The sequence below is a fragment of the Janthinobacterium sp. genome, from assembly GCF_009923995.1.
In the GTDB taxonomy this organism is placed as follows: Bacteria; Pseudomonadota; Gammaproteobacteria; order Burkholderiales; family Burkholderiaceae_D; genus Janthinobacterium.
On sequence record NZ_RFSK01000024.1, the window covers coordinates 1 to 56,043 of the forward strand.

The window sequence follows — 56,043 nt, forward strand, 5'->3', positions numbered from 1 at the left end:
TCTTCCACCAGGGCCGCATTTTGCTGCGTCACCTGGTCCATCTGGGCGATCGCCTGGTTGACCTGCTCGATACCGGCGCTCTGTTCATTGCTGGCGGCCGTGATCTCGCTCATGATGTCCGTCACGCGCGTGATGCTGGCAACGATGTCATCCATCGTGCGGCCCGCCTGGTCCACCAGCTTCGAACCCGCTTCGACCTTCTCGACCGAGTCGCCGATGAGCACCTTGATATCCTTGGCCGCCGCCGCCGAGCGCTGCGCCAGGTTGCGCACTTCCGTCGCCACGACGGCAAAGCCGCGGCCCTGTTCGCCCGCGCGCGCCGCTTCCACGGCCGCGTTCAGGGCTAAAATGTTCGTCTGGAAGGCGATGCCGTCGATGACGGCGATGATGTCGACGATCTTGCGCGACGAAGCATTGATCGATGCCATCGTGCCCACCACTTCGCCCACCACCTTGCCGCCCTCGACGGCGATGCTCGACGAGCTCAGCGCCATCGTGTTGGCCTGGCGCGCATTGTCCGCGTTCTGCTTCACGGTCGACGTCAGCTCTTCCATCGACGATGCCGTCTCTTCCAGCGAACTGGCCTGCTGTTCCGTGCGCGAAGACAGGTCCTGGTTGCCGGCGGCGATCTGGCTCGACGCCGTGGCGATGGTGTCCGTGCCGCTGCGCACCTGGCCCACCAGATTCTGCAGGCTGGCATTCATGTCCTTGAGAGCCTGCATCAATTGTCCAGTTTCATCTTGCGATTGCACAACAATATGCGCGGTCAGGTCGCCAGCCGCCACCTGGCGCGCCACGCCAACGGCCTCGACCAATGGGCGCGCCACGCTGCGCGCCACCCACAGCGCCAGCAGCATGCCGACGGCGACGATGCCCACCAGCAAGCCGATCAGGCTGGCGCGCGAGGTGGCATAGGTGGCGTCGGCGCTGGCGCTCGAGCGCGCGCCGCCGTCCGTATTAATGGCCACCAGTTTATCCAGTGCCACCATCATGTCCGTCATGACCTTGGCCGACGGCCCCACGGCCAGCGCCCGCGCCTCCTCCTTTTTCATCTCGCGCGACAGGCTCAGCATCGTCGCGTGCAGGCGCATGAATTCATCGTTGAGCGTCAGGAAACGCTCGAAGATTTCCTTCTCGCCCGGTTCGGAAATCAGGGTGCGGTATTTGTCGCCGTCCGTCTTCAGCTTGGCCTGCGTTTCCGTCATGCGCGTTTCATTGAGCGCCATGTCGGAATCCTGCGCGGCCAGCATGTGCGCCAGTTCCCAGCGGCGGAAATCGCTGACGTCGCTGCGCATGGACATGGCCGCCAGCACGCTGGGCATCCAGTTGGCGGACAGATCGGTCGAGGCGTCATTGATGCGCGCCATGGAAAAAATGGCCGACACGCCCAGCGCCGCCGTCAGCAGCAACACGGCGCCAAACGACAAGATCAGCTTGGTGGCAATTTTCAGATCAAAAAACCATTTCATGCGTTGCTTCCTTCATTAATCAAGCGGAGCGAGACAGGTGCGCGCGCTGGCCAGGGCCGGCGCGGCCAATGGAGCGAAGAATGCCAGGCATCGCAGGCCGGGCCGCAGCGAGCAGGAAAGACGGGGCAGGACGGCACCCCGTGCAGCGAACCCGTTCGCGGCGGCAGCGCATACTGAAATGCAAGTCAAATTTCCGCAACGCAACATTTTATCATCGCGACTCCTGGCCGCAGATTGGTTTGATCTCCGCACCTGGCTAAAGTTCGCTTTATGTGTGCTACGTGTCGCATTTTTGCCAAATCGCTGTTATTTCCATATGGAAAAAGTAAAACCCCGGCGTAGGAGCCGGATGACACGAGGCAATGTTCCTAGCCTACATAAGCGCGTCGGCTCATCTGATGCCAGCCGGCGCGGCATCGTCCTATAGTGGATGCAACACGTAACACAACGCTAGCAAGCCAGAAGCGCAGCGCCATCCAACAAAATCAGAAGACGAGGCCACATCATGTACAAAGCTTATAGCAACCTGACTCCAGCAACGAATACCCACGCCGCCGTCCAGCACGACTGGCAGGCAGCCCCCGTAAAGACACCAGCCGCGCCCATGATCAGCATCACCGGCGCACAACAGAACGAATTGCTGCGCGCCTTGTCGCGCACCGATCTGGAACGCCTGTTTTGCCAATTGGAACTGGTCGCCCTGCCCGCTGGCAAGCACCTGTTCGATTGCGGCGGCAAGATTGAATACACCTACTTCCCGACCAACGCCATCGTTTCCCTGCTGTACGTCATGGAAGACGGCGCCACTACCGAGATCGCCGTCATCGGCCGCGAAGGCGTGGCTGGCGTGGTGCTGTATGAAGCCGAGCGCGCCACCTGCACCGCCATCGTGCAAAGCGCCGGCTACGGCTACCGCCTGAAAACGGCTTTCCTGCGCGAAGTCTTCCAGGAAGGCGGCGCACTGGCGCAATTGCTGATGCGCTACAACAGCGCCATGTTTGCGCAAATGGCCCAGAACGTGGTGGGCGGCCGCCATTGCAGCATCGAGCAAAAGCTGTGCCGCTGGCTGCTCGACCGCCTCGACCGCTCCCTGTCGAACGAGCTGAAAGTCACGCAAGACACCATGGCCAACATGCTGGGCGTGCGCCGCGAAAGCGTCACCGTCACGGCGCGCAAGCTGCAGGACGAAGGCTTGATCCAGTACCGCCGCGGCACCGTGGAAGTGCTGGACCGCGAAGGCCTGGAAGCGGCCGCAGGCAATTGCTACAAGGCAGCGCGCGCGGGCTTCGAACAGTTCCGCAGCGGCATCAGCGCACATAATTAAGCAGGCAGGCCAGCATTCCTGCAAAGCACGCTGTGGCGTGCTTTTTTCATGCCCGTCCCGCACGCAAAACGTGCGTCATAGAAATATTCGCTGTGCTTCAATGGACATCACGACATACCTGCTTTGATCCACCTCACGGAGTATGCAATGAGCGGCACATTACGCGAACAATTGATCGGCACCTGGCACTTGCAGTCCTACACGGAAACAGCGGTCGGCGACACGCAGGCCTCGTACCCGCTGGGCGAGGACGCCCTAGGCACCATCCTGTATGCCCCCGACGGCTACATGGCGGCGCAGCTGATGCGTCCCGGACGCAAGGCGTTCGCGGGCGGCGACATCTACCAGGCCAGCGCCGACGAATTCCGCGACGCGGCAAGCGCTTATCTCAGCTATTCTGGCCCCTACCATGTCGATGAACAGCAGGGCTTGCTCAGCCACTCCGTGGAACTGTCGCTCTTTCCCAACTGGATAGGCCAGGTGCAGCAGCGGATCGCCCGTCTCGACGGCGATACCCTCCACTTGAGCACCTACCAGCCGATGCTGGCGCGCGGACGCGAAGTGATCGCCCACCTGCGCTGGAAACGCGCCGTCCCGCCTGCCCGGCATGCTTAAGCCGCGGCGGGCTGGCACCCGGTGCCGGCCGCCGCCCTTGCAAAACGAATGACCGGCGGCGTCCCAATGCCTGCCATCCACCTGTCTGCCTCCCCTGTTCATCATGGTCCTGCCTGCCTTAGTCCAACAGCAGCGACCCGGTACAATACTGCCATCAATATGTTTTGGACTGAAAGATTCGATGGACGACATTAATTGCGAAGGACTGCCCCACATCCGCGTGCTGGCAGGCGAAAACAAAGCAGGCCCCGTGTATGAAACGCTGCCCGCGCGCCAGATCGACGAGCACGTCTACGAACTGCTGGCCTCGCCCGGCCTGACCTTGAACCTGGCGCGTGGCGACGTCGTCAGCATTGCCGATCCGCTGGCTCCCGCCGAAGTCCTGAAGCGCGGTGGCAACTTCTGCATCCAGATCTATGCCGATGAACTGGAACAATCCGCGATCGACCAGCTCGAACGTGCAGTGCAGGAACAGCTGGGCGGCACGCTGGACGGCCAGTACAAGGGCAACCTGGCCTTCAGCGTCCCCGCACATCACGGCTTCTACAACGTCAACGGCCCTTTCGATGCCTTCCGCGAAGCAACGGGTGTGGAATGGTATTTCGCCAACATCTACGCCAACCTCGACGATGACGATGACGAAACCCTGCTCAAATGGTGGGAAGGGATGTAGACGGCGGCTCATGCCGCGGCAGTGACTTGGCATATTCCGGGTAAAGGGACAACACGTTTTCGCCGCCCTCCATGAAGCACTCAACCGCCAGCGCATGGCCGGTCGACAGGTCCAGGATGCCGGGGCTGTCCAGAAAACGGGCCAGATCGTGCCAATCGAGGTCATGGCCCGCATGCACGCCCGTTCCCGCGCCGGATAGTGCGCATCGGCAAACAGGCTTTGATTGACGTTGACGCAGACCCGGCTCGCGGGCAGGAATGGCGTGGAAGGAATGAATCTGGCAGCGATGGCAAGGGATCGCCCGCGCGGGCAGGACCAACCGAACTCGGCGCTACGTGCTACGATGCAAGATAGATTTCCACGCCTTCAACGACCTGCCATGAAATACAAATTATTCCTGTTTGACCTGGACGATACCCTGCTCGATTTCCGGGCCTCCGAAAAACGCTCGTTCCTGCATACCATGCACACCCTGGGCCTGCGCGACGGCATCGATGCGCTGTTTACGCGCTACCAGGAAATCAACGTCGACCTGTGGAAACGTTTCGAACTGGGCACGGTGACCAAGGATTTCCTCAAGGTGGAACGCTTCCGCAAGTCCTTCCAGGAAAACGCCATCGACCTGGATCCGGAACTGGCGAGCCGCCTCTACCTGGAATCGCTGCCGGACACGGTCGTGCTGATCGATGGCGCCAGGGAAGTGTGCGAAGCGCTCTCGCGTATCGGCGAAGTGGGCATCATCACCAACGGCGTCGAAGCCATCCAGAACCGCCGCATCGCCGCCTCCGGCCTGGGCGGCTACATTTCCTTCGTCGCCACCTCCGAAGCGTGCGGCCATGCCAAGCCGGACGTGCGCTTTTTCGAGTATGCGACCAAGATGGCCCGCGCCTTCAGCAAGGACAGCACCATCATCATCGGCGACCGCCTGGACGCCGACATCCTCGGCGCCAACCGCTACGGCATCGACAGCTGCTGGTTCAATCCGGATGGCATGCCAAATACCTCGGCCGCCATGCCCACCTGTGAGGTAGCCAGCCTGCATGACATCGTGCCGGCGCTGGATGTGATACCAGTCAACCTGAAGCAGGCTTGATCCGGCGCAAACACATCATCTGACATACGCTTGCAGCGGCACGACATCACGCCGCTGTTCGCGTACCATCAGGGTTTGTCCATTCTGCCGCATGTCCATGCCCTCCTATCCCGTCCTGCTCGCCATCGCGGCATTGCTCCTGTTCTTGGCCATGCTGGCCGTGCGCGGGAACGCGAAGTCCCGTGCGCCGCTGCGGCTGCAAAGAAAACCCGTCATGACGGCGCGCGAGCAACAGATGTACCGCCTGCTGCAAACGGCCCTGCCAGAATGCACGGTGCTGGCGCAAGTGGCGTTTTCCGCGCTGGTGACGGCAAAGGGATGGGCAAACAGGAACCGTTTCGACCGCAAGGTGGCCGATTTTGTCCTGTGCAGCCAGCAACTGAACGTCATCGCCGTCATCGAACTCGACGACCGCAGCCACCTCGGCCGCGAACGCCAGGACGAGGAGCGCGACGCCATGCTGAGGCTGGCCGGCTATGTGACCCTACGCTATGCCAACTTCCCCACGCAGCAGGCGCTGCGCACCGACATCGAGCAACTGCTGACGCAAAAAGCCGGAGTGAAGGCAAATACCCTGTCCGCCTGACGTCACATCAAGGAATCAATCGCGCGTCAGCACTTCCAGCAATGTAATCTCGAAGATCAAATTGGAACCAGGCGGTATCAATCCCACCTGCCGTTCTCCATACGCCAGCTCTGCCGGCACCCACAGCTTGCGCGTGCCCCCCACTTGCATGCCATGCAGACCCAGGATCCAGCCCTGGATGACCTTGTTATTGCTCAAGACACAGCGGAAAGGCTCGCCCCGCTTGTGCGATGAATCAAACTCCGTGCCATCTTCCAGCCAGCCCCGGTAGTGGGCCGTGATCAGGGCGCCGCGCGCGGCCGCCTTGCCATCGCCCACCACGATATCGTCCATCTTCACTTCGACAGTCATCTCGAATTATCCTTCATCAAATCACGATGCCGCGATTGTACGACAGCATGAAAAAAGCCCCGGCAGATTACCCGCCGGGGCTTCATTTGATGCTGCTCAATTCTGGTGGGCCTCCCGTGAGTCGAACACGGCACCAACGGATTATGAGACACATCATCTACCATACAGAACCAATAGCAGCCTTAAGACCGTCCTTAAACAACTACACATTCCACCTCAAACTCCTGCACTAAAATTCCTCGAAAACTGTTACGCACCTCGCCTAACCGGCATTTTTTTAACTATTCTATTCCATGAGGCAATGTTCATAACAGCACATCCCGAGATAAATGAATTTTTCCAGGCCGTCTTTCGCGGCCCAGTAACAGGGATTAACCTCTTCAACGCCTCAGTCCTGACAAGCAATTCAGCATCCGATAATGCCTCAGCGCCAATCAATACGAGAAAACGTACAGGCTTTGTAATATTCCCAGAAGCCCACTCATACAAAAACGAATCCCTGTATTTGAGCTTTAGGTCAGAATCGACGCCACCAGACAAAATTCGCTTAAGATACTCTTGCCTACTAGCAGCAGGACACTTCGGATTGTCAGGGTCTTTAATTTCTATGAAGTATATTTCATCTTGAAATTCAACCACAAAGTCTACAGCTTTCATACAATGACTTAAGCCATGCAGCACTTCGTCATCTAATTTCTTGCCTACCGCTCCCTTGGGAAGCCGAATCTTCAAATCCCCCTCAACCAATTCGTCCATCTACATATCCCCAAAGCTGCGTTCAATTTCTCGATCGTAAAGATCAGTAAAGACTCCCGCCAACGCATTTGGCTCAATGTCAGAGTAGTCATCAGTAGCGTGAGATGCAACATCCTTATTTTCGTCCCGATACAAAGAGATGAATCTCAACGCATCATTATCTTTTCTACGCAAATCAAACTCTTTTAACAAAACATAATTATGAGTAGTTAGAAAAACCTGCACATCAAGCCGCTGAAGCTCCAAGATAACTTCTACAACCTCACCCATTAAGGCTGGATTTAGGTTTGCCTCCGGTTCATCCCAGAAAAGTACAGACCCTTCAAGTAAAGTACCATTTTGAATAAGCAACCAAACTAAAGCAAGCTTTCGCATGCCCTCAGCCAATAAAGAAAATTCCAAATCTCCTTGAGCATTTTTCAAGAAAAAATGTTCATTTTTCGCAATAACCTTACCATCAATGGCTTTTTGCAAAAGACTCAACAATCGTGAGCGATGCGCATCTACTTTGCCCCTCAACTTTGGAAGATAGGCTTTCTTAATTATGTCAACATAAACATCTTCAAAGGCAATTTCACGTTTAGATGCAGTAGACAAAAATCCAGGCGAGTGAGCTAACATTTCCTTTACAGGGATATATGCTGCCTCCAACCCTTCTGTCTGCCATCTTTTCTCCCCCGTAACGGTCACATCTTTTGCTTCAGCTCTTTGGTTGTTTATAATTGCTTTTATAAAACTTCCATCGTCACGCCGTACAGTAACGCTCGCAGCAGGCAAGCCCTGTTGTCGCCGAATGAGCCGGGTCATACGTGATTGGTACGGATTGAATACTCCAAGCAGCTTGGTAGCAAACCCCTTGAGGCTATCCTCCCCAGTAGTGACAGCACAGGCCGCGTACAAGACCTTCAACAAATGTGTCTTACCGGTACCGTTTGTACCAATAATGACGTTCACACCAGATGAAAAAGTCTCGTCAAGAGACGAAAACGCGGTGAAATTTTCGAGCCGAACCCTTGTTAACTTACTCACTCTCTTAACTCCATCATTGTCTTATCTACTGGCTGTTGCTTGCCCCATTGCGTGCAGCGCCACATGAAAATTGTGCGAGGCTTACATCTTACGTGATAATCACATATCAATCGCAAATTTTCCTTACAGAACAATACATATCTAAATGCTCTAACTGGAAAATTCGCTACTAATTAGACTAGGTAACTTCTCTGCAAAGACAGCCAAATGACCAGCTGAAAAATGCGCATACCGCCTTACCATCTGTGTTGACTGCCACCCCCCAAGCTCTTGCAAAACATATAATGGAGTACCACGCTGCACATGCCAGCTAGCCCACGTGTGGCGCAAGTCGTGCCATCTAAAATCATCGATTCTGCAACGCTTAAGCGCCTTATACCAGGCCGCAGTAGTGACCGCGACCACAGGTTCACAGTTATACGTAAAGACTCGCAACGGATGACGACCACGCTGCAACAAAAGCACACGCATGGCATCACCATTGAGGGGAACTACAATAGCCTTACGAGTCTTACTCTGATCAGGATGTATCCAAGCCACACACCTGTCCAGATCAACCTGCGACCAGCACAGGCCAATCACATTACCCTTGCGTAAGCCCGTAGCAAGACTGAAGGCTACCATATGAGACAAATGTTCAGGCAACTCGAGCAATAGTGTGGACGCTTCCCCCTGTGTCAGGTAGCGCACCCGACGATCAGGCTCTTTCAGCAACCTCACCTTAGGAATAGCATCAACCCACTCCCAATCAACACAGGCTCGGATCAGAACAGAACGTAACAAAGCTAGAGTTCTGTTGACAGTACCATTCGTAACACCTGTAGCGCGCTTTTTCTTCGTAATGGCATCCACCACAGAACGATTTATATCGTTTAGTTCATAACCAGACAAAAGCGGCTCAAGCCACCGAAAAATGCACCTATCAGAATGCAAAGAAGCCTTATCAGCCTTCTCGGTTAACCAGCGATCAACTGCCTCACACCATGTCTTACCAGACAGCGATTCCAACACTAATCCAGCAACTACCATCTTACGCCTCACAACAATGTTGCCGTAAACCAACTATATCAGAATGGACATTCGTCCGTCGTGTCAGGCAAACCGGGAGCCGTCGCAAGGTAGACAACACCCAGTCCGTTGTTACACCAAGTCTGCAAACCATCCATGCAATGCCCTTCAATCGCTCGGAAAGCGGCCTGCGCGGCACCAAGCATCGACGTGCAGCCCAATAGGCGCCATGAGTGAACTTCGGGCACCACAATGCCCTTAGAACGGAAGTAGCGCTTTTGATCGAGCGCCCTGCACTGCATTTCTTTGCCGCAGTACTTGGCAATGTAGCTGGCGATCTTGTGTGCACCAGTGACACCAAAGCCGAAACGATGCGGATCGCGGACGTTAACTTGCCCCATCTGTTCACCGTTCGGCCCGCAGCCCAGGACGCTTTGCCAGATCGAGCGCAGGAGCGCGTACATTTGTCGACCGGCGACCGCCACATGAAAGTGCAGCGCGCCGCGCTCCTGTTCCTCGATGACAGCGACGTAGTGAAATTGTTTGTGCTTGCCAAGCTTGCGGCAAAATGCTTTCCAGTGCTTGAGTGCTGTCTCACGATCCACCATATTTTCTCGATACGTCAGCGTGACCATACGATCAGCGCCGATCTGTTTGCAGCAGTGCTTGACGTTCTTTTTCGCACGACGGCCAGCATCATCATCGTTTGCTTCACGGTTTTCGGACTCGCCGCGCTTGACCTTCGTTTTGAGCAGCCTAGCGGGTCCTACAAAGTGCCGCTCCTTCGTTACTGTCACTTCGCACTGTCCGTCCGGAAAAACGCGCTTACGGGCCGTATAGTTGTCGTTCCATGTGTTCTTAATTCCTTCATCGTCCCACCAATCCGGGCGATGTTGCGTAGATGGCTCCGCAGGCGAAAAATCAATTGACGCTAAAGCGTTTTCATAATCTAATTCGGTCATTCGGTAGTCCTGTAACGGCAGGTTTATCGAAGGCCCCTGGCATTTAGTAGATGCCTGGGGCTTTTTTTTGTCCATCAAAAACTGATCTGAAATCCTGTGCTGCACTTGCCCGTAACTGCGCTTTCTAATGCTGTGTTCTTAAGTGTCCCTAATACAAGTTTAGCGGCGCTTCGCGCCGCCACCCGCGCTGCGCGCAGATTGCGGCACGAAGCTTTCCGCTACCGTTTGCGCAGCAATTGCTGACGTAGTAATTTCTCGATGACCTGATCCGGCGTAATGTCTTTGAAGCGGATATACGCCTTCAACCCTTCCAGCACCTGCGCATCTACATGCACCGTCAGGAATACCTTGCCCTCATCGCGTAAGCGCTCCCTGCGCTCTTTTTGCCGTTGCGCACTGGACTTTGCCGCACCTGTCGCCGGACGCCCCCTGCCCCGTTTAATCGGGCCGAGCAGATCAATCGTCTTGTCATCCTCAGGCTGTTTCATGTGCATACTTTCAAAACGGTTTTTCAGAGTGAGCGGTACTGGCCAACGTGCAGCGCCGGGGCATTAAGCAAAGCGGCGGACTACCCGCTAAAACTTTGAAAACTTGTCGCTCCTCGCTCCGACACGCACGGGCCATCTGATGCCTTTACTTCAAAATCAAACGCCGACTTCGATATGCCCTCAAAGATTTTGCCCTTCGGGCCGCTTGTGCCACCACCCCGGAATTAACGTGACAAATCACTGTTTTTCAGATGTACGCGGAATTTGAGCGCTCAAGATCAGCACCAGATCGGTATGCAGCTTCGTTGAGGATCGCGCAGCCCACGAAGTCGGCAGGAAGGAGAAGCCAGAGGAGCTATCGACGGTTTGCGCATCGTTCAGACCGCCTATCAACAGCACCTCGCCATCATTGACCGTCACCGCCGTTTTGACCTGGCGCTTAATCATTGTCGGGGAACCCGTCACGCCGCTGACAGTTGGCTTGAAACTGGAAATTTGGCCATCGATAGCAAGATTGATTTTGCCGTTACCTAACACCTTCGGCAGCACGTCGACAATCACGCCAGATGGCCGATACACGATGTTTTGAACGCTGTTGCCGGAGTTATCTTTGCCCGTGCTGGCAATCGTTGGCGTTTCATCCCCGACCGTCAGCACCATCTTTTGATGATCGTCACCGACAATGCGGCTATTCGATACCTGTTTGAAGCGGCCATCGGTATTGAGCGCATCGATGACCAGCTGAAAATTTGTGCCGCGCAAGCTGATGGCGGACGCAGAGTTGACACTGCCAAGCGACGCGCCAAACTTAGCGCCCAACACATTAGCCATGATAGAAATCCCGCGGCCCGAGCTGGCGTTATCCGTCACCTCGACCCACGATGCAGACACATCGACCATGCGCGGCAATTGATCCAATGCGCCAAGCAGAATGCGCATTTTGTTTAACTCGGATGGACTCCCCGTGAGCACCAATTGATTCCCTGCAGCGACTGCACTTCGAGAGCCAAAAGCAGCGACCAGCACCGGCACCAAAAAATCTGCCGAACGACTGGCCGGCGCGTATACCTCCGATTCATCGTCACGACGCCGGCCGCCAGTATGGCTACCAAAGCCGCTAACACTTTCGGCGCCAAACTGCTCTTCCTCAGACTTAAGCCTGTTTAGCGGAGCGAACAAAGCTGCAGCAGCCGACGAATTCGCCGGAGCGCTGGCGTCCTGCACAACGGGCGAAACCGGAGCTTGCGCCATACGCGATGACTGCGCCGCACGCAGGTAGTAAACGCCGTCGCGCAACTCAGACGAAATACCAAGGTCAGCCAGAACGCCCTCAACAAACACAGGCAATTGCTGCACCGTCAAGGAGCGTACAGAAACTGAAATTTTCCGGTCCAGCGCCAGTGCATCGGGGGCGATAACAAAGTCACGCTCCAGCAGGTTTTTATAGGTGGCCTGCGCAAATGCCAGCAAAGAGGCAGAGGACATATTGATCGTTACAGGCTGATCGCTGGCCATGGCCATACACGGCAACAGCATCAAGTACAGGAGCCATTTTTTCATTCTGCACCTCGCACCCATAAGCCCGGCTCAATCTGCGCTATCCAGCCCCCATCCACAAAGCGGAAACGCAATGCCTGTATCACACGGCCGTCTGACAGGCTGACCATGTACTTGTGCCCCTGGCTCATGTAACCCACGCCCGTAACTGACTTTGAATAGACAAACTCTTCGCTTTTCTGACCTTCTACAGCCCCGAAATGGGGCGCCGCAAAGTGATAACCAAAAATGCCAAGCACGGCGCCCAGCAATAAGGAACAAAGGAGAAATTTAGACATATGTTTGTGTGGTGGCTTAGGTGGAAGCGCCCGAGGACGCAAAAGCGATAAAGCGGCAGGCGTAGCCTGCAATGGCCCGATGAAATCGGGAGGAATACCCACCACTGCGGACAAGTGCCATGCCGATAGCAATGAATGCGCTCCATGCGGATAGGTATCTGAAAAGACTTGAGTGGTGTTATAGGCATTGTTCAAATCGTCGCCACGGAAATACCAGCGATCGGCCACAAGAGCATCGGGAGAAGCGCCCAAGCGAACAACGCCAATATGCAGACGCGGCATGCTGCCCGAGGATGCGCCCGCCGTCATCAAGGCGATAGCCGGGCTCAACAAAGGCACCTTCATGCGATCCAGCCGGTTCAAGCGCACCACATACTCAAGGAGCGATTCACGCAACTGTTTATCAACCTGGCTAATGTTCTGCATGATGAAAAAAATGTCCCATCCGTACTTGCGCCCATGGATGGCCCATTCGAGCATTTCAGCCCTGCCCTTGTCTTGAAAATTGCGTGTATTGAGCCATGATCCACACTCATCTAGGATGAGCGCCCCATTGTGAGACTCGTCAAAACCCGGCAGCAACTTAGGCGACGGCGCAATGGCTGTAATTCCTGCGCGGCCATACTCCAAAATTGGCTCAAACTGAATAAATCGATTACCACTACCGATCATGTACAGATCGACCGCTGACGGCTTATCAGACACGCGGATGACAACGCTCTTATCGTTCGCTGGCATCAGATGTTCAAGGAAAACGTCACAGTTTGTTGCCACCCTCTTACCATCCCGCAGGTAGCGCCTAACCTGATCAATTGCCGCCTTACCCTTACCGCTGCCGAGCTTGCCGGTGATCGCATAAACAGCCATATCAATACCCTATTTTGCGACTAAATTAATGCCTTTTTTATTAATGACATATATCTGGCAAGCAAGCCATACAGACACATAGCAAGACGCCGCCGCCATCGTAGTACCATTAAAAGCGATGCCAAGCCCAACAGCAAAATTGGGATGCAAAGACGAAATTCCAGAAATCCCCTGCGCACAAACGCCACGGACACATGAGATACCCGTAGTTAAAAGGGTGGCAGCCAAACCAACAAATATAACGACAGCAGACACACGGAAAGCTTTTTCAGCGACCATAAATCTTCCAAAAAAACTAATCAGGAAGGTAATAATATGTACGAGTAATTGACCAAGGAGCGGCATGATTAGGCCTTATAAGCAGAAGTAATTTGTTGAATTGAACCGATAGCAGAAAAAAAGCAGATTACACCAGATATAAATTTTGCAAATATATTCACATATTTGCAAATATCCACCTCATATTCCGCACCATTAATAGGGTTTGGCACCTTCGGGTTAGAACAGACAGCAGTATTAATCGTGGGGAACCAGTCCCCATACATAAATTTTTCTTTGACAAGTGATCCTATTTGATCAAGGCCACTTTCATTTTGTTTCTGAATATCACTTAGTTGCGCATTCCCCAACTCACCATCGAGACCCGGAGTGCCAGTTTCATCTATTCGACATAATGGCTGCCCCGGAGCGCCACAATTTGCCTCAGCCTTACCACCACCACCGCCGCCCGTTCCCGTACCTGTTCCGGTGCCGGTGCCGGTGCCTGTTCCGGTGCCTGTTCCGGTGCCTGTGCCTGTGCCTGTTCCGGTGCCGTTGCCTGTGCCTGTCCCGGTGCCTGTCCCGGTGCCTGTGCCCGTACCAGAGCCGTCTCCGTTACCCGTTCCGGTGCCAGTACCAGTCCCGGTACCAGACCCATTACCATTGCCAGTTCCCGTACCTGTCCCGCTACCCGGATTTTCAGGATCTGTACCACCATTTCCCGTACCTTCGCCGCCAGGACCAACCGAGCCGTTAAAAGGTGGAACATCCGTCGGATCAGACCAAATGGAACACTTTTGCTCCGTTTCTTCCATAGCGAGATCACAGCTCACCAATTCCAAATTTGGAGAGACAACTCTCGCTTGATTGCAAGCAGACACCGACTTAGTCCGCGCAACACAGCCCTGAATACACACTTTATAATTTTTAGCATCAGCATCGGGCATAATTGCTTGCTTTAAAACACGCGGGTCAATTTGCCAATAGGCAGTCGCAACTTTGTACGAGCCTAAAGCATCTCCGTCATAACATTTCTTGCGCACACACTGCGATCCGAAACTTTTACTTTCATCTTTTTCAAAACGTTGATCCGGGCACTCTTCCATGAGATAACCGCTCAACCAGTATTTCTCGACACCACCATCACGATAATTAAGACGGTAATTGTGGTTACCGTTATCAATGCAAACAATTGGCCCACCCGGCCCCGGCTTTTGCATAGCAGCAACAATTCCGGCACAGTCATAACTTGTAACTCTGGTTTGTGAGCCAGAACGATAAAAATATACAGAGCCTGCAGATGCAGAACTCGTGAAGACCAACAGAAAAACGAAGATGAGTGCACGCACGGCGATTCCTTAAAAAAAAGGGGCGACACAAGCCGCCCCGTGCACAGGAAATGCGACGATTAACCGGCCTTCGAGAATGCCTTTTTCATCATCTTGATGCCCCAGAAGCCACCGGCCACGACCACGGCGACGGCGAACGCAGCCGTGATGTAGGTACTGGCGGTACCCGACAATGCCGTGATCGCTGCGACACAATCATCGCCAGCAGCCGATGCACCTGCGGAAACAGCAACAGCACCGACCAGAGCCAAACCGCGCAGAATATTTTTGTTCATTTTCAATCCCTTAAAAGTTGGCCTACAGATACGATTAACGACGGCCACGCGCCAAAAGAGAGCTAATCCAGAATTTCGATGGAGCGCCGGATAATTCGCTGTATCGAGCCAGCCGCGTACCCAATACCAAAAGCGCTTAAGGCGTAACCGACAGCAGCCGCAATACTCATTATTTATGCTCCAAAAAGCGGGCAATAACGTACTTGACCAAGTACACGCCGCAGACAAACAGGCCAGCTAAAAACAGAATCGGCCAGATGCTTTTAAGCAGTGTCATCGTTGCGCCCCCGCGATCCAGCCAAGTACGAAAATCACGACCAAAATGCACGGCAAAAACATGGATTCCAACTCCTGTTGTTCAGACTGTGCCCGTGCAAACTCCTCCCCGGACTGGACAACCCAACCACACGTTTGCGCTTTTGAGTCCGAAGGAAGGGGAGCAGGTATGTACATCGACAAGCTGCGAAGCCGACCTGAATCATCAACAAACGCGGCATCAAGACAGGCAGGCATGGAAATTACGATGCAGCTTGCTGACCAGGGTTAGGCTTGGCAGCGGAAGCCACGGCAGCCGCTTTTGCTTGCGAGGCGGCAGAAACTGGAGTGATGGAGAAGACTTGCGCGCCGACACGTTTGTCTTGCGAGATCGATACTTCAAACTCGACCTCGTACATGCCCGGCTGAGTGTCTTTGAAGCGCTCCGGCAAGACCAGCTCACCGATTAACGGCTCGATGACGCCGGTATCGCGGTTTGGCTTGTGGACGATGCATTGCGCCATACGCATATCGTAGTCATTGCCGGTTTTTTTCGAACGGCCAGCCACTTGAGTGACATGCAAAATTTGGATGGTGTTTTTCATTCTCTTCCCTCTTTAGTAGATTTGCCCGCTAGAGCAATTGAGCACGGTTGTGCTATGGTTTTAACAACTTTCCCAACAAATGGAACTACCTAAATGCTTACGAGCTTTCTTCAATTTTTTGTCATCATCCTGGCAATTGTTTTAGTCGTCAGTACCGTCATAAATCCGAAAAGCAGCAGTTCAAAAAGCCCACTAACGCTGAGCAAAAAGCAGCTACTGACGAACCGAGAACAACAAATGTTTTCTGTACTGTCCTCTGCCCTGCCTGAATGCGTCGTCCTTGCTCAGGTCTCGTTTTCTGCGCTTGTGACCGCCGAAGGCTGGCAATCCCGCAATCGCTTCAATCGCAAAGTGGCCGACTTCGTTTTATGCAGCAAACAAATGAACGTCATCGCAGTGATCGAGCTAGACGACCGCAGCCACATAGGCCGCGAACTACTGGACAGGGAGCGTGACGCCATGCTCAAACAAGCCGGGTACACCACAATTCGCTATCACAGCATTCCGCCAACAGAAATCATCCGACGCGATATCGAAAACCTACTTATGGCGGAATACAACGCCCGTCGCGCATAAAGTCCGGCACAGATGTGCTATCGTTTACTCACACGACGTGAGATTGCAAGAATCTCTCACGTGGAGAGAATATATCATGATGAGAGATTATTGACGGAGAGAAATGATGAATCGGACGATTGAATTATTAAATGAAGTTTTGAAAAGCTATAAGGGTGTAGCTATCGCTGAGATGTTTTCGCTGGGAAACGGTGCTGTAAGCACCTGGAAGAAGCGTCAGCATGTTTCGCCCTACTACGCGGCAAAGCTTGCTGAGCTGATCGGTGAAGACCCTCAACGGGCCATGGCCATCGCTGGCGCCGAAGGCGAACCAGACGATGAAAAACGCTCTTACCTCTTAAAAATGCTCTGGCAGAGCGAGGAAGAACTGACCCTCGCGCGATTGCGTGAGGAAAATAATGGTGGGCCTCCCGTGAGTCGAACACGGCACCAACGGATTATGAGTCCGCTGCTCTAACCAAGCATGAGCTAGAGGCCCGGGGACTGTGGCGTGGCGGCGCTGTTGATGCCCGCCTCGCGCGGCCGTTTTGGAAACGGACACGCGAGGATAGGGGTATCAGGGGCGCACGTCAAGCCCTATTGGCTTCTAGTTGCCTTCCAAGAAGCTTTTCAGCTTGTCGGAGCGCGATGGGTGGCGCAGCTTGCGCAGCGCCTTCGCTTCGATCTGGCGGATGCGCTCGCGCGTCACGTCAAATTGCTTGCCCACTTCTTCCAGGGTGTGGTCGGTGGACATCTCGATGCCGAAACGCATGCGCAGCACTTTCGCTTCGCGTGGCGTCAGGGAATCGAGCACGTCCTTGACCACGCCGCGCATGGAAGCGTGCAGGGCCGCGTCGGCCGGGGCCAGGGTGTTGTTGTCCTCGATAAAGTCGCCCAGGTGGGAATCGTCGTCGTCGCCGATCGGCGTTTCCATCGAGATCGGTTCCTTGGCGATTTTCATGATCTTGCGGATCTTGTCCTCGGGCATTTCCATCTTGATCGCCAGGGTGGCCGGATCGGGTTCCGCGCCCGTTTCCTGCAGGATCTGGCGCGAGATGCGGTTCATCTTGTTGATCGTCTCGATCATGTGCACGGGAATGCGGATGGTGCGCGCCTGGTCGGCGATCGAGCGCGTGATGGCCTGGCGGATCCACCACGTCGCATACGTGGAGAACTTGTAGCCGCGGCGGTACTCGAACTTGTCGACGGCCTTCATCAGGCCGATATTGCCTTCCTGGATCAGGTCGAGGAATTGCAGGCCCCGGTTCGTGTATTTCTTGGCGATCGAAATAACCAGGCGCAAGTTGGCCTCCGTCATTTCGCGCTTGGCCTTGCGCGCCTTCATTTCACCGGCCGCCATCTGGCGGTTGATGTTGCGCAAGTCCGGCAGCGGCAGCACGACGCGCGCCTGCAGGTCGATCAGGCGCTGCTGCAGCTCCTTAACGGTCGGAATGTTGCGGCCCAGGATGGCGCTGTACGCGTGTCCTGCGTTGACTTCGCCATCGACCCAGTCGAGGTTGGTTTCATTGCCGGGGAAGACCTTGATGAAGTGGGCGCGCGGCATGCCGCAGCGGTTCACGGCCACGTCGAGGATCTGCTTCTCGATATGGCGCACTTCGTCGACCTGGCCGCGCAGGGTGTCGCACAGCTTTTCCACCACCTTGGCCGTGAAGCGGATGCCTAGCAGCTCCTGCGAAATGGCTTCCTGCGCCTTGGCGTAGGGCTTCGAGTTGTAGCCTTCTTTCTCGAAGGCACGGCGCATCTTGTCGAATTGCTGAGAAATGACGGCGAATTTTTCCAGCGCCGTGCGTTTCAGGGTTTCCAGCTGTTCCGCGGAGAAGCCGGCGGCGCCAGACGCGCTCGCTTCTTCTTCCTCTTCTTCTTCCTCTTCTTCCGCTTCGCCTTCTTCCTCGTCTTCTTCGACGGGGGCGGCCACGACAGGCGCGGCGACCGGTTCGTTCTCATCGACGAGGCCATCGACGATTTCGTCGATCTTGATCTCTTCGTTGGCGATGCGGTCGGCGGCGGCGATGATCTCGGCGATCGTCACGGGACAGGCGGAAATGGCCTGGATCATGTCTTTCAAGCCATCTTCGATGCGCTTGGCAATCTCGATCTCGCCTTCGCGCGTCAGCAGCTCGACCGAGCCCATCTCGCGCATATACATGCGCACGGGGTCGGTGGTGCGGCCAAAGTCGGAGTCGACGGTCGACAATGCGGCCTCGGCCGCCGCTTCCGCCTCGTCATCGCTGGTGACGACGGCAACGTTATCGGACAGTAACAACGTTTCCGCATCAGGCGCGTGCTCGTAGACGGCGATGCCCATGTCATTGAAGGTACCGATGATGCCTTCGATGGCTTCCGGATCGACTATGTTTTCGGGCAAGTGATCGTTGATTTCCGCATACGTGAGGAAACCGCGTTCCTTGCCGAACTTGATCAAGGTCTTGAGTTTCTGGCGCCGGCGCTCGAGTTCTTCCTCGCTCGCTTCCGTATCGGACGAAAACGCGTCTTTCAGCAGTGCGCGCTCCTTCGCCTTGCGGTCCTTGGCCTTGGCCTTATCGACGGCCTTCAGTTCGGCCCGCTCGACGGCATTCAGCGCGGCGACTTCATCATTTTCTGGCTGGAATTCTTTTGGCTTGCGGCCGCGGCGGCCTGGCACTTTTACCGACGGCAAGACATAACCGGACGTATCGATGGCCGCCAGGGTGGCGGCGTCGGTCGTCTGGCTGACCACAGGCGGCGCGCTGGTCACGCGCGCTTCGGGCCGGTCGAGCGCCTTTTCGGCTTTCGTGGTAACTTTAGTGGGCTTTGCAGCCGCTTTGGATTCGGGTTTCTTGATTGGCACAGGCGCTTTCGATTACACAACGACTTGCTTTACGGTGGATTAGGATAAAGTTTGCTGCCAGTTCCCGGTCTACCTGCGGGAACCACCATCTCCGAACCTGCCGACAACCCAGGTTCGACACTGTTACGTTACTTACACCTCATCGGCCACGATCCGCGGGAACCGCAGCACTTCCTGTCCACCGACTGTCGCCAGCCGTGCCGGCAGAAAATGCTGCATCCGACCGCGTTGGGAGCGAGAGCCTGGCGCGGCTTGCCAGCGTCTGCAAGCCTTGCTTGCCACGCTGAAAACGCCAGTTGGCCCTGGCTGCCGACGCGCTCTTCCGCGCCGATCAAGAGCCTAACTTACTGAAAACAAATACTATTTACGAAACAGAACTAGCTTGCCAAAGCACACAATACTTAGCATTTAATTATAGCACGCGAAAAATGTTTTTCCAGTGCGCGCCATACCCTCAGGACAAGATTAGCGATTCACCAACTCGGCATCGCGCTGGCGTTCCAGCTCCCCCTGCTCCTGCATGATTTCGCGGTAGCGTACACCAATTTTCTCCGATGGCAAACCCGACGCAAACAATTGCTGCAATTCCGCCTTCAAGGCGTTCAACTTGATCTCGCGGATGGTACTCACCAGCCACGACAATTCGCTGTCGTAGTCGGACTCCGTGCCGGCCGCGATCTCGCCGATGATCTCGTCATATTCGCTGCCCAGCTCCTTCAACTGCTGCGCCAGCGCGGCAAAACTGCCGTGCTCGCCCAATGCCTGCCCCACGGCCACCAGCTGCCCCAGGCTGTGCGCCGCATCGGGCCCCAGGTGCTGGAAGGCGGCCAGCGCGGCTTCGTCGATCTGCAAGGTCAGGGGCGGATGGGCCACCAGCATGCGCATGATCTTCAATTCCAGGCCGACTGGCACGGGGCGGCCCGATTTCGGCGGCGCGCGATGCGCCACGGCAACGGGCTTGGCCAGCTCGAACAGGGCTTCGATCTCGGCCGGCGTGGACTGCGTCAGCTGCGCCAGCCCGCGCACGATCTGCAGGCGCAGGGACGACGGCGCCATCAGCTGCAGCAGGGGCTTGGCGTCGAATTGCACGCGGGCACGCCCTTCCGGTTCCGACAGGTCATGCTCGCCCGACACTTCTTTCAGCAGGAACTGCGACAGCGGCATGGCTTCATGCACCTGCTGCTCGAACCCTTCGGCGCCGAATGCGCGGATATAGCTGTCCGGATCGTGTTCCGATGGCAGGAACAGGAACTTGATCGTTTTATTGTCCGACACGTGGGCCAGGCTCGCTTCCAGCGCGCGGCGCGCGGCGCGGCGGCCGGCCTTGTCGCCGTCGAAGCTGAAGATCACGTTGTCCGTCTGGCGCAGCAGCTTTTGCACGTGGGTCGGCGTGCACGCCGTCCCCAGGGTGGCCACCGCTTGCGGGAAGCCCATCTGCGCCAGCGCCACCACGTCCATATAGCCTTCCGTCACCAGCACGTAGCCGGCGTCGCGGATGGCCTGGCGCGCCTCGAACAGCCCATATAGTTCGAAACCCTTGGAAAACAAGGGGGTTTCCGGCGAATTCAGGTATTTCGGCTCGCCATGGTCGAGCACGCGACCGCCAAAGGCGATGACTTGCCCCTTGGTATTGCGGATCGGAAACATGATGCGTTCGCGGAAACGGTCATAGCGCTTGCGGTTATTACCCTCCTCATCGACCTTGTCGATCACGAGACCCGCCTCGGCCAGGGCCACCACGTCGTAGTCGGGAAAGACGGAACGCAGGTTATCCCAGCCGCCAGGCGCGAAACCCATGCCGAAGCGAGCGGCCACTTCGCCCGTCAAGCCCCGATTCTTGAGGTAGGCGATGGCTTCCGGTGCATGGCGCAACTGGCCACGGTAGTAATCGCAGGCCTGCGTCATGGCGTCGGACAGGGCCAGGCTCTGCGCCTGAATCTGGGCACGCTGGGCCGGCGGGATCCTGTCGTCCGCCTCCGGCACGACCATGCCCACGTTCTGCGCCAGGTCCTTGACGGCATCGACGAAGCCCATGCCCGAGTATTCGATCAGGAAGCCGATCGAGGTGCCATGCGCGCCGCAGCCGAAGCAGTGATAGAACTGCTTGGTGGGGCTGACGGTAAAGCTGGGCGACTTTTCACTGTGGAACGGGCACAGGCCCATGAAATTGGCGCCGCCTTTTTTCAGTTGCACATAACGCCCCACGACATCGACGATATCGACGCGGTTGAGCAAATCGGAAATGAAGGATTGAGGTATCACAGGCTAGGGCGGGTCTTGTTATAGGTCAGACTATACTACCGCACGTGGCCTGATGTTGAGCCAGGTCAACGTGTGGGCGATGGAACGACTGCCGGCATGGGCCGGCAGCCAGGGTATGACGACGAGGCTCAGGCAGCCGGCGTCAAGGACTTCTTGATCAGGGCCGACACCACGGCCATGTCGGCGCGTCCCGCCAGCTTCGGCTTGACGATGGCCATGACCTTGCCCATGTCTTGCGGACCGGTGGCGCCAGAAGCGGCCACGGCGGCAGCCACTTCGGCCGCCACTTCCTCGTCCGACAGGCCGGCAGGCATGTAGCCGATCAGGTGCACCAGTTCGGCTTTTTCGATGTCGGCCAGGTCGGCACGGCCACCGGCTTCGAACTGGGTGATCGAATCCTTGCGCTGCTTGATCATCTTTTCCACGATGGCCGTCACGTGGGCATCCGTCAGTTCGATGCGCTCATCGACTTCCTTGCGCTTGATTTCCGCCAGCAAGAGGCGAACCGTGCCCAGCTTGCCCGCATCCTTGGCACGCATGGCGTTTTTCATGTCTTCGGTAATTTGTTCTTTCAAGCTCATGGCAATCCTCGTTGGTCAGTGTAGTTCGATGCTTGTGCGCAACCAGATAAGCAGGCCACAAAAGCGAAAACCCGCTGCGGCGAACCGGAGCGGGTATGCGACTCATCTGAAGTATAACCCCAGGCGAATCAAAACAAAACCCGTGGCGAAGAATGCGCCGTACTACCCGGGTTGGTTCTGATTGAACAGTCTTAGAATAATTTTTTCGGCAGTTGTTGGCTGCGGATGCGTTTGTAATGACGCTTGACAGCAGCTGCCAGCTTGCGCTTGCGCTCAGCCGTTGGCTTTTCGTAGAATTCGCGAGCGCGCAATTCGGTCAGCAGACCAGTTTTTTCGATGGTGCGTTTGAAGCGACGCATTGCGACTTCGAACGGCTCGTTTTCTTTAAGGCGAATAGTGGTCATGTAAAATTCAAACCGTTGAGGTGGTGTATAGGAAGAGATAGATAGTAGCAGCTTTTATTCGGAAAGGGAAGCCCCTCCCCACTTGCGTGCGGCATGCAGCCTGAGATTGCCGCCCGGCTGTGGCGTAAACCACGCATCCGGACGGCGGCGGCACTCAGGCGGCCGGCTTGCGGCGGCGGGCCATGAAGCCCAGCAGGCCCAGGCCAGCGAGCAGCATGGCATAGGTGCCCGGTTCCGGCACGGCGCTGACGTTCATGCTGACGCCATCCAGGAAGGCCGACGTGTCGCGCGCGTTGCCCGGATTGATGCCGGCAAAGCTCAAGGTATGGCTGCCGGCGCCGATGTTGAGCGCGTTCACATTGAAACTGGTCCAGCCCGTGCTGGTCACAGCATACTGCCCCAGCTGCGTGCCGTCCAGGCTGACCGTCACGGCCTGGCCCTGGTCATAGCCGGGACGCAGCGCCAGGTGGAAGGCGAAGCTGTAATCGGCGGTGCCCGCACTGACGAAGCTTTGCGAGATCGCGGCCGTGTTTTGCAGGAAGGCAAAGGCATTGCCCTCCTGCGCCACGCCATTCCAGGCCGTGTAGCTGGCCGATACGCCGGCGCCGCCCGTGAAGCTCCAGCCCGGCGCCACGTTGCCGTACACGTAGCCGCCACCGACGGTATTGTTTTCAAAACCGCCATTGCTCAGCACGGGGGTGCTGGCAAAGGCGCTGGTGCTGAGCAAGGCAATTGCGGCGGCGGCGATCAGGCGTTTCATGATGACTCCAGGGTAATGTTCATTTAATTGCCATCTGACATACAAAATGTCTAAATATCAATTTACATGACAAGTATTCAATATGGTTTCATTGAAGTCAAGAACATTATTACCGGCAGTCACACGCTGAGGCCATCGAGCAACTAAGTGTTACTGCAGGGCAATTCCTGCCGCCACGCCGGAAGCCCAGGCCCACTGGAAGTTGTAGCCGCCCAGCCAGCCCGTCACGTCCACGGATTCACCGATGAAATACAGGCCCGGCACCTGATTGGCCATCATGGTCTGCTGCGACAGCTCGCGCGTGTCGATGCCGCCGCGCGTCACTTCCGCCTTGCGGTAGCCTTCCGAGCCGTTCGGCACGATGGACCAGGCATTGATGGCCTGGCCCAGCTTGCGCAGTTGTGCGTCGGGCATGTCGGCGATGCGCGCGTCCGGCGCCAGGCCGTTGACGGCCAGCAGGCAGTCGGCCAGGCGCTGCGGCAGCCATTGGGCGACGATGTTGCCCAGCTGCTTCTTCAGGGTGCCCTTGCCTTCGATCAGGGTCTGCGCCACGTCCACTTCCGGCAGCAGGTTGAGGACGATGGGCGTGCCCGGCAGCCAGTAGCTGGAAATTTGCAGAATGGCCGGACCGGACAGGCCGCGGTGCGTGAACAGCAAGTCTTCGCGGAAACGCGCGCCCGTCGCCTTGCGGCCCTTCAGGCTGCCCGTCTCCACGTCCACTTCCAAGGCGATGCCGGACAGCTCCGCGAACGGCGCCCAGCTGGCCGGGTCGAACGTCAGCGGCACCAGGGCGGGACGCGGTTCGACCATCTTCAGCCCGAACTGTTGCGCGACGCGGTAGGCAAAGTCGGTAGCGCCGATCTTCGGGATCGACAGGCCGCCCGTGGCGATGACGATGCTGGCCGTCTCGATGTCGCCGCTGTCCGTCTGCAGCAGGAAGCCGCCGTCGTCCAGTTGCGCAACATTATCGATCTTGCATGGCATGCGCCAGTGCACGCCGCCAGCGGCGCACTCGTCCTTGAGCATGTCGATGATCTGCTCGGCCGACTCATTGCAGAACAGCTGGCCCTTGTGCTTCTCGTGGTAGCCGATGCGGTATTTTTTCACCAGCGCGAGGAAATCCTGCGGCGTGTAGCGCGACAGGGCGCTCTTGCAGAAATGCGGATTTTCCGAGAGGAAATTTTGCGGCGTGGCGTTAATATTGGTGAAGTTGCAACGCCCACCACCCGAGATGCGGATCTTTTCGGCCAGCTTGGCCGCGTGATCGATCAACACCACGCGCTTGCCCTGCTGGGCGGCCACGGCCGCACACATCATGCCGGCCGCGCCCGCGCCGATCACTGCCACATCAAATTGTTTTGCCATAAGAATTCCGGTCACCGCTGATTACAAAGACGCCATTGTAAACTGCGGCGACGCGGCTAGCGCGGCCGTGCTGCAATCTCCCGCGATGCCATCAGGCATTGCGCCACCTGCGCGGCGATGGATGGCGGCACGGGTACTTCGCCGCGCAGCACGGCAGCGATCCAGGCCGCCGTGGTGGCCGCATCGCGCTCGACAGGCAAGTGCGGCAGCTCTTCCGCCAGCGCCTGCTTTTCCACCAGCAGCGTGCGTTCGGCTGCGTGAAACCAGTCGATCTGCTGCGCCTTGTTGGCGTTGGCCACCGTTTCGCCCTCCGTGCCGCGCATCAGGAAGGCGTCGCCGCGCGCGGGCGATGATGCCGTGAGGAAATATTCACCGAGCATTTCCAGATATTCCGGGTGCGTGTACGACACGAGGCGCAGGGCCGGGCCGGCGAACGGCTGCATGATTTTCACCAAGGTATGCGTGGAATTGCGCACGCCCAGCACGCGTCGCAGGGACAGCATCCAGGCCAGGCGCGGCGCCAGCGCGTCGATGGGCAGGAAGGCGGCTTCGCCGCGCGCCATGGCGGCCTCGGCCTGCGCATGGTCCGACGAGGCCGGCACGCCCAGCGCGGCCAGCACTTCGGCCGTCGTGACGCGGCCCGGGTCGCTGGTCACGCCATGCACGAGCACGGGCGCGCCCGCGCGCGCCAGCAGCAGCGCCAGCAGGGCCGTCAGGTTGGCCATCTTGCGCGCGCCGTTGTAGCTGGGAATGATGATGGGGGCAAACTCGCCGGCCGGCGCGGCCAGCGGGGCGAAGGAGGCTTCGGCCGCGTCGAGGAAACCGGCGATCTCGTCCACGGACTCGCCCTTGATGCGCATCGACAGCAAGATGCCGCCCAGTTCCAGGTCCGACACGCGGCCCTCGAGCATGGCGCGGTACAGGGCATGGGCATCGGTGCGCGTCATGCTGCGCGCGCCGTTCTTGCCGCGTCCTATTTCCTTGATGAAACGTGCGGCAGGAAAGGCCTCCCCGGCCACGTCGGTATGGGGTATGGAAACAGTAGTCATGGCGCCAGCTTACACGGATTTTTCCCTGTGCAGACGGGCCGGCAGCGGCGAAATGCCACAATGCAACGGTCTGCACGCAAAATATTCCCCGCAAAAAGTGCCTGCGCGCTGAATCCGGCCAGTGCGCCCCTGCGTATATCACTGCACAGGAGGACTCATCATGAACCACGCGATCAAACAGGAAACCGCCTTCGTCGGCATCGAAACGGGCAAGCTGCTGCTCAAGGCCGTGCTGGTCTCGGGCGGCGAGGTGCTGTGCAAGGTGGTCGAAAACGACCTGGCCGGCTACCGCTGGCTGCGCAGCTGGCTGCAAAGGAACGACGTGCCCGTCATGGGCTTGCGCGTCTGCCTGCGCCTGGACGCGCCTTTCAGCGTAGCGCCCGCCCGGGCGCTGGCCGAGATGGGCATGCAGGTGTGCGATGCCGAGCCGGGCCCGCTGGAAGCCTATGCGCGCGGCTGCGGCCTGCCCGATGGCGCGGAGCGCGGCGCCGTGGTGCTGGCCCATTATTGCGCGGCGGCCCGCCCCGCGCCCTGGACACCGCCCTCGCCCGCCTACGAGGAGCTGCGCCTGTGGCTGCACCGCCTGCATGCCGTGCAGCAGCTGCGCAAACAGGAAATGGCGCGCCTGGAAAGCCATTTCCATGCAGGACAGATTGCGCTGCATCAATTGCTACGCCAGCAGATCGCCTGCCTGGACGTGCAGATACGCCAGCACGAGCAGGCGATCCTCGCGCACGTGCGGCGCCATCCCGGCCTGCCCAGGCCGCCTGAACTGGCGCGCAGCCACCAGGGCATCGCGCGCTATACGTTTGCCGCCGGCATCGCCAGCGGCCGTTGACGTGGCGCTGGCGCAACAGGCTTGCCGCCGGGCAGGCCTGTCTCAAAAACAACTCGGCAGTACCCGTTTTTCCCCGCCTCCCGCCGCCAGGCCGCATTTCCGCTACACTATTGCCTCTTAAAGAACGCAATAGCGAAAGCCTAGCCAGAATCATGAATACGCCAGACATCGAAAATATCAACGTCACCTCCTTCGCGCCGATGCCCACGCCGGCCGAACTGCATGCCAAGCTGCCCCTGTCGGAGAGCGCCTTCGACACCGTCAGCCGCGGCCGCGAAGCGCTGCGCAACATCATCGACCGCAAGGACCAGCGCCTGTTCGTCGTCGTCGGTCCCTGCTCCATCCACGACCCCGTCGCCGGCCTCGATTACGCGCGCCGCCTGAAAGCGCTGCAAGAGGAAGTCAAGGACACGATGCTGCTGGTGATGCGCGTGTATTTCGAAAAACCGCGTACCACCACGGGCTGGAAAGGCTACATCAACGACCCGTACATGGACGATTCCTTCAAGGTCAACGAAGGCATGGAAAAGGCGCGCCAGTTCCTGCTCGACGTGTGCGAACTGGGCCTGCCCACCGCCACCGAAGCGCTGGACCCCATCTCGCCGCAATACCTGGGCGACCTGATCGCCTGGACCGCCATCGGCGCGCGCACCACGGAATCGCAGACGCACCGCGAAATGTCGTCCGGCCTGTCGACGCCCGTCGGTTTCAAGAACGGCACCGATGGCGACATCAGCATCGCCGTCAACGCCATCCTGTCGTCGGCGCACCCGCACTCCTTCCTGGGCATTAACGGCGAAGGCAACGTCGCCATCGTGCGCACGCGCGGCAATGCGTACGGCCACGTGGTGCTGCGCGGCGGCGACGGCCGTCCGAACTACGATTCCGTCTCCATCGCCATCGCCGAACAGGCACTGGCCAAGGCCAAGCTGCCCGCCAACCTGGTGGTCGACTGCTCGCACGCGAACAGCTACAAGAAGCCGGAACTGCAGCCGCTGGTGATGGGCGACGTGATCAACCAGATCCGCCAGGGCAACCGCTCGCTGGTGGGCGTGATGATCGAATCGAATATCGTCGGCGGCAACCAGAAGATCCCGCAAGACCTGTCACAGCTGACCTACGGCTGCTCCGTCACGGACGGCTGCATCGACTGGGACACGACGGCCACCATGCTGCGCGACGCGCATGCGCATTTGTTAAACCGCCCGGCATAAGCCGGCTGCGGATACAAAAAACGGCGCCTTGTGCGCCGTTTTTTTCCTCACCCTGCCATCTGCACATGCGGCAGCACGGCGAACGTTCCCGCCAGCGCCTGTTCGGCCTTGCTGGCGGGGATATTCAGTTCATTCATGTCCAGGTAGATGCGCCCGTCCATGACGCGCACGGCGTACAGGCGCGCCATGCCCTGCACGGGCGCCACCAGGCGGCCCGAATCGAGCTCGATGATCCAGCTGTGCTTCGGTCCCATCAGGTTTTTCTCCATCAGCACCCCGTGCGACAGCGGACCGCCCAGGCAGGGCACCGTATCGAGCAGGGCGTAGACGCTGTCATCGCACGCGCGAAACAGCGCCACGCCCGGCAAGTCCTGCCAGGCCAGACCCCGCTGCACCATGCGCGCGCCCGCCAGCGGCATATCCTTCAGGCGGCAAATCATTTTCCATTGTTCCGGCATCGCGAACTCCTTTCAGAAAGGCACACGCCTGTCTAAGCAAGAGCGGTGCCAGTGCCAGCGCAGGCGAAGAAAGGGCAAAACAGGAGGCAAACCGCCGCCGCGCCGCACTGCGCAAGTGCACACTGCCGCCGAAATGGTGCGCCGGCCGCACGGTGGACTGGCCGGCTTTCCTTTACAATGGCGGATTACTCCTCCCTATTCAGTACCTTCATGATTGTTCTTGGCGTCGAATCCTCCTGTGACGAAACCGGCCTGGCCTTGTACGACACGCAACGCGGCCTGCTGTCGCATGCCCTCTATTCGCAAGTCGCCATGCACGAGCAATATGGCGGCGTGGTGCCGGAACTGGCATCGCGCGACCATATCCGCCGCGCCATCCCGCTGCTGGAAGAGACCCTGGCGAAGTCCGGCGTGACCCTGCCCGAGATCGATGCCATCGCCTACACGCAGGGTCCCGGCCTGGCCGGCGCGCTGCTGGTCGGCTCGTCCGTCGCCTGCAGCCTGGGCCTGGCCATCAACAAGCCGGTGCTGGGCATCCACCACCTGGAAGGCCATCTGCTGTCGCCCTTGCTGGCGTCCGAACCGCCGAAATTTCCCTTCATCGCGCTGCTGGTCTCGGGCGGCCACACGCAGCTGATGCGCGTCGATGGCGTGGGCCAGTACACCATGCTGGGCGAAACCCTGGACGACGCGGCCGGCGAAGCGTTCGACAAGTCGGCCAAGCTGCTGGGCCTGGGCTATCCGGGCGGCCCGGCCATTTCGCGCCTGGCCGAATTCGGAGATCCGCTGGCATACAAGCTGCCGCGCCCCATGATGCACTCGAAGGATTTCAATTTCAGTTTCTCCGGTTTGAAGACGGCCGTGCTGACGGTGGTCAAAAACCATGAAGAAAAAGTCATCGCGAATATCTGCGAACAGGACAAGGCAAACATCGCGCGCGGCTTCGTCGACGCCATCGTCGAAGTGCTGACGGCCAAATGCGTCTCGGCCCTCAAGCACACGGGCCTGAAACGCCTGGTGATCGCCGGCGGCGTGGGCGCCAACGCGCAGCTGCGCGCCTCGCTCAACGCGGCCGCCGCCAAGAAGCGCTTCAAGGTGTACTACCCGGAGCTGGAGTTCTGTACCGATAACGGCGCCATGATCGCCTTTGCCGGCGCCATGCGCCTGCAGATCAACCCCGACGCGGCAAAATACGATTATTCGTTCAACGTGCGCCCGCGCTGGCCGCTGGACGAGATCCGCGAAATCTAATCCGGACACCCTGAAACGCAGGGCCGGGGCCGGATACTGAGTGTCCGCTCCCGGTCGCCGCCGCCGGGCTTTACCCCGCCAGCAAAAAATTCCGCCCCGCCGCCACGCTGCCGCCCTGCACCGTTTCATCCTTCAGTGCCACCCCCGACAGCTGCCGCGCAAACGCCTGCGACAGCAGGTAATGCAGGCGGTACGCTGCCGGCGCATACGCCAGCCCCTCGGGGCGCACGTTCGAGATGCAGTTGCGGCTGTCGTCCCGCAAGCCCACTTTCGGCGCCCACGTCAGGTACAAGCCCAGGCTGTCCGGCGCACTGAGGCCCGGCCGCTCGCCGATCAGCACCAGCACGGCGCGCGCGCCCAGCAACTCCCCCACTTCGTCGCCGACGGCCACCCTGCCCTGCATCACGATGTGCAGCGGCGACACCGTCCACGCCTCCAGCGCCAGCCGTTCGCGCAAGGCGGCCAGGAACGGCGCCGCGTGGCGCTGCACGGCCAGCGCCGACAGGCCATCGGCCGCCACCAGGGCCAGGTCGACGCCGGCGCTCCCCGTGCCGCCCTCAAGCAGGCGCGCGCGCGACGCCGCATCGAGCCGGCGCCCCAGATCCGGGCGCTGCAGGTATTCGCTGCGCGTGGCCGCCGCGCTGTGCAGGGGCACGCTGGCCTGCCCCTGCTGCGCGAGCGCGCTGGCCAGCGCCGCGCCGTCGAGCGCCAGGTGCACGGCGTCGCGCGCCTGCGCGTGGGCCAGCTGGAGCGCCAGGTGCGCGCCGGTGGGCAGGCTCACGCCGCTGCGCCCCAGCGCGATGCGCGCCGCCGTATGCCGGCGCAAGGCTTGCCAGGAGCTGCCGCTATCGCTGTCCTTTTTCGCCATCTCCCCTCCCGGTATGGACCCATCCTTGCTACACTGCGTCGTTTCCAGTTTATCACCGTCCCTCTCCACGCCAGGAATGCCATGATTGTTGCCACCGACGCCGCGCAGTGGGACCAGCTGTACGATGCGCCCCTGCTCGACCGCCTCGGCCCCGCGCAGGAGGAAGTCATCGCCCACGTGGCGCAAGTCAATGCGGCTACCGGCGTCGCCGCGCAGCCCACTACCACGCAGGTGGACGCGGCCTTCCATGCCGACGTGCGCGCGGCCATGGCCGCCATGCCGGCGTCCGTGCAAGCGCTGCTCGATGGCGTGCTGCTGGGCGTGCGCTATGCGCGGCGGCTGGGCTCCTCGGCCATCAGCGACATCGTCGTCAGCGGCGAGGGTGTGATCCTCGGCGTGGTGGTGGCGCTCGACGTGGAAGCGTTCGAGGCGCGCACGGCCAATGCCTGGGCCACCTGGAAGGAAAACACGCCGTTCGCGCCGCAGCCGGGCTATCGCCTGGAGGCGCACATCGCCGCGCCCGGAGACGACAACCGCCAGCGCGCGCTGCAATACCTGCTGCTGCATGAATTCGGCCACGTGCTGGCGGCCGGCCGGGGCCTGCTGCCCGAATGGTGGAACGGCGCGCAAGCCATGCGCGGCGCGGACGACTACCGCTATCTGCCGCTGGCCTGGCGCATCACGCCAGAAAGACTCGTCGTGCCGCTTCCGGCCAACGACTTCCCCCTGCGCGCGGACATCGCTTATTACCAGGCGCCGCGCCTGGCCGCCAGCCAGATGCGCGACGCCTACGCGCAGCTGCAGGGCGCGAACTTCGCCACCCTGTACGCGGCCACCAGCATGCACGAAGACTTTGCCGAGTCGTTCGCCAGCTACGTGCATGCCGTCATGCTGCGCCAGCCACAGTGCATCCGCATTTTCCATGACAGCACCGTGCTGCTGCAGTTCGACGGCTACTGGGAGGCCGGGCGCAGCGCGGCCAAGCGACAACTGCTGGAATCGCTGCTCGGCAGCTGATCAGCTGCCCGCTGCCGCCCGCGCCAGCATGGCGCGAAATGCCGCAAACACCTTCTGCATGGCGGGCCGCTTGTACGGATACAGTGCCTCGGCGTCCATGGCGTGCACGATCATGGCGTTGTCGGCTTCGAACACCAGCAGCTCGCCATCGCGCGTTTCGGCGCAATCGATGCCCAGGTAGGGCATGCCCATGCGCGCGTCGATGGCACGCAGGGCGGCCGCATGGCGCCGCGCGAATCCCTCGTCGAAATGCGCCATGCAGTGCGCCTCCTCGGCGCGCTTGGCCGCGCTTTCATCCATGCCCGCGTTCAGGTAATGGATCATCCAGTGCGAGGACACGGCGTAGTGGCAGATGTAGGGCACGCCATCGACCAGCACGATGCGGTACTTGCGGAATTGGCCGTCTTCACTGCGGTAGTCGACGAAGCGGGCGATATAAAAGCGCTGCGCGTCGACGGCCTGCAAATAGGCGTGCAGGTCGCTGGCCTGCGCCATCTTTTCCAGGTCGTGGCCCGCATGCGATCCGAGGGGCCGCACGATCAGGGGAAAGGCGTCGCCGGGCAGCACGGCGTCGAGCGGCAGTTCGCCGGCAGCCAGTGCCGCCAGCTGCGCGCGGTCGATGCGCGCCGTGCGCGGCATGGCCACGCCAGGCAGGTCATGCAGCTTTTCGCACAGGCCGTCGCGCGAGGTATGCGCGATATGCTGCGGCAGGTTGACGACGGGGCGCGGCCAATCGGCGACGAATTGCGCCAGCAGCGCCAGCAAGGGCTGGTTGGCGTCCGATTCGGCCACGCCCACCAGCAGCACATCGTGGTCCGGCACCTCTTCCGGCAAGGGACCATCCGCCGTCACATACAGCAGGTCGAGCGCCACGTCGGACTGCTCGACGAGGAATTCGACGGGCGTGTTCGACATCAGGTCGCCAGGCCCCATCAGCACCAGCACGCGGATGCCGGGGCCATCCTGCGGCGCCTGCGCGGGCAGCGCATACAGCTGCTGCAGCTCGATCGCCTGCGCCTGCACGGCCAGCGCCATGTCGCGCTCGCCCTTCAGTTGCAGCACGGTGGAAAAGTCCAGGTAGGCGTGCGCGTCGTCGGGATGGGCCTGCGCGCGCGCCAGCAGTGCCTCGCCCAGCGGTGCCAGGTCCTCCTGCAGAAAGGCGCGGCGCATCAGGGGCGCCACGCCGATCAGCGGCGCATACGGCGTGGCGGCATGGTGCAGCAACTCGTTCATGGTGACTCCCTTTCAGGACAGGCGCGCGGCGCCTAAGCGCAGCACGCCCGCCAGCAGCGCGTCGATATCTTCGGCGCGCGTGCGGTGATTGACGATGGCGGCACGGATGGCCAGCCGCCCGGCGATGGTGGTGGTCGATGGCGCGGCGATGCCCGACTCGTGCAGGTCGGCGACGATTTCGCCGTTGAAGGCGTCGCTGTCGCCATGGAGCGTGCCACGGTGGCGGAAGCAGACGATATTCAGCGTTACGGGCGCCAGCAGTTCCAGCTGCGGCGTGGCCGCGATCCGTTCGGCCAGGTAGCGCGCCAGCGCACAGGTATGGGCGATGGCCGCGCCCATGCGCTCGGCGCCGTGCACCTTGAAGGTAAACCAGGTCTTCAGGGCGCGGAAGCCGCGCGACAGGTCCGGGCCGAAATCGCAGGGCCAGGGCGAGCCGCCCGCCAGGCCCCGCGCTTCGCGCCGCAGATACGCGGCCGGCGCGGCAAACGCCGCCATGTGGCGCGCGCCGTCGCGCACCAGCAGGAAGCCCGCGTCATACGGCACCTGCCCCCATTTGTGAAAATCGAACGCCAGCGAATCGGCCCGCTCGATGCCGGCCAGCAGGGGGGCCAACTCGGGCGAGAGCATGCCCAGCGCGCCATACGCGCCGTCGACGTGGAACCACAGCTGCTCCTGCGCGGCCAATGCCGCCAGCGCGGGCAAATCGTCGATGGTGCCCGTGTCCACGGTGCCGGCCGTGCCGGCGATGAAGAAGGGCCGCAGGCCCGCCGCGCGGTCGGCGGCGATCGCCTGCGCCAGCGCTGTGACGTCGATCTGCTGCCGCGCATTGACAGCGATGCGGCGCAGGGCCGCCGTGCCCAGGCCCGACAAATCCATGGCCTGCGCGATGCAGCCATGCGCGGCGGCCGAGGTGTACGCCACCAGCGGCGCGCCCTGCAAGCCATCTTGCCGGGCCGCCGCGCCCAGCGCCTGCGTGCGCGCCACCAGCACGCCCATCAGGTTGGCCATCGAGGTGCCCGTGACGAAGACGCCGCTGGCCGTGTCGGGAAAGCCGAACAGTTCCGCCATCCAGCGGGCGATCTGGCGCTCCACTTCCACGGGCATCTGGTTGCGCCCGCCCACGTTCGCATTCAGGCCCGCCGCCAGCATCTCGGCCAGCATGCCCACGGGCGTGCCGCCACCATGCACCCAACCCATGAAGCCGGGATGCACATTGCCGACGGCGTAGGGCAGCACGTCGCGCATGAAGCTGGCGTGGGCCTCGCCCAGATCGCCCGCTGCGCGCGGCAGCGGCTGCGCAAACTGCGCGCGGGCGCTGTCCGGCGCCGCCTGCCACACGGGCCGCTGGCGGATCTGCTGCGCATAGTCGAGCATGTCGTCGAGCATCTGGTGGCTTTGCGCGCGAAACGCGTCCCAGTCGTGCGGATCGAGGGAATCGGGGTCGGGTGGCAGCATGGTCGTGTCGGATGGGGAGATCGCCGATTATCGCACCGGCGCGCCCGCGCGGGGTGTCAATTTGCGCCGTTTTACGGCGGCAGCCGTCCAAGCGCTGCCTGGAAAGCGGGCGCCAGCGCGCCGTTCAGGCGGCCCTGCCCGTCGGTGATGTGCATGCGCGCCAGCCAGGCCTCGAATTCGGGCGCCGCGCGCAGGCCCAGCACGCGGCGCGCATACAGGGCATCGTGGAAGGAAGTGCTCTGGTAGCCCAGCATGATGTCGTCCGCGCCAGGCACGCCCATGATGAAATTGCAGCCGGCCACGCCCAGCATGGTCAGCAAGGCATCCATGTCGTCCTGGTCCGCCTCCGCGTGGTTGGTGTAGCACACGTCGCAGCCCATGGGCAGGCCCAGCAGCTTGGCGCAGAAATGGTCTTCCAGCCCCGCGCGCATGATCTGCTTGCCGTCGTACAGGTATTCGGGACCGATGAAGCCGACGACGGAGTTGACCAGCAGCGGCTGGTAGGCGCGCGCCACGGCATACGCGCGCGCCTCGCACGTCTGCTGGTCCATGCCGTGGTGGGCACCGGCCGACAGGGCGCTGCCCTGCCCCGTCTCGAAATACATGACGTTCCGGCCTACCGTGCCGCGCCCCAGCGACAGGGCCGCCGCCTGCCCCTCGGCCAGCAGGGACAAATCGATGCCGAAGCTGCGGTTGGCCGCCTCGGTGCCTGCCACCGACTGGAACACCAGGTCGACGGGCGCGCCGCGGCGGATGGCTTCCAGCGTGTTGGTGACGTGCGTGAGCACGCACGACTGCGTGGGAATCCGGTATTGATCAATGACGGCGTCGAGCAGGTGCAGCAGCGACACCACCTGCGCCACATTGTCGGTGGCGGGATTGATGCCGATCACGGCGTCGCCGCTTCCCAGCATCAGGCCATCGAGAATGGAGGCGGCAATCCCCGTGGCGTCATCGGTGGGGTGGTTCGGCTGCAGCCGCGCCGACAAGCGCCCTTCCAGGCCCAGGGTATTGCGGAAGGCCGTGACGACACGGCACTTGCGCGCCATCAGCACCAGGTCCTGCAGGCGCATCAGCTTGGAGACGGCGGCCGCCATTTCCGGCGTGATGCCGGCGGCCACGCGCGACAGCGCCGCCGTATCCGTCGCGTCGTCCAGCAGCCAGTCGCGAAAGTCGCCCACGCACAGGTGGGAAAGCGGTGCAAACGCGGCACGGTCATGGCTGTCGATGATCAGGCGCGTGACTTCGTCGTCTTCGTACGGCACCGGCGCCTCATTGAGAAAGGTCAATAAGGGCACGTCCGCCAGCGCCAGCTGCGCCGCCACCCGCTCCTGCGCGCTGGCGGCGGCCACGCCGGCCAGCACGTCGCCCGAACGGGGCGGCGACGCTTTCGCCAGCAAGTCCTTCAGGCTGGAAAACTGGTAAGTATGGCTGGCGATCGTATGGCTGAAGCGGGGCATAGATTGAGCTCCAATGCATATCCACTGCCCCATTCTACGCCAGGCTACAGGCTGCGCAGCGCCTCTTCCAGTTGCGGATGACGGAAGACAAAACCGTCGGCAAGCAGGCGGCGCGGCGCGACCCGCTGGCCTTCCACCAGCAATTCCGCCTTCTCGCCCAGCAAGGCGCGCATGACCCACGCCGGCGTGGGCAAGAAGGACGGCCGGTGCAGCACGGCGCCCGCCACCTGGGCGAAGCGGCGCTGCTGAATCGCTTCCGGCGCGCAGAAGTTGTAGGCGCCGCTGACGGCGCCCTCTTCGCTGCGGCGTGCCAGGTGGGCGATGCCGCGGATCACGTCGCGCACGTGCACCCACGTAAGCCACTGCCTGCCGCTGCCCAGCGGGCCGCCCGCGCCGAAGCGGACCGGCAGCAGCATCTGCGGCAGCGAACCCTGGTGGCCGAAGACGAGGCCAAAGCGCATGCAACCCACCTGCACGCCGTACCGTTCCGCCTGGCGCGCGGCCGCTTCCCATTCCTGGCACAGCTGCGACATGAAGATGGCTTGCGGGGCGCTGTCTTCCGTCAATTCCGTCGCATCGCCCTGCGGCTGCACGCCGTAGTAGCCGATGGCCGACGCCGACAGCAGCACGCGCGGCTTGTGCTGCGCGCGGGCGATCCACGCCACCAGGTCCTGCGTCAGCGCTACCCGGCTGCGGCGCAGGGCCGCCTTGCGGGCAGCCGTCCAGCGCCGCCCGACGATGCGCGCGCCGGCCAGGTTGACCACCATGTCGATGCGCTGCGTGGCCGCCAAGTCGCCGAACGACGCGATGCAGCGCACCTGGCCATCAAACGTCCACGCGGCCTGTTTCGGCTGGCGCGTGAGCACCGTCACCGCGTGGCCATCGGCCAGCAGGGCAGCCACCAGCTGCTGGCCGATGAAGCCCGTGGCGCCCGTCACCAGCACGGACTGCGGCGTGCTGGCAAACTGCAGATGTTCTGCCGCTTTTTCTTCCGTCTCCTGCACCGTGCGCCGTCCCAGCTGCCACACGGCATACGCGTCGCGCAGGCCGGACAGGCCCACGCCCACGCCGCACAGGGCGAGGAAGACGCTGAGCCAGCCATACGGCTGCCACACGAGCGCCGTCGGCAAGCTGGCCCACTCGCTGCTGTTCAGGGCCAGCAGCGCGATGAAGGCGCCCGCATTAATCGCCAGCACCGTGTGCGTCACCCGCTCCGTGGCGGGCAGGAGGCGGGTCTGGTCTTCAACGACGAAATCCCACAGGGTCAGCACGATTTCCACGCCAAAGACGATGACCAGTACCCATGCCCAGGCGCCATGCCACTCCCAGGCGGCCAGGCCGACGAACAGCAGGCTGTAGATCAGCGCACGCGTCGCATGAATCGTCAATTCGCGGCGCGCCGACGCCTTTTGCGGCAGCGCCTCCGTGATTTCATGGTGGTAGATGGTGTCGAAGGCGCCCAGGCAGCCTTGCGCTGCCATCAGTTGCAGGGCCAGCAGATGCGTATTCATGGTGTCTCCTTGGGATGCCCGGGCGCGGCGCACTCGCGGAACACGCCCGCCTGGGTGAACGTGGTGCCGAACAGGGCGTGGCGGATCTCGATGCGGATGTTGAATTGCTGCGGCGTGTCGTTGCGGTGGCACAGATAGGTCTTGCCGGGCGTGAGCACACCGGGCAGCGGCAGGCGCCAGCCGAAGATGTCCCAAAAATAGCCGTCGCTGGTGAAGTGCAGGTTGCCCTCTTCCACGTGCAGCAGCAGCTTCATGCCCAGGCCCATGCCCACGTATTCGAGCACTTCACCCTTGGCGCTTTCCGCCATGTAGGAGGTAAAGCGGATGGGGGCGCGCCCGTGCAGGCGGTAGGTGCGCTGCTTGAAGATGAAGGGGCAGCCGGGGCGCGAATAGACTTCGATATCGACGGGGAAATCCGCATCGTCGTAGGGGATCAGGGCGCCGTCGATGAAGGGGCGCGTCAGCCAGCCAAGGAATTTCCCCAGGCGCGAGCTGGACAGTTCGGTGAGTTCGCCCCGGTAGTACAGGGGCCGGCCCGGCGCGGGATTTTTCTCGAAGCGGCGGCGGATATCCGGGTGCAGGGTGAGCCACTGCGCGCCCATCACTTTCCTGAACAGCTCTCCTTCGGACGGCCCGTTCATGACTTGCCCGGTTTTTTCGGTTTTGCCGGCTTGTCGTCCGGGCTGAGGAATTTGGCCACTTTGCCGCCCATGGACAGCATGCGCTGCAGGGTCGCGGGCGGCAGGTTTTTATAGTCGCTGTAGGTACTGCTGAGCATTTCCAGGAAAGCCAGCACTTCGCCCATGCGCTCCAGCGTCGCCGGTGGGATGGCCGCATCGTGCTCGCCCTCGATGGCGCATTCGCGCAGCACCGTCAGGGTGGGATCGATCTCGCGCCGCTTGCGCTCCTCCATGATGACGCGGAAGATCTCCCACACATCCTGCAGGGCGACGAAATGGTCGCGCCGGTCCCCCATCACGTGCGTGATGCGCGCCAGGCCCCAGCTTTGCAATTCCTTCAGGCTGTTGCTGACGTTGGAGCGGGCCACGTTCAGGCTGGCCGCGATGTCTTCCGCCGTCAGGGGTTCGTTGGCCAGGAACAGCAGCGCGTGGATCTGCGCCACCGTGCGGTTGACGCCCCAGCGGGTGCCCATTTCGCCCCAGTGGAGGATGTACTTTTGGGTAGTTGGGCTTAATTCCATTATTTTCTCTAATTTCTGTCGTTACAGAAATATAAGATGAAACGGAAGCCGCGTCAAGCGCGATTCTTCAGGACTGTGCCGGGGGCTGCCCCATGGCGCGCAGGAAGGCTTGCTGCGAGGCGTGCAGCTGGCCGTAGCCCAGTTCGCGGTACACGAGGCCGTGACGGGGCGCCAGCTCCGCGATGATGCGCGCCAGCGCGGGATAGTGGCGGTGGTTCCAGGTGGGGAACAGATGGTGCGTCAGGTGCAGGTTCAGACCGCCCAGCCAGTAGCCGAGCCAGCGCAGGGCGCGCGGCTGCGGCGTCCAGTCGCAGGCCGTGTAAAACGTGTGCTGGTACCAGTCGTGCGGCAGGGTGCCGTCCGGCCCCGGCTGAAAAAACTCCACTTCGGCCCAGTGCGTGCCGAGGATCAGCGCCACCAGCACGCACGAAGCGAGCATCTGCCCGAGGAAATACGCGCCCAGCACCACGCCCCAGCCCATGCCGTGCTGCTGCAGCACCCACATGGGCAGCGCCAGCACCAGCGCCACGTGGCCCAGCTTCCAGCCCAGGAAGGACAGCCAGCCGCGCCAGCCCTGCAGGCGGCTGTGCGCGGCCACGGGCGTCTTACCGAAGCGGTCCAGCCAGTCGCCATACCAGTTCAGATAGGGCAGCGACAGGGCCGCCACCACGGGCCAGTACAGGTATTGATAGCGGTATTGCGGCGACCAGCGCTGGTACGGCGTCTGGCGCAAAAAGGGATTCGGCTCCGTGTCCAGGTCATAGCCTTCCACGTTGGCATAGGTGTGGTGAAAATGCACGTGGCGGATGGTCCAGAAATCCGTGTCCACGCCGACGGGCAGACTCACCAGCCGGATCAGCACGCGGTTCAGCCAGCCCTTGCGGAAGACGGCACCGTGGGCCGCGTCGTGCAGGGTATTCATGGCCAGCGCCATGGCCGTGACCAGGCAGGCCACGTAGCTGGCGACAAACGGCCAGGTGCTTTCGGCATCCAGTGCCAGCACATACAGTCCCACCGTCAGCGCGGCGAGGAACACGGCCTTGCAATGCATGCGCGAGTCGCCAAAGCGGTGCCGGCCCTCGCCCGCCAGGTAGGCATCGGCGCGCGCGCGCAGTTCGCGGCGAAAGGCGGAATCCCGCGCGGGCTGGAAGCGCAGCGGCGGCAGCGACGGGACAGGCTGCGTCACGCGCGCGTCCCCGCCGCGGCGGGCCACCACAGGCGGCGCGCGCCATCGAGGCCATGCGCCAGCAGCGCGGCCAGGAAGACCATGCCCCACGCATCGCGCGCGCCATACCAGCCGAGGAAGACGGCCGGCATGGCCAGGGCGACAGCCACCCAGGCGATGGCGCCCCAGCGGCGCGCATCGGACAGACCGCCCAGCGCCAAGGTACCGCCGAAGATCAGGGCGAACAGGATGGCTTGCTGCGCGCCCGCCAGCGCCGCCTCGTGGTTGACGTAATAGATCACCAGGCCAAACAGGATCACGCCGCCGATGCCGATGAACAGCTCGGACACTTCGAACGTGCCGCGCGACTGCCAGTGGGGAAAGCGCGCGCGCAGCCATGTGAACAGCTTGCCGTTGCTGGCCAGGAGCGGATTGTGCGTCGGTATCATGCCCTTCACGCCATAGCGCATTTCCACGCCGTCGAGCTCCGGCTGGAAGCTGCCGAACAGTTTGTCCCAGATCAACAGGGTGCCGCCAAAATTGCGGTTGATGTAGCGTTTATCGGTACCGTGGTGCACGCGGTGGTGCGAGGGCGTGACCATGAAACGATCGAGGATGCCGGACTTGTTGACCAGCGCATTGTGGTTATAGAACTGCACCGTGTAATGCAGGGACGAGACGACGAGGAAGATTTCCAGCGGCACGCCCAGCACGGCCAGGATGGCGATGAAGGGGAAATTCGTCAGCGAGGAATACCAGGAATTGCGCACGCCCAGCGACAGGTTGAAATGCTCGCCCTGGTGGTGCACCACGTGCACGGCCCACAGCAGGGGGATCTTGTGGTGCAGGCGGTGCATCCAGTAAAAGCACAGGTCCCAGGCAAAGAAGGCGAAGATCCACTGCGCGGCCACGGGCCACTGGTCGACGATGTGCAAATTCACATGGCGCAGCAGCAGGGCAAACGCGGCCACTTCCACGCCGCGAAATACCCACATCAGGATATGCCCGGAATTGAGGTTGAAGATGACGTCTTTCCACGGCACGGGCGTCTGGCGCACCCATTTGAGGATCAGCAGTTCGGCCAGCACGAAGGCCAGCATGATCAAAAATGACAGGGCAAAGGGATTCATCATGATGCGGTTTCAGTGGAAATGACACGGCGCGCCGCCCAGAATACGCGCATTCTGGCCAGCATGCCGCCAGCGACGCCAACAAACAGGCCGGCGGCCAGGTCGATGCTCACATGGCGGCGCAGGGCGATGATGGCGTAGCAGATGGCCACGCCCAGCACCACGGCCAGCGCGGAGCGGAGCCGGTGGCGCCGGTCGCACAGGGCCCACACGCACAGCAGGGTCAATGCGCCATGCAGGGACGGCAGGCAGTTTTGCGCGGAGTCCGCCGCCTGCAGCAGGCGCAGCGCCTGCGTGCTCCAGGCGCCGCCCTCGCCCACGGGCGGATACGCGAGCGTGGTGGGATACAGCAGGAAGACCACGCCGCACATGAGGGCGGAAAGCGCCATGGCGCGCGCCAGCCAGCGCACGCGGGCCGCGTCGGCCACCAGGTAGGCGTAGGGAATCAGGACGAAGAAGGACAGGTACAGCCAGATGGCGGCGTCCGTGTAGGCAATGGCGCGGTCGAGCGCCGTCTCCGGCAGGAGCACGCCCTGCCCTTGCAGCAGGTCGCTGGAAAAATACACGAGGCCGACGCTGCCCCACCCGGCCAGCAAATGCAGCAGGCGGCCGCGTACGGTCATGGAAGTTGGGTTCATGCGGTGGCAAGGCGCCGGATGCGGCGCCGTTTCATGGTGGGGTCAAAGGGAGGCAGGTCGCCGCTCGTCGTCCAGGCCAGGCTGTCGGCGTCCACGCCCAGGCCGCGCAGCACGGTTGCCAGGTGCGCGCGCAGGGCGGCCAGGCCGGCCGCGTCCAGTGCCGCGTGCAGCTGCAGGGCTGCTGCGCCATCTTGCACCAGCCGGTAGTCGGCGTCGGGCGGCAAGGCTTGCGCGAAGGCCCGCGTCAGGACGTCGGCAAACACGGCGACGGGTGCGCCGCCGTGCGCCGGCGGCAAGGATGGCAAGAGCAGCATGTCGTCGCAGCGCCCCTCGATGCCATCGAGCGCGCGCGTGGCGCGGCCGCACGGGCACGGCGTGGCGCGCGCGATCAGGATATCGTCCAGGCGGTAGCGCACGATGGGCTGCGTGATGCGCGTGAAGTCCGTAATCACGGGCACAAAGCGGCGCTGCTCCGCATCGAGCCACTGCGGCTCGACATGCACGTATTCCTCGTTCAGGTGCAGCACGCCATGCTCGCAGCTGCTGGCAAGGAAACCCTCCGTGGCCTGGTAGATTTCATGCACGGCGCCAAACGCCTGCACGATCAGGGCGCGGTCCTGCGCTTCCAGCACTTCGGCGACCGAAATGACTTTTTTCGGCGCCAGCGCCAGGCTGCCATCGAGGACGCGCAAGGCCAGCTGGCGCAGCACCTGCGCCGGCGCGACGATGACGGAGGGTTGATATTGCGCAAGCCGCGCGCACAGGCTGTCGAACGGTTCGAACAGGTCGTAGAAGGCAAAGGTCAGCCACGGCGAGCGCACGGCCGTGTACAGATTGCTGTTCGCGCGCAGGAACAGCGCCACCCGTTCGCCGGAAAACAGGCCGTCGGGCAGCGCCTTGGCCAGCATCACGCCCGCCCACTGCGCCTTTTCGCGGGGGCTGACGGTAAATACGGCGCGCCGCGACGAGGTACCCGACGACAGGCCCACGGTGATGTCGCCCACGGCGGGCGTGAAGTCGCGGCTCTGCTCGGCCGCCATGGCCGCGTCCATCGCCTGCGCCAAGGTCACCCCCTCGGTGTTCATGGCATCGAAATGCTCGAGCATCAGCGCCTTGTTCATCGTCGGCCACTGCGCCAGGGGCAGCTTGCGGTACGGGGCGAAGTAAGCGCTGCGCGCGCACAGCACCTCGGTGAAATGCGCCAGTTGCTTACGCTGGTAGGCGTCCAGCTGCGCGCGGCTGGTGAAACGCAGGCGGCGCGTGCGCCAGTACGACAGCAGCAGCCAGACGATACGCTTCACGGGCGGCCCGCCACAGGAACATAGTCCGCCGTATCTTCATGCGTGATGCGGATGTGCGCATTGCCCGAGCGGTGCAGCTGATGCAGGCGGTTCAGGGTGGCATAGTACGGCGCGCGCTTGTGCTGGATGAGGAAGGACAGTTCCGACGGTCCCCGCAGCTGCTGGAAGCTTTCCGGCACCCAGGCCGCGTCCGACGCCAGCAGGGTCCAGCCGCCCTCCTGCAGTACGAAGGCGCCCAGATGGCCGATGGCGTGGCCGGGCAGGTCGACGATGTAGATCTCGCCCGTGCCGCTGACGTCGCGCCCGTGCGTGAATGGCAGCAGGGCCGCCGGCAAGGCCGTTTCGGGCACGCTTTCCACGAAATCCAGGCGATCGGCGATGTCGTTGGGCAGCAGTTCGGGCACGAAGGCCTGGCGCACGGCGGCCACGCCGGACAGGCCGCGCACGGCATCCCAGCCCGTCCTGGACGCCATCAGCCGCGCGCCGGGAAAGTCGCGCAGGCCGGCGATATGGTCGGCGTGGAAGTGCGACAGCAGCAGGGTGTGGATGTCGCCGGGCGCCACGCCATGCGCGCGCAACTGGCCGTGCAGGGATTCGCTGTCGTCGAAGGCAATCGGCGTCACCCATGCGTACATGCGGTACACGCCCTTCGACGTGGCGGCGCGAAAGTGCTCGGCATAGCCCGTGTCCCACAGGTACAGGCCCGCGCGCGTGGCGATCAGGTAGGCGCGCGAGGGGAAGCAGCGGCTGGCCAGCCCGCTGCCCTTCAGGACCATGCACGAAGGATGCGTGCAGTGGCCGACGCGAAACGCGGTGATGCTAGCCATTGCGCTCCTTGCCAACCTTGTGCGCCGCCGCTTCCTGGCGCATCCACTGGGCCGTCAGGGCGATGCCTTCCTGCAGGCTGACGATGGGGCGGTAGCCCAGCACCTTGCGCGCCTTGGCATTATCGAGCGTCATGTCGAAACTGAGGGCGCCGATGCTGTAGGGCGTGAGCGCCGGTTCGCGGCGCGTGAAGCGCGAGGCGAACTGCATCAGGCGCGCCGCCAGCGCCAGCACGCGGTAGGGCATGCTGACGATGCGGAACGGCTGCTGCAGGTGCTCGCAGAACAGGGTGCGCAGTATGTCGCACAGGCGCGCCGGTTCGCCATTCGTGATGTTGAAGGCGGCGCCCGAGGCGATGGTCTTGTGCACGGTGGCCAGCCACATCGCATGCACGACGTTGTCCACGTAGGTGATGTCGATGGTGGCCGCGCCGCCATTGGGCAGCGGCAGCTTGCCGCCGCGCTGCTGCAGCACGCGGGCCAGGCGCGGGATCAGCACCTGGTCGTGCGGGCCGAAGATGGCGCGCGGGCGCAGGATCACGCACGTCATGCCGCGGTGGCGGTCGACGCAATCCTGCACCAGCTTTTCCGCCGTCGCCTTGCTGCGCGCATAGGCGTTGACAAACTTGTCGGGACGGAAAGTTTCCGGCACTTCGTAGCGGTTGCGGTAATCGAAATAGATGGCCGGCGTGGAGATGTGCACGAAGCGCGCCACGTGCAGGCTGGCGGCCGCGCGCAGCAGCTGGCCCGTGGCCGTGACGTTGGCGGCGATGAAGTCGCGTTCCGGGCCCCACGGCGAGGACAGCGCGGCACAGTGCCAGACGGTGTCCATGCCGCGCACCAGCTCATCGACCTGGCGCGGCGTGGCCTGCGCCAGGTCGAGCGCCACGAATTGCGCGCCCATGCGTTCCAGTTCGCGCCCCACGGCCACGTTGCGGCCGGTGGCGCGCACTTCCACGCCCTGCGCCAGCAGGGTGCGCACGGCATTGCGCCCCAGCCCGCCCGTCGCTCCCGTGACCAGTATCCGCCTCATCGCACCACCTTCACAGATCGAGAATCATGCCGCCGATGGTCAGGCCCGCGGCCGTGCCCATCATCAGCAGACGCTGGCCCGCCACGGCCCGCCCCGTCATCACCGCCTCGTGCAGGGCCGTGGGCAGGGACGCGGCCACCTGGTTGCCATGCGTCTCAAAGATCTTGATGATTTTAGCATCGGGAACGTCAAGGATGCGCGCCGCATGCGCGAGGCCCAGCGGGCTGGCCTGGTGCGGCACGACCACGTCGATTTTTTCCAGTCCGGCGCCCGACTCCTGCATTAGTTCTGCGAGGAAATCCGGCATCACCTTGACGGCCAGGCGGAACACGGCCTTGCCATCCATGCGGAACAGGTAGTCGCCCGGTTCGCAGCCGTTGCGCGGATTGCGCTCGGTGCCGCCGCCGCGGATTTCGCAGTAGCGCCGCCCTTCCGGATACGTACCCATCTTGTAGGCGCGGATGCCGGCGCTGCCATCGCCCCGCTCGACGATGACGGCGGCGGCGCCGTCGCCGAAGATCATCGACGCTTCCGGCTCGCTCCAGTCGACGCCGCGCGAGGCCAGGTCGGACGAGACGATGGCGATGCGCCGGTAGGCGCCGCCGGCCAGCATGGAGGCGGCCACGCGGAAGGCGGCCATGAAACTGAGGCAGCTGGCGTTGACGTCGAAGCTTTGCGTGCCTGGCGGCAAGCCGGCGTGTTCGGCGACAAAACACGCCGTGTTCGGCAAGGCTTGCTCGGGCACGCCGCAGGCGCAGATCAGCAAGTCGATGTCGGTCGGACGCAGGCTGGCATTTTTCAGCGCGTCGCGCAGGGCGGCGGCGCCCAGCTGGCTTTGCGATTCATCGGGCGCGGCGACAAAGCGCGACAACACGCCGCTCTTGCGCAGGGTATAGCCGGGCGGGTGGCCCAGCTTCGCGTCCAGGCTTGCGGAGGTGACGCTGTGGACGGGCACGGCTTTGCCCGTCGCGATCAGGCGAACTGGAATCATGTCGGCCTTAACAAAATAAAGTGAATACGGTTAATGTGGTCAGTCGAGTACCAAAGGCGGCAAGGTGACGCCGCAGTTCTTGCAGAAATTGGCATCATCGTCGAGGCCTTCCTTCAGGCAAGTGGGACAGGTCCGCGTCGTGACCAGCTTGGAACTGCGCTGTACCGTCATTTCGGCACTGATAATGCCGGTAGGCACTGCCAGGATGCCCCAGCCCAGCAGCATCATCAGGGAAGCGATGGTGCGCCCGATGTCGGTGCGCGGCGTGATATCGCCGAACCCGACGGTGGTCATGGTGCTGATGGCCCAGTATATCGACGTGGGGATGCTGCTGTACCCATTCTCCGGCCCTTCCACGACATACATCACAGTACCCAACAGAAAGACCACCATCATGACAAAGGACAAGAAAATGAGGATCTTGCGCCGGCTGGCCAGCAAGGCCCGCCCCAGCACCGTGTATTCGTGCACGTAGGACGTGAGCTTGAGGATACGGAACATGCGCAGCAGGCGCAAAATGCGCACGTCGATCAGCACATGGGCGCCCGGCAGCAGCAAGCCGATGTAGGTCGGCACGATGGCCAGCAAGTCGATAATGCCGAAGAAACTCTTGGCGTAACGCACCGGATGTTGCAGGCACGACAGGCGCGCGAAGTACTCGATGGTAAACAGGATGGTGAAAAACCATTCCAGCCCCGTCAGCCAGGCGCCGTAGCGGGCCGCCACGGAGGCGACACTGCTGAGCACGACCACCGTCACGCTCATCAGGATGGCGCCGATCAGCACCAGGTCGAAGGCGCGGCCCGTGCGCGTTTCCGCCTCGAAAATGACGGTGTAGACCTGCTCGCGCCAGCCACGCTCGGGCTTGCCATATTTCTGTTGCGTTTCCTGCGCGGCAAGCTGCTGCGGCGTCAGGGGTGCCGCCCCGCTCTTCGTCGCGGCTTTCATGGGAATAGTGTGCTCATATACTATTATTGTATAGATAATTGACAAAGCGCGGCCACACGCACGATTGCACCCAGGTTGGCGCGACGGTGTGCGTTACGACAGCTTCTTCGCCAGCAGCACGGCATTGCGCCGGTCGCGCTCGGCCTGCACGATGTCCGCCGCGCGCGCTTCCGTGAGGCCCGCCGTGTGCAGCACGGTGGCCGTCAGCTGCAGCGCCGCTTCCAGCGCCTCGGGCACGACGAGGGTGGCGCCCGCCTGGATCAGCGCCACCGCATGCGCTTCGTCGCGGGCGCGCGCATACACGGGCAGCTGGGGATACTCGCGGCGGATGGATTTGACGGCATGCAGCACGGAGGCCGCATGGTCCATCGTCAGCACCACGGCGGCGGCCCGGTCCGCATTGACCTTTTGCAACAATTCCGCACGCGACGCATCGCCGAAATACACGGGGAAACCGCGCGGATGCAGGGTCGTCACCAGGCGCGCATCGTTCTCGATGGCCACGTAGGCGATATCCTGTTCCGTCAGCACCTTGGCCAGCAGCTGCCCCACGCGGCCGAAACCGGCGATGATGACGGTGCTGCCCTGCGGCGGACGGGCGCCTTCGGCCAAGTCGGCCAGCTGGTGATGGTGGCGCTTTTCCCACCAGTTGCCAAAGCCGCGCGCCGCCTTGGCCAGCGCGGGCGTGGCAAACAGGCTCAGCCCCACCACCAGCATGACGAACTGCGCCACTTGCGGGCTGATCAGTTTGGTACCGAGCGCATAGGCGACGACGATGAAGGCAAATTCGCCGCCCTGCCCCAGCAGCACGCCCGTTTCCACGGCGCGCCCCCAGTGGAAGCCGCCGATGCGGAAAATCACGCTGATGACGAGAGTCTTCAGGAAAAACAGGCTCAGCACGGCCAGGGGAATCAAAATCGGCGACTTGAGGATTTCGCGCACGTCGATCTGCATGCCCACGGACATGAAGAACAGGCCCATCAGCAAACCCTTGAACGGCTCGATCGTCACTTCCACTTCATGGCGGAATTCCGTTTCCGCCAGCAACAGGCCCGCCAGCAGGGCGCCCAGCGCCATCGACAGGCCCGCCAGGTAGGTCAGGCCCGCGATGCCCAGCGTGCTGAGCAGGGTCAGGGCCATGAAGACGTCGGGCTGGTGCTTCTTGACGAAAAACTGGAACAGGGGACGGATGACCCGGCGTCCCAGCAGGTAGATGAGCAGGATGGCGCCAGCCGATTTCACGGCCGCAAAGCTGAGCAGATAGGCCAGGTCGTCGCTGCGCCCGCTGGCGAACACGTCGATCAGGATGAACAGCGGCACCACCATCAGGTCCTGGAACATCAGGATGGAAAAGCCCGCCTGGCCAGCCGGGGTCTGCAGGGAACGCTGGTCCGTGAGCAGCTGCATCACGACGGCCGTGGACGACAGCGACAGCACCAGTCCCAGCACGATGGAGGCTTCCAGCGACAGGCCAAAATAGTACGCGACGCCGCCGATCAGGCACGCGCTGACGGCCACCTGCCCCACGCCCGCGCCGAATACCCAGCGGCGCAGCGCCCACAGCCGTTCCGTGGACAGTTCCAGGCCGATCATGAACATCAGGAACATCACGCCCAGCTCCGCCAGGCCGCTGACCTGTTCCGCGCGGACGAAGGAAAAATACGTCAGCCACGTGAAGTCGCCCGCCCACAGGCCGAAGCCGAAGGGGCCGAACAGGCAGCCGACGGCGAGAAAGCCCAGCACCTGGTTGACCTTCAGGCGTTGCAATAGCGGAATGAAAATCCCGGCCAGGGCGAGAAACAGCAAGGTTTCTCGCAAATACGGTAAGGCGTGCTGCTCTTCCAAAATAGTTCAATCCATGTCAGTGACGGCAAGCATGCCGAATTGGCAATTGTCGCACGCCGGGCCAGGATGGCAAACGCCCGCACCCGATATTTTTGCCGTAAGGCAATAAATTCGCTACGGGTGCTCGTCCCGGGGCAGGCCCAGCATGTCGGCGCGGGGACGGTCCCAGCCCGGCACGTAGGCGGGACACGGCCGCGCGCGGAACTGTTCCAGTTCGACGGTGGTGAAATTGGGCAACATGTCCGGATTGAAACGCACGTCCGTCAGCTTGTTGGCGTTCAGGCGGGGCATGCGGGCAAAGCGGAACCAGGCGTCGGCATAGCAATTGTCTTCCTGTAAGGCGCGCAGGGCGGCCAGGCTGCCCGTCGCCTGGGCCGAGACGGCGATGCCGGGCGCCAGCTGCTGGCCTTGCCTGCCCGTCTCGGCCAGGCCCGCCGGGCAGGCGGCGGGCGCCAGCGACTCGGGCAGCAGGCTCAGGGTGCCGCGCCGCAGGGTGTAGACGTCCGTCTTGCTGTCGAGCGAGACATAGATCCAGCACAGCGGGTTGCTGGGAAACGCCGTCATCGCCACGTCCCACACGCGCGTGCCCGGGTCCAGGCGCTGCACGGCCGCCTCGATGCGCGTGCGGCCCAGGGCCGACGCCACACCCTGCGTGCCGATGAAGGTGGCCGCCAGCGCGAAGGCCAGCAGCAGCGGGCCGGTCCCCCGTTCGCCGGCCCGCCCTTGCAGCACGGCCAGGACCACGCCCAGCCCCAGCAGCACGGCCAGGGACGCGGGCGCCAGGTAGGTTTGATAGGTAAAGAAGCACAGGGCCGCCGCCAGTCCCGCCAGCAGCACGCTTTTGACGATGCCGTAGCGCAAGGACATGATCACGGGCACGCCCAGCAGCACCCAGAACATCGGTTCGACGATGAAGACCATGTCGCCATACAGCCAGCGGCTGTTGAAGGGATAGAACGGGTGCAAGCCATAGGAATTGAGAAAATCCATGCCCATGTGCAGGCAGAATCCCAGCAGCAGGCAAGCCGCCAGGCCCAACCGGGCGGGCACGCTGTCCTTCAGCAGGCGGCGCGCGCCGGGCCACAGCAGCCACAGCAGCGCCAGCAGAAGCAGCGCCTGCGGCAAGGCCAACAGCAGGGTGTGCGTGTGCCCCCGGTGGTGCAGCATGTAGCCGAACGGACGCGGCAGCAGCCTGGTCAGCACCAGGTCCAGGTCGGGCGCGTTGCTGGCAAACCAGGCCGTAAATAAAAACAGCGCACGCCGGGTACGCTGGGCGGGTGGCTGCGGCTCGGGCGGCAGGCTGCGGTGTACCAGTTCGCCGACCCCGAGGCCGATGACCGAATGCGTAATATTATCCATCGGGCAATTTTACAGGATGCGGCCACCCCAAGAGCAAAGGCCGGGGTCGTACCCTCAGGGTACGACCCCGGATTCTGCCATTGGGTTTGTTCAAATCAAGCGTCTACAGCGCCTGTAAATCTTCCCCGCGCATGCCCACCAGCAAGGCGCGGCCATCGGGCAGGACGCGGAACTCGCCATAGCGGGACTTTTCCCAGCGTGCCGCCTCGCCTTCCTTGAAGAACCAGGCATCGCTGACGAGCACCCAGCGCCCGTCCTTCGGCGTCAGTTCGAGCAGGAATTCGCCCGGTGCCAGCGCTTCCTGGGTGTAGGGACGCAGCAGCTCCGCCACGCCCCGCGCATCGCGCCTGGCCACCACGCGGGGCCGGCCGGGGGCATTTTCCACGCTGGCCAAAGTGCTCAGCACGCCGAGGTTGAGGAAATTGAGGCGCATGAAATCGCCCTGCATCAGCGAGCGGGGATCGGCCGGCGCCAGTTCCACGAAGATGACTTCGCCCTTGGCGATCAGCTGTTCCTTTTGCCAGATACCGACATTGGCGACCAGCAGCACCAGCAGCAGGCCCGCCAGCACGCCCAGGCGCACCTGGCGGTTTTGCGCAACCACGGCCGCCGGCCTGTTTTCCACCAGGTGCAGCACCTTGCCGCGCGTGGCCAGCCATGCCAGGGCGCACAGGATCGCGCCGGCCACGGCCAGCAGCGCCGCCTTGCTGGCCAGCGGCCAGGCCAGCTGGTAATAAAAGCTGCCGATGATCCACGCCGCCGCCAGCGCGGCCGCCACGGCCACGCGCGTGCGCCCGCTCGTCAGGCAGTACGCGAGGATCAGCAGCACGGGGCCCAGCGCCGGCATGAACCAGGCCAGCACGACCAGCACCAGCGCCACGCCGATGGCGGGCAACTGGCGCAGCGCCGGCCAGCGCCAGCCCGTCCAGACGGCAGCCGCCACGGCCAGCACGAGCGACACCCCGTTCAGCACCTGCGCATACCAGGCCGCTCCCTGGTGCCGGCTCACTTCGCGCGTCAGCTCGCCGACAAAGCCGCCGCCCACGCTGGCGCCCAGCATGAAGGTCATGCCGGACCAGAAGACCAGGCCCAGCAGCACGGCCAGTATCCAGCCCGTCGACAGCGATTCGAGGAAGGCGGCGATGGGCGCGCCGCGGCCGTCGTTGAAAGCCTGTTTCTGCAGCCAGTGGGCGCCCAGCCACAGGGCCAGGGCCAGCATCCAGGCCAGGTACAGCTGCGTGGGGTCATTCTCGAAAATCCAGTCGCGCCCGCTATCGACGATGCCCAGCGCCAGCAAGCCGCAGGCGACGACGCCCAGCAGCACGCGCAGCCAGTCACGCGGCAAGGCGGCGGCCACCACGAGGCACGCCGCACACAGCAGCAAGGAAGCCGTCTGTGCCGTGCAATCGCGGAACAGCGCATAGCCGAGCAAGCCGCCGCCCACCAGCAGGCACGGCACGGCCAGTTGCTCGACGAACAGCGCCACGCCGCGCATGCGGATCAGCAGCACGGCCACCACCAGCACGATGGCGGCCACGACATACGCGCCGGGACCATGGCGCACGACGCTTTCCAGGCCCACGCCCAGCGCCACGATCAGGGGGATGGCCGCCAGCCAGGCGCCGAAGGCCGTCATCAGCACCAGCGGCCACGGCCGGACATCCTGCCCGGGCCGCACTGTGCTATTGGGCAACAGTCCGGCGCGCGTGGCGTCGGCGATCAGGGTATCGAGCGCATCGTTGCGCTGGGTATTTACGCCGCTCATGCCGCCTCCTGGCGCGTGCGCCACAGGATGCCTTGCACGGTCAGCGCCAGCAGCACGGCGGCGAGCAGGCCCAGCACGACCAGGCTGCCCACTTCGCCGCCATGTCCGTTGAACAATAAATGTGTCATCCCGCCCACCAGCAGGGTGTTGAGGCCCAGGGCCACGGCGCTGAGGCCAAACACGTCAAAGAATTTTCTGGTTGACAACAACACGCCGGCGACGGCCAGCAAGGCCAGGCCCGCCCAGTATGACGAGGCGATGGTGTTGCCGAACAGGGCGCTCACGGCCGAGCCAGTGATGAGGATGGTGAGCAGCACCAGGCCCAGGCGCAGGGCCCAGCTTCCCGCACCCGTCCAGCGCGCCAGCAGGGGCGAGACCAGGGCGCAGGCCAGCAGCACGGCCAGCCAGCCGCTGAAGTAAACGGGCAAGTCATCCGATTCCACGTGCCAGCTGTGGCGCGCGTGAGCCTGTATCCACAGGGTGGCGCCCGTCGAGAATACCAGCATCCACGGCGTCCACAGCACGTCGCTGCGCGCCGCCAGGCACAACGGCAGCGCCAGCGCCGCCCACAGGGCGAACAATTGCCACGGATCGGCGCCCGTCTGGTAAGTCTGGCCGAAATACGCGAACAGCCCGCCGATAGCCAGCAAGGCCAGCAGCAGCAAGGGCACGCGCGCCTTGGGCACGGCGAACGCGCCCAGGCAGGCGGCGGCCAGCACGCCTTGCAGCAAGGCAAAGCGGCCCATGCGGCCCAGGTCTTCCCAGTTGGCGGCGACCCAGAAGATCAGCCCCATGCCCAGCAGCGCGGCACCGAGCACGGCCACACCGCGCGGCAGCCAGTAGGCCAGGCGCGCCGGTTCGCGCTGGAAGCCGGCCACTTCCTGCAACTGCCGGGTTTGTTGGGCATCGAGCGCATGGGCCGAGGCGAGCTGGTACACGGCGAGGCGTAAATCCATCGTCTGCTTTCGTGGTGATTCTATGCTGGTGAAGTAAAAAGTCAGCGCTCGACGCTGACGCCGCGCCAGAAGGCGACGTGGCCGGCAATTTGCTTGGCGGCATCCTTGGGCTGGGGGTAATACCAGGCCGCGTTGGCGTTCACCTGGCCATCGACGACGAGGTCGTAATAGCTGGCCGTGCCCTTCCAGGGACACACGGTGGTGTGGCTGCTGGGACGCAGGTATGCCTGCTGCACGGCAGAGAGGGGGAAATACACATTGTTTTCGACGAGCTCTACCTGATCGTCGGTGGCTTGCGCGATGACGGCGCCATTCCAGCTGGCTGTTGGCATTTGACTATCCTCCTGTGCGGAGTGTAGCCGAAATCAACCGTCATGGCGCGCGCCGTTGGCGCCCGGATCAGGCGCCGCTGATGATCTGGCGCAAGGCTTGCTCAAACACTTCGGGCGGCTGGCCGCCGGAAATGAGGTGGCGCTCGTTGATGATGACGGCAGGCACGGAATTGATGCCGTTCTGCTGGTAGAAGCGCTCCTGCGCGCGCACCTCGTCCCCGTAGGCGCCGGATGCCAGCACCTCGGCCGCCTGCACGGTGTCGAGGCCCACCTTGCCGGCCACGGCCAGCAAGACTGCGTGCGAGGACGGGTCCTGGCCCTGCGTGAAGTAGGCGTCGAACAGCGCCATCTTGAGTTCCTTCTGGTGCCCTTGCAGGCCAGCCCAGTGCAGCAGACGGTGAGCGTCAAACGTGTTGTAGATGCGGCCGCGCTTGTCCATGGCAAAGGTAAAGCCCAGCTGTTCGCCGCGCGCGCGGATGGCTTCGCGCGACTGCGCCATCTGTTCCGGGGTGGAACCGTATTTGCGGGCGATGTGCTCGCCGACGTCCTCGCCCTCGGGCGCCATGTTGGCGTTCAGCTCGAAGGGCTGGAAGTGGATGTCGGCCTGGACGGTATCGTGCAGCTTGTCCAGCGCCTGTTCCAGCGACTTGAGGCCGATGACGCACCAGGGACAGGACACGTCGGAAACGAAATCGATACGGACGGGAGTGGGTGTGGCGGGAGTGGAGCTCATGGTGGGCAGCCTTTGCGCGAGTCGGTGGCGGCCGCACCGCGCGGCGCCGCAAGCACAGCATATGCGTGCGGGCCGCGGGAAATCAAGCGCTTACTTTTTCTTGGCGGCGGCCTTGGCCCCATCCTTCTTGCCGCCGATCTTGCTTTCCTTACCGGAGAGCAAGTTGGCGATATTCTGGCTGTGGCGGTAGGCCAGCAGCACGCTCATGACGATGACGGCCAGCAAGATCGGATCGACGCCGAACAGCAAGGCATAGTAGAACGGCGCGAACAGGGCCGCCACCAGGGCCGCCAGCGAGGAGTAGCGGAAGGCATAGGCGATGATCAGCCAGGTGGCCAGGGTTGCCAGGCCCAGCCAGGGATTAATGCCCAGCAACACACCGAGGGCCGTGGCCACGCCCTTGCCGCCGACAAAGCGGAAGAACACGGGCCACAGGTGGCCGAGGAAGACGGCGATGGCCACCAGGGCCACGGCCGTGTCGCCCACGCCCAGCGCGCTGGCAAAATGGTCGGCCAGGAACACGGCCAGCCAGCCCTTGGCGCCGTCGCCCAGCAGGGTCATGATGGCCGCACCTTTATTGCCGCTGCGCAGCACGTTGGTGGCGCCCGGATTCTTCGAGCCATAGGTGCGCGGATCGGCGATGCCGTAGACCTTGCTCATCACCACGGCAAACGATATCGAGCCGAGCAAGTAAGCGGCCACTGTCATTGCCACGGTTGTGATTACTGGATTCATTTCTTCCCTTTGTTATGTTTATTACACCAGCATCAAGGCTGGCGCAGCAGAATATACACCATGGCCCCTGCCCGGCGACAGCCTGCGGCCGATTTCCCTAGTCCTGCAGGGCGCAATGGACCGGCTTGGCCTTGAGCAAATCGAGCAGCACCTGCGGCGCCAGCGAGACGAGGAAACCGCGCCGTCCGCCATTGATGTAGATGCGCGGCAACTCCAGGATGGACGCTTCCACGTAGACGGGCATGGCCTTCTTGGTGCCGAACGGCGACGTGCCGCCGATCATGTAGCCGGAATGGCGCTGCGCCACTTCGGGCTTGCATGGCTCGACGGACTTGCAGCCGATCGAGCGCGCCAGGTTCTTGGTCGACACCTTGCAGTCGCCATGCATCAGCACGATCATCGGGCGCGCCGCCTCGTCCTGCATCACCAGGGTCTTGATGACCTCGTGCTCGGGCACACCCAGCTCGCGCGCCGAGACGCTGGTGCCGCCGTGTTCCTCGTAGGGATAGGGGTGTTCTTCAAAGGAAACTTGATGCTTGCGCAGCAGCTGCGTCGCCTGCGTTTCGGAAATATGCTCTTTTTTAGCCATGCGTGATACGCTGATCGTTCAGTGAGGAGTACTAATTATGCAGCAAGAAATCCGCTTTGCCACATTCAATGTCTGCAACCTGGCCCCCGCCGGGGCGAAATTGTATGACAACCTGGAACCGCTGAGCCCAGCGCAATACGAGGCCAAGGCGGAGTGGACAGCGCGGCAGATCGACCTGCTCGACGCCGACGTGATCGGTTTCCAGGAAATCTTCTCGCAGGCGGCCCTGCGCGACGTGCTGTCGCGCACGCGCCGCTACCGTGACGCCGTGCAGGCGGGCTACGATGCGGCGGACGCGGCCGGGCGCATGCTGCCCACGGTGGCGCTGGTCTCGCGCTTGCCCCTGGCCGGTCCCGGCGTGGCCTTCGCCAATTTCCCCGCCGGCGTGCTGCTGCCCGCCGACGGCCATGACGCCGATGACAGCGCCAGCCGCTTCGCCCGCGCGCCCCTGCATGTGCAGGTCGTCTTGCCCGGCGGACAGCTGACGGACGTGGTGGTGCTGCACCTGAAATCGCGCCGCCCCGACTACCGCCATGGCGACGGCAGCGACGCGCTCGCGTATGCCCTGGCCAACCTGCGTTCGCTGCAGCGGCGCGGCGCGGAAGCCGTGGCCCTGCGCGTGCTGGTGAGCGAACTGGGCCTCAGTGGCCGTCCGCGCATCGTGCTGGGCGACTTCAACGACATTGCCAATGCCGTCACGACGGCCATCGTCATGGGCGCCGGCGCGCCATGCGAAGCGCAGGGCGACGCGCCCGACATGCGCGCCCGCCTGTACGACGCCAACGCCATCCAGTTGCGCCAGGATGCGGCGCGCCACGCTGACTACACGAATATCCACGACAGCGCCTACATGACGATCGACCACATCCTCGTCTCGGAACATTTCCACCCCGCATCGCCGCGCGCCATCGGCGCCGTGCTTGACGTGAACTACCTGAACGACCATCTGCTGCTGGGACTGCCCCACGCGTCCGACCATGGCCAGGTCCTGATGCGCGTCAAACTGCTGGGAAACATCCGCTAAACCAGCAGATTCCCAGCCCGCTGCCTTCCGCTTGCGCACTGGCATGGCGTCCCTGGTACTGCTGGCAGCCCTGCGCCCGCAGGTAGGCCAGCTGCTGCGCCGTTTCCACCCCTTCCGCCATCACCGTCAGCTGCAGCTCGCGCGCCATGGCGATGATGGTGGCGGCCACGGCCGTGTCGGACGCGCCATCCTGCGCGCCCGGCAGGAAGGAGGGATCGATTTTCAGCTTGTCCACCGGATAGTGGCGCAGGTTGGCCAGGCGCGAATAGCCCGTGCCGAAGTCGTCGATCGCCAGGCGCACACCCAGCGCGCGCAGCTGCGCCAGCACGTCGGCCAGGCGCGCGCCGCCCTTCATCAGCAGCGCTTCCGTCACTTCCAGTTCCAGCCTGGCGGCGGGCAGGCCCGACAGCTGCAACGCCTCTTGCACGCTATGCAACAGATTATTGTGCAGGCATTGCGCTGCCGACAAGTTCACGGCCACCCACCAGGCCTGGCCCGCGTCGTGCCAGGCGCGCGCGCGCCGGCAGGCCTGCTGCAGCACCCAGTT

Annotated in this window: 57 protein-coding genes and 1 tRNA gene (1 of these 58 only partly in view); 11 read left to right on the forward strand and 47 right to left on the reverse strand. The window is 62.2% G+C overall.

What is annotated here, in order from left to right:
* A partial coding sequence (locus tag EBS11_RS13685; RefSeq protein ID WP_290603492.1) for a methyl-accepting chemotaxis protein occupies positions 1 to 1,469 on the reverse strand: 1,469 nt, incomplete at its 3' end.
* Between the two features lie 604 nt (positions 1,470 to 2,073).
* Here EBS11_RS13685 and EBS11_RS13690 point away from each other — a divergent pair.
* From EBS11_RS13690 to EBS11_RS13700, 3 genes are all read left to right on the forward strand, one after another.
* Positions 2,074 to 2,793, forward strand: coding sequence for a Crp/Fnr family transcriptional regulator (locus EBS11_RS13690; protein ID WP_290603564.1), 720 nt, complete (start codon positions 2,074 to 2,076; stop codon positions 2,791 to 2,793).
* Positions 2,794 to 2,940: 147 nt separating this feature from the next.
* Positions 2,941 to 3,408, forward strand: coding sequence for a lipocalin-like domain-containing protein (locus tag EBS11_RS13695; RefSeq protein WP_290603493.1), 468 nt, complete (start codon positions 2,941 to 2,943; stop codon positions 3,406 to 3,408).
* A 181-nt stretch (positions 3,409 to 3,589) separates the two neighbouring features.
* On the forward strand, positions 3,590 to 4,081 hold the full coding sequence (locus EBS11_RS13700) for a DUF4265 domain-containing protein (RefSeq protein ID WP_290603494.1): 492 nt from the start codon (positions 3,590 to 3,592) through the stop codon (positions 4,079 to 4,081).
* Here the strand turns inward: EBS11_RS13700 and EBS11_RS13705 are convergent.
* Positions 4,059 to 4,400: a pyridoxine 5'-phosphate synthase gene (locus EBS11_RS13705; RefSeq protein WP_290603495.1), complete on the reverse strand. Its 342-nt coding sequence runs from the start codon at positions 4,398 to 4,400 to the stop codon at positions 4,059 to 4,061. The genes EBS11_RS13700 and EBS11_RS13705 overlap by 23 nt on opposite strands.
* Positions 4,401 to 4,460: 60 nt before the next feature.
* On the opposite strand from EBS11_RS13705, the gene EBS11_RS13710 reads away from it, so the two are divergent.
* Together EBS11_RS13710 and EBS11_RS13715 are read left to right on the forward strand one after the other, a co-directional pair.
* On the forward strand, positions 4,461 to 5,174 hold the full coding sequence (locus EBS11_RS13710; protein WP_290603496.1) for a YjjG family noncanonical pyrimidine nucleotidase: 714 nt from the start codon (positions 4,461 to 4,463) through the stop codon (positions 5,172 to 5,174).
* A 91-nt stretch (positions 5,175 to 5,265) separates the two neighbouring features.
* Positions 5,266 to 5,760 (forward strand): DUF2726 domain-containing protein, encoded by a 495-nt coding sequence (locus EBS11_RS13715; RefSeq protein WP_290603497.1) that lies wholly within the window; start codon positions 5,266 to 5,268, stop codon positions 5,758 to 5,760.
* 15 nt (positions 5,761 to 5,775) lie between these two features.
* On the opposite strand, the gene EBS11_RS13720 is transcribed toward EBS11_RS13715, so the two are convergent.
* From EBS11_RS13720 to EBS11_RS13775, 12 genes are all read right to left on the reverse strand, one after another.
* Complete coding sequence (locus EBS11_RS13720; protein ID WP_290603498.1) at positions 5,776 to 6,111, reverse strand: FKBP-type peptidyl-prolyl cis-trans isomerase; 336 nt, start codon at positions 6,109 to 6,111, stop codon at positions 5,776 to 5,778.
* A 249-nt stretch (positions 6,112 to 6,360) separates the two neighbouring features.
* Complete coding sequence (locus EBS11_RS13725) at positions 6,361 to 6,867, reverse strand: hypothetical protein (RefSeq protein WP_290603499.1); 507 nt, start codon at positions 6,865 to 6,867, stop codon at positions 6,361 to 6,363.
* Positions 6,868 to 7,896, reverse strand: coding sequence for an AAA family ATPase (locus tag EBS11_RS13730; RefSeq protein WP_290603500.1), 1,029 nt, complete (start codon positions 7,894 to 7,896; stop codon positions 6,868 to 6,870).
* Positions 7,897 to 8,046: 150 nt separating this feature from the next.
* Positions 8,047 to 8,904: a site-specific integrase gene (locus EBS11_RS13735; protein ID WP_290603501.1), complete on the reverse strand. Its 858-nt coding sequence runs from the start codon at positions 8,902 to 8,904 to the stop codon at positions 8,047 to 8,049.
* Between the two features lie 59 nt (positions 8,905 to 8,963).
* Positions 8,964 to 9,866: a hypothetical protein gene (locus tag EBS11_RS13740; RefSeq protein ID WP_290603502.1), complete on the reverse strand. Its 903-nt coding sequence runs from the start codon at positions 9,864 to 9,866 to the stop codon at positions 8,964 to 8,966.
* Positions 9,867 to 10,084: 218 nt separating this feature from the next.
* Positions 10,085 to 10,354, reverse strand: coding sequence for a hypothetical protein (locus EBS11_RS13745; protein WP_290603503.1), 270 nt, complete (start codon positions 10,352 to 10,354; stop codon positions 10,085 to 10,087).
* Positions 10,355 to 10,591: 237 nt separating this feature from the next.
* On the reverse strand, positions 10,592 to 11,914 hold the full coding sequence (locus tag EBS11_RS13750; RefSeq protein WP_290603504.1) for a hypothetical protein: 1,323 nt from the start codon (positions 11,912 to 11,914) through the stop codon (positions 10,592 to 10,594).
* Positions 11,911 to 13,056 carry a zonular occludens toxin domain-containing protein gene (locus EBS11_RS13755; protein WP_290603505.1) on the reverse strand — a complete coding sequence of 382 codons (1,146 nt, stop codon included), beginning with the start codon at positions 13,054 to 13,056 and terminating at the stop codon, positions 11,911 to 11,913. The genes EBS11_RS13750 and EBS11_RS13755 overlap by 4 nt, the downstream gene beginning before the upstream one ends.
* 9 nt (positions 13,057 to 13,065) lie before the next feature.
* Positions 13,066 to 13,401: a hypothetical protein gene (locus tag EBS11_RS13760; RefSeq protein WP_290603506.1), complete on the reverse strand. Its 336-nt coding sequence runs from the start codon at positions 13,399 to 13,401 to the stop codon at positions 13,066 to 13,068.
* Positions 13,402 to 13,403: 2 nt separating this feature from the next.
* Entirely contained in the window at positions 13,404 to 14,663 is a 1,260-nt protein-coding gene (locus tag EBS11_RS13765; RefSeq protein ID WP_290603507.1) for a hypothetical protein, read from the reverse strand.
* Between the two features lie 59 nt (positions 14,664 to 14,722).
* On the reverse strand, positions 14,723 to 14,938 hold the full coding sequence (locus tag EBS11_RS13770; RefSeq protein WP_290603508.1) for a major coat protein: 216 nt from the start codon (positions 14,936 to 14,938) through the stop codon (positions 14,723 to 14,725).
* 518 nt (positions 14,939 to 15,456) lie between these two features.
* Positions 15,457 to 15,798, reverse strand: a complete 342-nt coding sequence (locus tag EBS11_RS13775; RefSeq protein ID WP_290603509.1) for a hypothetical protein — start codon at positions 15,796 to 15,798, stop codon at positions 15,457 to 15,459.
* A 93-nt stretch (positions 15,799 to 15,891) separates the two neighbouring features.
* Here EBS11_RS13775 and EBS11_RS13780 point away from each other — a divergent pair, with 93 nt between their 5' ends.
* Positions 15,892 to 16,374 carry a DUF2726 domain-containing protein gene (locus tag EBS11_RS13780; protein ID WP_290603510.1) on the forward strand — a complete coding sequence of 161 codons (483 nt, stop codon included), beginning with the start codon at positions 15,892 to 15,894 and terminating at the stop codon, positions 16,372 to 16,374.
* A gap of 399 nt (positions 16,375 to 16,773) precedes the next feature.
* Here the strand turns inward: EBS11_RS13780 and EBS11_RS13785 are convergent.
* The 8 genes from EBS11_RS13785 to ybiB all read right to left on the reverse strand — a co-directional run bounded on the left by EBS11_RS13785 (position 16,774) and on the right by ybiB (position 25,622).
* A tRNA-Ile gene (locus EBS11_RS13785) sits at positions 16,774 to 16,852 on the reverse strand.
* A 108-nt stretch (positions 16,853 to 16,960) separates the two neighbouring features.
* Entirely contained in the window at positions 16,961 to 19,201 is a 2,241-nt protein-coding gene (gene rpoD / locus EBS11_RS13790) for an RNA polymerase sigma factor RpoD (protein ID WP_092796101.1), read from the reverse strand.
* Between the two features lie 465 nt (positions 19,202 to 19,666).
* On the reverse strand, positions 19,667 to 21,463 hold the full coding sequence (gene dnaG, locus EBS11_RS13795) for a DNA primase (protein ID WP_290603511.1): 1,797 nt from the start codon (positions 21,461 to 21,463) through the stop codon (positions 19,667 to 19,669).
* A 128-nt stretch (positions 21,464 to 21,591) separates the two neighbouring features.
* Positions 21,592 to 22,044: a GatB/YqeY domain-containing protein gene (locus tag EBS11_RS13800; protein ID WP_290603512.1), complete on the reverse strand. Its 453-nt coding sequence runs from the start codon at positions 22,042 to 22,044 to the stop codon at positions 21,592 to 21,594.
* Positions 22,045 to 22,235: 191 nt separating this feature from the next.
* Positions 22,236 to 22,448, reverse strand: coding sequence for a 30S ribosomal protein S21 (gene rpsU / locus EBS11_RS13805; RefSeq protein ID WP_008451879.1), 213 nt, complete (start codon positions 22,446 to 22,448; stop codon positions 22,236 to 22,238).
* A 154-nt stretch (positions 22,449 to 22,602) separates the two neighbouring features.
* A complete protein-coding gene (locus tag EBS11_RS13810) occupies positions 22,603 to 23,208 on the reverse strand; it encodes an FxDxF family PEP-CTERM protein (protein ID WP_290603513.1) in 606 nt (201 codons plus the stop codon).
* A gap of 150 nt (positions 23,209 to 23,358) precedes the next feature.
* Complete coding sequence (locus EBS11_RS13815; protein WP_290603514.1) at positions 23,359 to 24,573, reverse strand: NAD(P)/FAD-dependent oxidoreductase; 1,215 nt, start codon at positions 24,571 to 24,573, stop codon at positions 23,359 to 23,361.
* Positions 24,574 to 24,629: 56 nt separating this feature from the next.
* On the reverse strand, positions 24,630 to 25,622 hold the full coding sequence (ybiB, locus tag EBS11_RS13820) for a DNA-binding protein YbiB (RefSeq protein WP_290603515.1): 993 nt from the start codon (positions 25,620 to 25,622) through the stop codon (positions 24,630 to 24,632).
* 160 nt (positions 25,623 to 25,782) lie between these two features.
* Between ybiB and EBS11_RS13825 the strand changes: the two genes are divergently transcribed.
* Positions 25,783 to 26,460: a hypothetical protein gene (locus EBS11_RS13825; protein ID WP_290603516.1), complete on the forward strand. Its 678-nt coding sequence runs from the start codon at positions 25,783 to 25,785 to the stop codon at positions 26,458 to 26,460.
* A 152-nt stretch (positions 26,461 to 26,612) separates the two neighbouring features.
* Positions 26,613 to 27,674, forward strand: coding sequence for a 3-deoxy-7-phosphoheptulonate synthase (locus tag EBS11_RS13830; RefSeq protein ID WP_290603517.1), 1,062 nt, complete (start codon positions 26,613 to 26,615; stop codon positions 27,672 to 27,674).
* A 47-nt stretch (positions 27,675 to 27,721) separates the two neighbouring features.
* Here the strand turns inward: EBS11_RS13830 and EBS11_RS13835 are convergent, their stop codons facing one another.
* Positions 27,722 to 28,132 (reverse strand): nitrite reductase (NAD(P)H) small subunit, encoded by a 411-nt coding sequence (locus EBS11_RS13835; RefSeq protein WP_290603518.1) that lies wholly within the window; start codon positions 28,130 to 28,132, stop codon positions 27,722 to 27,724.
* A 210-nt stretch (positions 28,133 to 28,342) separates the two neighbouring features.
* Between EBS11_RS13835 and tsaD the strand changes: the two genes are divergently transcribed.
* A complete protein-coding gene (tsaD, locus tag EBS11_RS13840) occupies positions 28,343 to 29,383 on the forward strand; it encodes a tRNA (adenosine(37)-N6)-threonylcarbamoyltransferase complex transferase subunit TsaD (protein ID WP_290603519.1) in 1,041 nt (346 codons plus the stop codon).
* A 70-nt stretch (positions 29,384 to 29,453) separates the two neighbouring features.
* On the opposite strand, the gene eutC is transcribed toward tsaD, so the two are convergent.
* A complete protein-coding gene (gene eutC, locus EBS11_RS13845; RefSeq protein ID WP_290603520.1) occupies positions 29,454 to 30,251 on the reverse strand; it encodes an ethanolamine ammonia-lyase subunit EutC in 798 nt (265 codons plus the stop codon).
* Between the two features lie 81 nt (positions 30,252 to 30,332).
* Between eutC and EBS11_RS13850 the strand changes: the two genes are divergently transcribed.
* On the forward strand, positions 30,333 to 31,268 hold the full coding sequence (locus tag EBS11_RS13850; protein ID WP_290603521.1) for a hypothetical protein: 936 nt from the start codon (positions 30,333 to 30,335) through the stop codon (positions 31,266 to 31,268).
* On the opposite strand, the gene EBS11_RS13855 is transcribed toward EBS11_RS13850, so the two are convergent.
* From EBS11_RS13855 to ybaK, 22 genes are all read right to left on the reverse strand, one after another.
* The gene (locus EBS11_RS13855; RefSeq protein WP_290603522.1) at positions 31,269 to 32,501 is read right to left on the reverse strand and encodes a RimK family alpha-L-glutamate ligase; all 1,233 of its coding nucleotides are present in this window, start codon (positions 32,499 to 32,501) and stop codon (positions 31,269 to 31,271) included.
* A 12-nt stretch (positions 32,502 to 32,513) separates the two neighbouring features.
* Positions 32,514 to 33,956 carry an aminotransferase class V-fold PLP-dependent enzyme gene (locus tag EBS11_RS13860; protein ID WP_290603523.1) on the reverse strand — a complete coding sequence of 481 codons (1,443 nt, stop codon included), beginning with the start codon at positions 33,954 to 33,956 and terminating at the stop codon, positions 32,514 to 32,516.
* A gap of 71 nt (positions 33,957 to 34,027) precedes the next feature.
* Positions 34,028 to 35,416, reverse strand: coding sequence for an ethanolamine ammonia-lyase subunit EutB (locus tag EBS11_RS13865; protein ID WP_290603524.1), 1,389 nt, complete (start codon positions 35,414 to 35,416; stop codon positions 34,028 to 34,030).
* 44 nt (positions 35,417 to 35,460) lie between these two features.
* Entirely contained in the window at positions 35,461 to 36,927 is a 1,467-nt protein-coding gene (locus EBS11_RS13870; RefSeq protein ID WP_290603525.1) for a TIGR01777 family oxidoreductase, read from the reverse strand.
* Complete coding sequence (locus tag EBS11_RS13875) at positions 36,924 to 37,568, reverse strand: DUF4166 domain-containing protein (protein WP_290603526.1); 645 nt, start codon at positions 37,566 to 37,568, stop codon at positions 36,924 to 36,926. Before EBS11_RS13875 ends, EBS11_RS13870 begins: the two co-directional genes overlap by 4 nt.
* Complete coding sequence (locus EBS11_RS13880; RefSeq protein WP_290603527.1) at positions 37,565 to 38,128, reverse strand: GbsR/MarR family transcriptional regulator; 564 nt, start codon at positions 38,126 to 38,128, stop codon at positions 37,565 to 37,567. Before EBS11_RS13880 ends, EBS11_RS13875 begins: the two co-directional genes overlap by 4 nt.
* A 67-nt stretch (positions 38,129 to 38,195) precedes the next feature.
* Positions 38,196 to 39,314, reverse strand: coding sequence for an acyl-CoA desaturase (locus EBS11_RS13885; protein WP_290603528.1), 1,119 nt, complete (start codon positions 39,312 to 39,314; stop codon positions 38,196 to 38,198).
* Positions 39,311 to 40,426: a sterol desaturase family protein gene (locus EBS11_RS13890; RefSeq protein WP_290603529.1), complete on the reverse strand. Its 1,116-nt coding sequence runs from the start codon at positions 40,424 to 40,426 to the stop codon at positions 39,311 to 39,313. The genes EBS11_RS13885 and EBS11_RS13890 overlap by 4 nt, the downstream gene beginning before the upstream one ends.
* Positions 40,423 to 41,061, reverse strand: coding sequence for a phosphatase PAP2 family protein (locus EBS11_RS13895; RefSeq protein WP_290603530.1), 639 nt, complete (start codon positions 41,059 to 41,061; stop codon positions 40,423 to 40,425). Before EBS11_RS13895 ends, EBS11_RS13890 begins: the two co-directional genes overlap by 4 nt.
* Positions 41,058 to 42,362, reverse strand: a complete 1,305-nt coding sequence (locus tag EBS11_RS13900) for a F390 synthetase-related protein (RefSeq protein ID WP_290603531.1) — start codon at positions 42,360 to 42,362, stop codon at positions 41,058 to 41,060. Before EBS11_RS13900 ends, EBS11_RS13895 begins: the two co-directional genes overlap by 4 nt.
* On the reverse strand, positions 42,359 to 43,189 hold the full coding sequence (locus EBS11_RS13905; protein WP_290603532.1) for an MBL fold metallo-hydrolase: 831 nt from the start codon (positions 43,187 to 43,189) through the stop codon (positions 42,359 to 42,361). Before EBS11_RS13905 ends, EBS11_RS13900 begins: the two co-directional genes overlap by 4 nt.
* Positions 43,182 to 44,219 (reverse strand): NAD(P)-dependent oxidoreductase, encoded by a 1,038-nt coding sequence (locus EBS11_RS13910; RefSeq protein ID WP_290603533.1) that lies wholly within the window; start codon positions 44,217 to 44,219, stop codon positions 43,182 to 43,184. Before EBS11_RS13910 ends, EBS11_RS13905 begins: the two co-directional genes overlap by 8 nt.
* Before the next feature lie 10 nt (positions 44,220 to 44,229).
* The gene (locus EBS11_RS13915; RefSeq protein WP_290603534.1) at positions 44,230 to 45,210 is read right to left on the reverse strand and encodes a 3-oxoacyl-[acyl-carrier-protein] synthase III C-terminal domain-containing protein; all 981 of its coding nucleotides are present in this window, start codon (positions 45,208 to 45,210) and stop codon (positions 44,230 to 44,232) included.
* Between the two features lie 39 nt (positions 45,211 to 45,249).
* Entirely contained in the window at positions 45,250 to 46,158 is a 909-nt protein-coding gene (locus EBS11_RS13920) for an ion transporter (RefSeq protein WP_290603535.1), read from the reverse strand.
* Positions 46,159 to 46,251: 93 nt separating this feature from the next.
* Positions 46,252 to 47,964 carry a cation:proton antiporter gene (locus tag EBS11_RS13925; RefSeq protein ID WP_290603536.1) on the reverse strand — a complete coding sequence of 571 codons (1,713 nt, stop codon included), beginning with the start codon at positions 47,962 to 47,964 and terminating at the stop codon, positions 46,252 to 46,254.
* Between the two features lie 153 nt (positions 47,965 to 48,117).
* A complete protein-coding gene (locus EBS11_RS13930; RefSeq protein ID WP_290603537.1) occupies positions 48,118 to 49,362 on the reverse strand; it encodes a metal-dependent hydrolase in 1,245 nt (414 codons plus the stop codon).
* A 103-nt stretch (positions 49,363 to 49,465) separates the two neighbouring features.
* The gene (locus tag EBS11_RS13935) at positions 49,466 to 51,127 is read right to left on the reverse strand and encodes a GDYXXLXY domain-containing protein (RefSeq protein ID WP_290603538.1); all 1,662 of its coding nucleotides are present in this window, start codon (positions 51,125 to 51,127) and stop codon (positions 49,466 to 49,468) included.
* Positions 51,124 to 52,083, reverse strand: a complete 960-nt coding sequence (locus EBS11_RS13940) for a DUF2157 domain-containing protein (RefSeq protein ID WP_290603539.1) — start codon at positions 52,081 to 52,083, stop codon at positions 51,124 to 51,126. The genes EBS11_RS13935 and EBS11_RS13940 overlap by 4 nt, the downstream gene beginning before the upstream one ends.
* A gap of 41 nt (positions 52,084 to 52,124) precedes the next feature.
* Positions 52,125 to 52,415, reverse strand: coding sequence for a DUF427 domain-containing protein (locus EBS11_RS13945; protein WP_290603540.1), 291 nt, complete (start codon positions 52,413 to 52,415; stop codon positions 52,125 to 52,127).
* A 67-nt stretch (positions 52,416 to 52,482) separates the two neighbouring features.
* Positions 52,483 to 53,148, reverse strand: a complete 666-nt coding sequence (locus tag EBS11_RS13950; protein WP_290603541.1) for a DsbA family oxidoreductase — start codon at positions 53,146 to 53,148, stop codon at positions 52,483 to 52,485.
* 90 nt (positions 53,149 to 53,238) lie between these two features.
* Positions 53,239 to 53,883, reverse strand: a complete 645-nt coding sequence (gene plsY / locus EBS11_RS13955; protein ID WP_290603542.1) for a glycerol-3-phosphate 1-O-acyltransferase PlsY — start codon at positions 53,881 to 53,883, stop codon at positions 53,239 to 53,241.
* Positions 53,884 to 53,980: 97 nt separating this feature from the next.
* Positions 53,981 to 54,472: a Cys-tRNA(Pro) deacylase gene (gene ybaK, locus EBS11_RS13960; RefSeq protein WP_290603543.1), complete on the reverse strand. Its 492-nt coding sequence runs from the start codon at positions 54,470 to 54,472 to the stop codon at positions 53,981 to 53,983.
* 37 nt (positions 54,473 to 54,509) lie between these two features.
* On the opposite strand from ybaK, the gene EBS11_RS13965 reads away from it, so the two are divergent.
* Positions 54,510 to 55,496 (forward strand): endonuclease/exonuclease/phosphatase family protein, encoded by a 987-nt coding sequence (locus EBS11_RS13965; protein WP_290603544.1) that lies wholly within the window; start codon positions 54,510 to 54,512, stop codon positions 55,494 to 55,496.
* Here the strand turns inward: EBS11_RS13965 and EBS11_RS13970 are convergent.
* Positions 55,471 to 56,043: the 3' portion of an EAL domain-containing protein gene (locus EBS11_RS13970; RefSeq protein ID WP_290603545.1), read on the reverse strand. The gene runs 1,974 nt beyond the window's last position; only the last 573 of its 2,547 coding nucleotides appear in the window; its start codon lies off the right edge, out of view; the stop codon is at positions 55,471 to 55,473. The genes EBS11_RS13965 and EBS11_RS13970 overlap by 26 nt on opposite strands.

What these genes read in the sequence shown, in the direction of transcription:
- EBS11_RS13770 (WP_290603508.1), bottom strand. Translation starts at nt 14,938, where the DNA reads ATGAACAAAAATATTCTGCGCGGTTTGGCTCTGGTCGGTGCTGTTGCT.
- plsY (WP_290603542.1), bottom strand. Translation starts at nt 53,883, where the DNA reads ATGAATCCAGTAATCACAACCGTGGCAATGACAGTGGCCGCTTACTTG.
- EBS11_RS13945 (WP_290603540.1), bottom strand. Translation starts at nt 52,415, where the DNA reads ATGCCAACAGCCAGCTGGAATGGCGCCGTCATCGCGCAAGCCACCGAC.
- EBS11_RS13950 (WP_290603541.1), bottom strand. Translation starts at nt 53,148, where the DNA reads ATGAGCTCCACTCCCGCCACACCCACTCCCGTCCGTATCGATTTCGTT.
- EBS11_RS13760 (WP_290603506.1), bottom strand. Translation starts at nt 13,401, where the DNA reads ATGCCGCTCCTTGGTCAATTACTCGTACATATTATTACCTTCCTGATT.
- EBS11_RS13800 (WP_290603512.1), bottom strand. Translation starts at nt 22,044, where the DNA reads ATGAGCTTGAAAGAACAAATTACCGAAGACATGAAAAACGCCATGCGT.
- EBS11_RS13880 (WP_290603527.1), bottom strand. Translation starts at nt 38,128, where the DNA reads ATGGAATTAAGCCCAACTACCCAAAAGTACATCCTCCACTGGGGCGAA.
- ybaK (WP_290603543.1), bottom strand. Translation starts at nt 54,472, where the DNA reads ATGGCTAAAAAAGAGCATATTTCCGAAACGCAGGCGACGCAGCTGCTG.
- EBS11_RS13870 (WP_290603525.1), bottom strand. Translation starts at nt 36,927, where the DNA reads ATGAATACGCATCTGCTGGCCCTGCAACTGATGGCAGCGCAAGGCTGC.
- EBS11_RS13745 (WP_290603503.1), bottom strand. Translation starts at nt 10,354, where the DNA reads ATGAAACAGCCTGAGGATGACAAGACGATTGATCTGCTCGGCCCGATT.
- rpsU (WP_008451879.1), bottom strand. Translation starts at nt 22,448, where the DNA reads ATGACCACTATTCGCCTTAAAGAAAACGAGCCGTTCGAAGTCGCAATG.
- EBS11_RS13725 (WP_290603499.1), bottom strand. Translation starts at nt 6,867, where the DNA reads ATGGACGAATTGGTTGAGGGGGATTTGAAGATTCGGCTTCCCAAGGGA.
- EBS11_RS13915 (WP_290603534.1), bottom strand. Translation starts at nt 45,210, where the DNA reads ATGATTCCAGTTCGCCTGATCGCGACGGGCAAAGCCGTGCCCGTCCAC.
- EBS11_RS13860 (WP_290603523.1), bottom strand. Translation starts at nt 33,956, where the DNA reads ATGCTGCCACCCGACCCCGATTCCCTCGATCCGCACGACTGGGACGCG.
- EBS11_RS13750 (WP_290603504.1), bottom strand. Translation starts at nt 11,914, where the DNA reads ATGAAAAAATGGCTCCTGTACTTGATGCTGTTGCCGTGTATGGCCATG.
- EBS11_RS13875 (WP_290603526.1), bottom strand. Translation starts at nt 37,568, where the DNA reads ATGAACGGGCCGTCCGAAGGAGAGCTGTTCAGGAAAGTGATGGGCGCG.
- EBS11_RS13710 (WP_290603496.1), top strand. Translation starts at nt 4,461, where the DNA reads ATGAAATACAAATTATTCCTGTTTGACCTGGACGATACCCTGCTCGAT.
- EBS11_RS13905 (WP_290603532.1), bottom strand. Translation starts at nt 43,189, where the DNA reads ATGGCTAGCATCACCGCGTTTCGCGTCGGCCACTGCACGCATCCTTCG.
- EBS11_RS13780 (WP_290603510.1), top strand. Translation starts at nt 15,892, where the DNA reads ATGCTTACGAGCTTTCTTCAATTTTTTGTCATCATCCTGGCAATTGTT.
- EBS11_RS13910 (WP_290603533.1), bottom strand. Translation starts at nt 44,219, where the DNA reads ATGAGGCGGATACTGGTCACGGGAGCGACGGGCGGGCTGGGGCGCAAT.
- EBS11_RS13815 (WP_290603514.1), bottom strand. Translation starts at nt 24,573, where the DNA reads ATGGCAAAACAATTTGATGTGGCAGTGATCGGCGCGGGCGCGGCCGGC.
- EBS11_RS13810 (WP_290603513.1), bottom strand. Translation starts at nt 23,208, where the DNA reads ATGAAACGCCTGATCGCCGCCGCCGCAATTGCCTTGCTCAGCACCAGC.
- ybiB (WP_290603515.1), bottom strand. Translation starts at nt 25,622, where the DNA reads ATGACTACTGTTTCCATACCCCATACCGACGTGGCCGGGGAGGCCTTT.
- EBS11_RS13965 (WP_290603544.1), top strand. Translation starts at nt 54,510, where the DNA reads ATGCAGCAAGAAATCCGCTTTGCCACATTCAATGTCTGCAACCTGGCC.
- EBS11_RS13920 (WP_290603535.1), bottom strand. Translation starts at nt 46,158, where the DNA reads ATGAAAGCCGCGACGAAGAGCGGGGCGGCACCCCTGACGCCGCAGCAG.
- EBS11_RS13830 (WP_290603517.1), top strand. Translation starts at nt 26,613, where the DNA reads ATGAATACGCCAGACATCGAAAATATCAACGTCACCTCCTTCGCGCCG.
- EBS11_RS13775 (WP_290603509.1), bottom strand. Translation starts at nt 15,798, where the DNA reads ATGAAAAACACCATCCAAATTTTGCATGTCACTCAAGTGGCTGGCCGT.
- EBS11_RS13715 (WP_290603497.1), top strand. Translation starts at nt 5,266, where the DNA reads ATGTCCATGCCCTCCTATCCCGTCCTGCTCGCCATCGCGGCATTGCTC.
- EBS11_RS13835 (WP_290603518.1), bottom strand. Translation starts at nt 28,132, where the DNA reads ATGCCGGAACAATGGAAAATGATTTGCCGCCTGAAGGATATGCCGCTG.
- EBS11_RS13940 (WP_290603539.1), bottom strand. Translation starts at nt 52,083, where the DNA reads ATGGATTTACGCCTCGCCGTGTACCAGCTCGCCTCGGCCCATGCGCTC.
- EBS11_RS13895 (WP_290603530.1), bottom strand. Translation starts at nt 41,061, where the DNA reads ATGAACCCAACTTCCATGACCGTACGCGGCCGCCTGCTGCATTTGCTG.
- EBS11_RS13700 (WP_290603494.1), top strand. Translation starts at nt 3,590, where the DNA reads ATGGACGACATTAATTGCGAAGGACTGCCCCACATCCGCGTGCTGGCA.
- EBS11_RS13850 (WP_290603521.1), top strand. Translation starts at nt 30,333, where the DNA reads ATGATTGTTGCCACCGACGCCGCGCAGTGGGACCAGCTGTACGATGCG.
- tsaD (WP_290603519.1), top strand. Translation starts at nt 28,343, where the DNA reads ATGATTGTTCTTGGCGTCGAATCCTCCTGTGACGAAACCGGCCTGGCC.
- EBS11_RS13825 (WP_290603516.1), top strand. Translation starts at nt 25,783, where the DNA reads ATGAACCACGCGATCAAACAGGAAACCGCCTTCGTCGGCATCGAAACG.
- EBS11_RS13690 (WP_290603564.1), top strand. Translation starts at nt 2,074, where the DNA reads ATGATCAGCATCACCGGCGCACAACAGAACGAATTGCTGCGCGCCTTG.
- eutC (WP_290603520.1), bottom strand. Translation starts at nt 30,251, where the DNA reads ATGGCGAAAAAGGACAGCGATAGCGGCAGCTCCTGGCAAGCCTTGCGC.
- EBS11_RS13930 (WP_290603537.1), bottom strand. Translation starts at nt 49,362, where the DNA reads ATGGATAATATTACGCATTCGGTCATCGGCCTCGGGGTCGGCGAACTG.
- EBS11_RS13720 (WP_290603498.1), bottom strand. Translation starts at nt 6,111, where the DNA reads ATGACTGTCGAAGTGAAGATGGACGATATCGTGGTGGGCGATGGCAAG.
- EBS11_RS13935 (WP_290603538.1), bottom strand. Translation starts at nt 51,127, where the DNA reads ATGAGCGGCGTAAATACCCAGCGCAACGATGCGCTCGATACCCTGATC.
- EBS11_RS13890 (WP_290603529.1), bottom strand. Translation starts at nt 40,426, where the DNA reads ATGATGAATCCCTTTGCCCTGTCATTTTTGATCATGCTGGCCTTCGTG.
- EBS11_RS13865 (WP_290603524.1), bottom strand. Translation starts at nt 35,416, where the DNA reads ATGCCCCGCTTCAGCCATACGATCGCCAGCCATACTTACCAGTTTTCC.
- EBS11_RS13740 (WP_290603502.1), bottom strand. Translation starts at nt 9,866, where the DNA reads ATGACCGAATTAGATTATGAAAACGCTTTAGCGTCAATTGATTTTTCG.
- EBS11_RS13755 (WP_290603505.1), bottom strand. Translation starts at nt 13,056, where the DNA reads ATGGCTGTTTATGCGATCACCGGCAAGCTCGGCAGCGGTAAGGGTAAG.
- EBS11_RS13695 (WP_290603493.1), top strand. Translation starts at nt 2,941, where the DNA reads ATGAGCGGCACATTACGCGAACAATTGATCGGCACCTGGCACTTGCAG.
- EBS11_RS13855 (WP_290603522.1), bottom strand. Translation starts at nt 32,501, where the DNA reads ATGAACGAGTTGCTGCACCATGCCGCCACGCCGTATGCGCCGCTGATC.